The sequence below is a fragment of the Paenibacillus sp. J31R122 genome (genome assembly GCF_056269185.1).
Genome location: NZ_JBWDNM010000009.1, coordinates 173,015 through 230,685 on the forward strand (window position 1 = coordinate 173,015; position 57,671 = coordinate 230,685).

General features: G+C 42.7%; 46 protein-coding genes and 1 pseudogene (2 of these 47 running past the window's edge). 16 read left to right on the forward strand and 31 right to left on the reverse strand.

Annotated elements, in window-relative coordinates:
• The 5 genes from AC0YN7_RS16490 to AC0YN7_RS16510 all read right to left on the reverse strand — a co-directional run.
• A protein-coding gene (locus AC0YN7_RS16490; RefSeq protein WP_475811111.1) for an ABC transporter permease crosses the window boundary here: on the reverse strand, positions 1–507 show its 5' portion. The gene continues 408 nt to the left of window position 1, outside the view; 507 of the gene's 915 nt are visible here — the first part of the coding sequence; its start codon is at positions 505–507; the stop codon falls past the left edge of the window.
• 233 nt (positions 508–740) lie between these two features.
• The gene (locus AC0YN7_RS16495) at positions 741–3,005 is read right to left on the reverse strand and encodes a helix-turn-helix domain-containing protein (RefSeq protein ID WP_475811112.1); all 2,265 of its coding nucleotides are present in this window, start codon (positions 3,003–3,005) and stop codon (positions 741–743) included.
• Positions 3,006–3,296: 291 nt separating this feature from the next.
• Positions 3,297–4,421 carry an NAD(P)/FAD-dependent oxidoreductase gene (locus AC0YN7_RS16500; RefSeq protein WP_475811214.1) on the reverse strand — a complete coding sequence of 375 codons (1,125 nt, stop codon included), beginning with the start codon at positions 4,419–4,421 and terminating at the stop codon, positions 3,297–3,299.
• Between the two features lie 389 nt (positions 4,422–4,810).
• Positions 4,811–5,350 (reverse strand): GNAT family N-acetyltransferase, encoded by a 540-nt coding sequence (locus AC0YN7_RS16505; protein WP_475811113.1) that lies wholly within the window; start codon positions 5,348–5,350, stop codon positions 4,811–4,813.
• 578 nt (positions 5,351–5,928) lie between these two features.
• Positions 5,929–6,816, reverse strand: a complete 888-nt coding sequence (locus tag AC0YN7_RS16510) for a ribosomal RNA small subunit methyltransferase A (protein WP_475811114.1) — start codon at positions 6,814–6,816, stop codon at positions 5,929–5,931.
• Positions 6,817–7,170: 354 nt separating this feature from the next.
• Here AC0YN7_RS16510 and AC0YN7_RS16515 point away from each other — a divergent pair.
• Positions 7,171–7,890 (forward strand): annotated as a pseudogene (locus tag AC0YN7_RS16515) (IS1595 family transposase); the annotation flags it as partial.
• Between the two features lie 30 nt (positions 7,891–7,920).
• Positions 7,921–8,586, forward strand: coding sequence for a hypothetical protein (locus tag AC0YN7_RS16520; protein WP_475811115.1), 666 nt, complete (start codon positions 7,921–7,923; stop codon positions 8,584–8,586).
• A gap of 607 nt (positions 8,587–9,193) precedes the next feature.
• On the opposite strand, the gene AC0YN7_RS16525 is transcribed toward AC0YN7_RS16520, so the two are convergent.
• Positions 9,194–10,099, reverse strand: coding sequence for an AraC family transcriptional regulator (locus tag AC0YN7_RS16525; RefSeq protein WP_475811116.1), 906 nt, complete (start codon positions 10,097–10,099; stop codon positions 9,194–9,196).
• 265 nt (positions 10,100–10,364) lie between these two features.
• Positions 10,365–10,790, reverse strand: coding sequence for an NUDIX hydrolase (locus tag AC0YN7_RS16530; protein ID WP_475811117.1), 426 nt, complete (start codon positions 10,788–10,790; stop codon positions 10,365–10,367).
• Positions 10,791–11,120: 330 nt separating this feature from the next.
• On the opposite strand from AC0YN7_RS16530, the gene AC0YN7_RS16535 reads away from it, so the two are divergent.
• From AC0YN7_RS16535 to AC0YN7_RS16550, 4 genes are read left to right on the forward strand one after another with little or no spacing between them, the layout of a single operon-like run.
• Positions 11,121–11,450: a PadR family transcriptional regulator gene (locus tag AC0YN7_RS16535; protein ID WP_475811118.1), complete on the forward strand. Its 330-nt coding sequence runs from the start codon at positions 11,121–11,123 to the stop codon at positions 11,448–11,450.
• 14 nt (positions 11,451–11,464) lie between these two features.
• On the forward strand, positions 11,465–12,331 hold the full coding sequence (locus tag AC0YN7_RS16540; protein ID WP_475811119.1) for a pentapeptide repeat-containing protein: 867 nt from the start codon (positions 11,465–11,467) through the stop codon (positions 12,329–12,331).
• Positions 12,332–12,344: 13 nt separating this feature from the next.
• The gene (locus AC0YN7_RS16545) at positions 12,345–13,106 is read left to right on the forward strand and encodes an ABC transporter ATP-binding protein (protein ID WP_475811120.1); all 762 of its coding nucleotides are present in this window, start codon (positions 12,345–12,347) and stop codon (positions 13,104–13,106) included.
• The gene (locus tag AC0YN7_RS16550; RefSeq protein ID WP_475811121.1) at positions 13,107–13,874 is read left to right on the forward strand and encodes an ABC transporter permease; all 768 of its coding nucleotides are present in this window, start codon (positions 13,107–13,109) and stop codon (positions 13,872–13,874) included. It abuts the gene before it with no gap.
• Between the two features lie 460 nt (positions 13,875–14,334).
• On the opposite strand, the gene AC0YN7_RS16555 is transcribed toward AC0YN7_RS16550, so the two are convergent.
• Positions 14,335–15,108 carry an SDR family NAD(P)-dependent oxidoreductase gene (locus AC0YN7_RS16555; RefSeq protein WP_475811122.1) on the reverse strand — a complete coding sequence of 258 codons (774 nt, stop codon included), beginning with the start codon at positions 15,106–15,108 and terminating at the stop codon, positions 14,335–14,337.
• A 716-nt stretch (positions 15,109–15,824) separates the two neighbouring features.
• On the opposite strand from AC0YN7_RS16555, the gene AC0YN7_RS16560 reads away from it, so the two are divergent.
• Positions 15,825–16,574 (forward strand): suppressor of fused domain protein, encoded by a 750-nt coding sequence (locus AC0YN7_RS16560; RefSeq protein WP_475811123.1) that lies wholly within the window; start codon positions 15,825–15,827, stop codon positions 16,572–16,574.
• Between the two features lie 477 nt (positions 16,575–17,051).
• Here AC0YN7_RS16560 and AC0YN7_RS16565 read toward each other — a convergent pair whose 3' ends face one another.
• Positions 17,052–17,639: a hypothetical protein gene (locus AC0YN7_RS16565; protein ID WP_475811124.1), complete on the reverse strand. Its 588-nt coding sequence runs from the start codon at positions 17,637–17,639 to the stop codon at positions 17,052–17,054.
• Positions 17,640–18,017: 378 nt separating this feature from the next.
• Entirely contained in the window at positions 18,018–19,445 is a 1,428-nt protein-coding gene (locus tag AC0YN7_RS16570) for a PQQ-dependent sugar dehydrogenase (protein ID WP_475811125.1), read from the reverse strand.
• A gap of 227 nt (positions 19,446–19,672) precedes the next feature.
• Here AC0YN7_RS16570 and AC0YN7_RS16575 point away from each other — a divergent pair, with 227 nt between their 5' ends.
• The 9 genes from AC0YN7_RS16575 (at position 19,673) to AC0YN7_RS16615 (ending at position 30,930) form a co-directional block, all read left to right on the forward strand.
• A complete protein-coding gene (locus AC0YN7_RS16575) occupies positions 19,673–20,320 on the forward strand; it encodes a TetR/AcrR family transcriptional regulator (protein WP_475811126.1) in 648 nt (215 codons plus the stop codon).
• A 369-nt stretch (positions 20,321–20,689) separates the two neighbouring features.
• Positions 20,690–21,622 carry an ABC transporter permease gene (locus AC0YN7_RS16580; protein ID WP_475811127.1) on the forward strand — a complete coding sequence of 311 codons (933 nt, stop codon included), beginning with the start codon at positions 20,690–20,692 and terminating at the stop codon, positions 21,620–21,622.
• 14 nt (positions 21,623–21,636) lie between these two features.
• A complete protein-coding gene (locus AC0YN7_RS16585) occupies positions 21,637–22,524 on the forward strand; it encodes a carbohydrate ABC transporter permease (protein ID WP_475811128.1) in 888 nt (295 codons plus the stop codon).
• Between the two features lie 60 nt (positions 22,525–22,584).
• The gene (locus AC0YN7_RS16590) at positions 22,585–24,111 is read left to right on the forward strand and encodes an ABC transporter substrate-binding protein (RefSeq protein WP_475811129.1); all 1,527 of its coding nucleotides are present in this window, start codon (positions 22,585–22,587) and stop codon (positions 24,109–24,111) included.
• 121 nt (positions 24,112–24,232) lie between these two features.
• Positions 24,233–25,039, forward strand: coding sequence for a tyrosine-protein phosphatase (locus AC0YN7_RS16595; protein ID WP_475811130.1), 807 nt, complete (start codon positions 24,233–24,235; stop codon positions 25,037–25,039).
• A 12-nt stretch (positions 25,040–25,051) separates the two neighbouring features.
• The gene (locus AC0YN7_RS16600) at positions 25,052–26,749 is read left to right on the forward strand and encodes a glycoside hydrolase family 3 protein (protein ID WP_475811131.1); all 1,698 of its coding nucleotides are present in this window, start codon (positions 25,052–25,054) and stop codon (positions 26,747–26,749) included.
• A gap of 21 nt (positions 26,750–26,770) precedes the next feature.
• Entirely contained in the window at positions 26,771–27,430 is a 660-nt protein-coding gene (gene pgmB / locus AC0YN7_RS16605) for a beta-phosphoglucomutase (RefSeq protein ID WP_475811132.1), read from the forward strand.
• A gap of 42 nt (positions 27,431–27,472) precedes the next feature.
• Positions 27,473–29,107: a sulfatase family protein gene (locus tag AC0YN7_RS16610; protein ID WP_475811133.1), complete on the forward strand. Its 1,635-nt coding sequence runs from the start codon at positions 27,473–27,475 to the stop codon at positions 29,105–29,107.
• 62 nt (positions 29,108–29,169) lie between these two features.
• On the forward strand, positions 29,170–30,930 hold the full coding sequence (locus tag AC0YN7_RS16615; RefSeq protein WP_475811134.1) for a sulfatase: 1,761 nt from the start codon (positions 29,170–29,172) through the stop codon (positions 30,928–30,930).
• 133 nt (positions 30,931–31,063) lie between these two features.
• Here AC0YN7_RS16615 and pgmB (AC0YN7_RS16620) read toward each other — a convergent pair whose 3' ends face one another.
• The 21 genes from pgmB (AC0YN7_RS16620) to AC0YN7_RS16720 all read right to left on the reverse strand — a co-directional run.
• A complete protein-coding gene (gene pgmB, locus AC0YN7_RS16620; RefSeq protein WP_475811135.1) occupies positions 31,064–31,714 on the reverse strand; it encodes a beta-phosphoglucomutase in 651 nt (216 codons plus the stop codon).
• Positions 31,708–33,363, reverse strand: coding sequence for a glycoside hydrolase family 3 protein (locus tag AC0YN7_RS16625; protein WP_475811136.1), 1,656 nt, complete (start codon positions 33,361–33,363; stop codon positions 31,708–31,710). Before AC0YN7_RS16625 ends, pgmB (AC0YN7_RS16620) begins: the two co-directional genes overlap by 7 nt.
• A gap of 4 nt (positions 33,364–33,367) precedes the next feature.
• On the reverse strand, positions 33,368–34,729 hold the full coding sequence (locus AC0YN7_RS16630; protein WP_475811137.1) for an MFS transporter: 1,362 nt from the start codon (positions 34,727–34,729) through the stop codon (positions 33,368–33,370).
• A gap of 233 nt (positions 34,730–34,962) precedes the next feature.
• Positions 34,963–37,452 carry a GH39 family glycosyl hydrolase gene (locus AC0YN7_RS16635; RefSeq protein ID WP_475811138.1) on the reverse strand — a complete coding sequence of 830 codons (2,490 nt, stop codon included), beginning with the start codon at positions 37,450–37,452 and terminating at the stop codon, positions 34,963–34,965.
• Positions 37,453–37,723: 271 nt separating this feature from the next.
• Positions 37,724–37,927 carry a twin-arginine translocase TatA/TatE family subunit gene (gene tatA, locus AC0YN7_RS16640; protein WP_475811139.1) on the reverse strand — a complete coding sequence of 68 codons (204 nt, stop codon included), beginning with the start codon at positions 37,925–37,927 and terminating at the stop codon, positions 37,724–37,726.
• A gap of 3 nt (positions 37,928–37,930) precedes the next feature.
• Entirely contained in the window at positions 37,931–38,752 is an 822-nt protein-coding gene (locus tag AC0YN7_RS16645; RefSeq protein WP_475811140.1) for a Cof-type HAD-IIB family hydrolase, read from the reverse strand.
• Positions 38,752–39,561 (reverse strand): sugar phosphate isomerase/epimerase family protein, encoded by an 810-nt coding sequence (locus AC0YN7_RS16650; RefSeq protein ID WP_475811141.1) that lies wholly within the window; start codon positions 39,559–39,561, stop codon positions 38,752–38,754. Before AC0YN7_RS16650 ends, AC0YN7_RS16645 begins: the two co-directional genes overlap by 1 nt.
• 41 nt (positions 39,562–39,602) lie before the next feature.
• Positions 39,603–41,447 (reverse strand): glycosyl hydrolase family 28-related protein, encoded by a 1,845-nt coding sequence (locus tag AC0YN7_RS16655; RefSeq protein WP_475811142.1) that lies wholly within the window; start codon positions 41,445–41,447, stop codon positions 39,603–39,605.
• Between the two features lie 130 nt (positions 41,448–41,577).
• Entirely contained in the window at positions 41,578–42,126 is a 549-nt protein-coding gene (locus AC0YN7_RS16660; protein ID WP_475811143.1) for a glycerol-3-phosphate responsive antiterminator, read from the reverse strand.
• A 56-nt stretch (positions 42,127–42,182) separates the two neighbouring features.
• The gene (locus AC0YN7_RS16665; protein WP_475811144.1) at positions 42,183–43,064 is read right to left on the reverse strand and encodes a carbohydrate ABC transporter permease; all 882 of its coding nucleotides are present in this window, start codon (positions 43,062–43,064) and stop codon (positions 42,183–42,185) included.
• Complete coding sequence (locus AC0YN7_RS16670) at positions 43,054–43,905, reverse strand: carbohydrate ABC transporter permease (RefSeq protein WP_475811215.1); 852 nt, start codon at positions 43,903–43,905, stop codon at positions 43,054–43,056. The genes AC0YN7_RS16665 and AC0YN7_RS16670 overlap by 11 nt, the downstream gene beginning before the upstream one ends.
• Positions 43,906–43,986: 81 nt before the next feature.
• Complete coding sequence (locus AC0YN7_RS16675) at positions 43,987–45,330, reverse strand: ABC transporter substrate-binding protein (RefSeq protein WP_475811145.1); 1,344 nt, start codon at positions 45,328–45,330, stop codon at positions 43,987–43,989.
• A gap of 564 nt (positions 45,331–45,894) precedes the next feature.
• A complete protein-coding gene (locus AC0YN7_RS16680) occupies positions 45,895–49,791 on the reverse strand; it encodes an S-layer homology domain-containing protein (protein ID WP_475811146.1) in 3,897 nt (1,298 codons plus the stop codon).
• A 433-nt stretch (positions 49,792–50,224) separates the two neighbouring features.
• Complete coding sequence (locus tag AC0YN7_RS16685; RefSeq protein WP_475811147.1) at positions 50,225–50,872, reverse strand: 2OG-Fe(II) oxygenase; 648 nt, start codon at positions 50,870–50,872, stop codon at positions 50,225–50,227.
• A gap of 267 nt (positions 50,873–51,139) precedes the next feature.
• Positions 51,140–52,273, reverse strand: a complete 1,134-nt coding sequence (locus AC0YN7_RS16690; RefSeq protein ID WP_475811148.1) for an efflux RND transporter periplasmic adaptor subunit — start codon at positions 52,271–52,273, stop codon at positions 51,140–51,142.
• 8 nt (positions 52,274–52,281) lie between these two features.
• The gene (locus AC0YN7_RS16695) at positions 52,282–53,115 is read right to left on the reverse strand and encodes a carbohydrate ABC transporter permease (RefSeq protein ID WP_475811216.1); all 834 of its coding nucleotides are present in this window, start codon (positions 53,113–53,115) and stop codon (positions 52,282–52,284) included.
• A gap of 55 nt (positions 53,116–53,170) precedes the next feature.
• Positions 53,171–54,025, reverse strand: a complete 855-nt coding sequence (locus AC0YN7_RS16700) for a carbohydrate ABC transporter permease (protein ID WP_475811149.1) — start codon at positions 54,023–54,025, stop codon at positions 53,171–53,173.
• Between the two features lie 115 nt (positions 54,026–54,140).
• Positions 54,141–55,550, reverse strand: a complete 1,410-nt coding sequence (locus tag AC0YN7_RS16705; RefSeq protein ID WP_475811150.1) for an ABC transporter substrate-binding protein — start codon at positions 55,548–55,550, stop codon at positions 54,141–54,143.
• A 32-nt stretch (positions 55,551–55,582) separates the two neighbouring features.
• Positions 55,583–56,305 (reverse strand): N-acetylmuramoyl-L-alanine amidase family protein, encoded by a 723-nt coding sequence (locus tag AC0YN7_RS16710; protein WP_475811151.1) that lies wholly within the window; start codon positions 56,303–56,305, stop codon positions 55,583–55,585.
• A 227-nt stretch (positions 56,306–56,532) separates the two neighbouring features.
• Positions 56,533–57,318, reverse strand: a complete 786-nt coding sequence (locus AC0YN7_RS16715) for a hypothetical protein (RefSeq protein ID WP_475811152.1) — start codon at positions 57,316–57,318, stop codon at positions 56,533–56,535.
• On the reverse strand, positions 57,315–57,671 hold the 3' portion of the coding sequence (locus tag AC0YN7_RS16720; protein ID WP_475811153.1) for a sensor histidine kinase. Its footprint extends 1,083 nt past the window's final position; only the last 357 of its 1,440 coding nucleotides appear in the window; its start codon lies off the right edge, out of view; its stop codon occupies positions 57,315–57,317. The genes AC0YN7_RS16715 and AC0YN7_RS16720 overlap by 4 nt, the downstream gene beginning before the upstream one ends.

The window sequence follows — 57,671 nt, forward strand, 5'->3', positions numbered from 1 at the left end:
CACATGCAGCGACTTAAACCATTCCGGCAGTGCCAGAAAGAAAACCGGATCGCCCCCGAAAAGCATAATAATTTGGTTGACCAAACCGCTGCGGGGTGACAAAAAGACGGCCAACATGCCAACCAGTACAACCGTAGAAATAAAATGCGGCGCATACGTGATGGTCTGGACGAATCTTTTGAAGCGCTGGCTCACAAGCTGGTTCAACAACAGTGCAAGCAGGATCGGAAGCGGAAACGAAACGACCAATCCGTATACGCTTAACCCGATCGTATTTTTAATGACCGACCAAAACTGGTACGAATGAAAGAACCTTTCGAAATGATCGAAGCCAACCCATGGACTGCCGAGAATCCCCTTCGTCGCGATAAATTCTTTAAAAGCAATTTGTATCCCATACATAGGCATGTAGTGGAACACTATAAAATAAATCAAGGTCGGCAAGAACAATAAGTATAATTGATAATTGCTTCGCATCTTTCGGAACACCATCCTGCTTGTGTGCATCGTGTTCACCTCCTTTTGTAAGCAACATACAAAACAAAACGGAAACTGTAAATTTACAATTTCCGTTCCGGATTGACGAACGATTACATATGGGAGTTGATAGGTTTTGCAAGCTTAGCAGGTCATTACATCAAACGGTTCTGCAAGTTCTTCAGCCTTTCTAGGCTTCACTATAACCGATTGACGGTTTCTCCACTCATGTGCAGATTCTTACATTAAAGGATACAAGGCGTTTATTGGCGGTGCAACGACCGATATTCGCCTGGCGTGAGCCCTTCCATTTCCTTAAACTTACGGATGAATCCAGGGACGCTGCCGTATCCGATTTGTATGACGACCTCGTTCAGGTTTTCATTTCCTTCCCGCAGCAGTTGCTTCGCCTTTCCCATCCGCACCGAATTGACGTAATGGGAGAGCGTTTGACCAGATTGGTCTTTGAAATACCGACTCAAGTAAGAAGCAGACATTTGAAAATCATCGGCCATCAATTGCACTGAAAAATGGTATGATCCGTAATGCTCATGAATGTAGGCAATCATTCTATCCTGTAGTTGCACGTTTCCGCTTTCCTTGCGATCGCGAATCATACTGCATATGTCGATGCTGATCGTACGGACCAGATCCGCAAGTTCGTCGACCGTCTCGAATTCCGTCAGCGTCATGACGTCCGGATACGATTTCTGCTGGTCGTTCAAGTCGAGATTAAGCTCATACATGATGGCGAAAATGACATTGATCAGATCATAGCACATGCATTTGGCCATATATAAAGGAATTTGCTCACCTTTTAATGTCGCAATAAGCTGATTGAGATAAAACTCCACCTTCTCCGTATTTCCCTGCACAATATAAAGCTTCAGTCGCTCCCATTCGCTCTTCGGGTACCAGCTGTCACGAGTGCCTGACCTGAGCGTAATTTCACTGAAGAAAATAATCTCCCCGTGGCCCTTGATTAACCGATAGTCAATCGCGCTGCACGCCTCGATATAAGATTTGCCGATCTCTCCAACGTTCATATACGGACTGCCGACGCCGAGGGTCGCTTGCAGGCCGTGCTTGCTTAGCATATGCGCTTGGATTCGAAGCAAATGCGTCTTGATAACTCGTTCATTCTCCTCGTCCGTGCCGAAAATAAACGTAAGCGTCCCTTCTTCAACGTTTTCCTTGCCATAACCCTCGATTTGCTCCGGAAGCAGCCCTTCCACTTCCTTAATGATCAAATCCCCTGGCATTTCTCTTTCTTGCTCCTTCTTGGAAAAATAGAATATCGCTACCCATAGGTGCTTCTTTGTTAGATGAAAGTCGGCCGCTTCCCCCTTCCGGTTAAACTCCTCAATATCTTGAAAATCGCCCTTCAACAAATTGAGCAGTAGGTAGTTCTTAAGCGCTGGCTTGCTGCTGCTTATTTTGCGTATCAATTCATCATTATTGTCCGATATGTAACGAAAAGCTGACTGGATCGACTCAATTTCATTTCCGTGCCGATGGGGCTGCTTGATCGTACGGTCCGTTAACGTCTTTAGCCGTTTAATCGGCTTGTAGTTCAGCGACATAACATAATAGATGACGATACTGCCCACGATCAGGACGAACAATAACCCAAACAGTGTCCTCTGCTTGGCAAGCTGGATGCTGTTCAAGACCTTATTTTTATCAACCAGTGAGACGTAGCTCCAGCCCAGGCTCTCCGATTTGATATAGCTGGCAATATAGTCATTTCCGGATAAACGGACTGTTTGCGACCCGTTCTGGCGTTCCATCGGCATAGCCCGGAGCAGCTCATTCAGTTGCTCCTCTTCAACATTTGCAAGCGATGTGATCAGTTTCCCTTCCCCGTTCAAAATAATCGTATTGCCTCCGTAATCGCCAAATGTTTTTTTGATCATATCCCGAAATGCATTTTCCTTCATCAGAAAAACAGCCGTGCCATAAGGATTTACGTCTCGGTAAGGAATTGGCAGCACATAGGTGATAAATCGCTCCGGGCTGTTCATCGCAACCGTCTCAGCGCTCCTGAGAAGCGGCTTGTCCGTCGTATCAATCGTTTTGTAAAAGTCCTCGGCGTTCCATGCTTCATAGCGGAAAATTTTATCCGTATACGTGCGGGCGTCATAAGTGCTGTAGGGCGAGTACAGTTTCTCCCCTCCGCGGTAATGCAAGAGCATCTCGTGAATCAGATGGTTTGCGCTGCTGTAATTGCGAAGCTCGAGAATCGCGTTCATTTCGCTGAATGCACTTTTGGTTGCTGCATAAGGCGTAAGATTCGGATTGGCAGCGATATGATAAGCGATATTATCGAACTCGTTCATTTTGACATCAATCGTATCCTTTACCTGAGCGAGGAGATTCAGGTTTCCGCGTATAACTTCCTCCTTCAATAATTGTATGAAAAAGCTGTACACCGTAAGTCCGATAATGATGATTGGCAGCAGCAAAACAACGATGTAAGAGAGCATATATTGATAAAACAATTTGTAGTTTAGTCTGAAACCGAGCATCGTGACGTTCCCCTTTGTTTGTCTATTGGCAGCGTGTATCCTTGGTGCAATCGCTTTCATTTATTTTTACTATACCATAATTTACAAAAACAGCGTACATAATAGAGGCCACTGAAAAACATACGTTTTTAATTTGGTATGATGCAACGAAATAAATAAGGGCGAAGTCCATTCAATTTTGAATGAGAATTCGCCCTATACAGGTAAATAGGATAGCTTTCCTCCATTATGAGGTAAGCTATCCTATTTATAAGAATTTGCAAATTATTTAATTTCTGATAAACCAACAGGTCAGCTAATTGCTTTACAAACGTCATAATCGGTTAGATCGATATCTAATTCCATTCCTAGTGCTAACTTAGCCAACTGGACTCCGATATAAGGGCCCATCGTCAATCCGGAGGCCCCGAGACCGTTTACCACAAGAAGTCCTTCCCAATCTGGAATGGCGCCTATGACCGGAAGAAAATCGGCTGTAAAAGGGCGAAAGCCCACCCTTACTTCCTGGAACGTGGTATCTGCCAGATCAGGTGCGAATGTAAGACCTTTGCTTAAAATTTCGTACATTCCGCCGGGCGTGATCCTCGTATCGTAGCCTTCAACATTATTTTCATGAGTCGCCCCTATCACGATTTTCTGCTGTTCAAAGGCGAGCAGATATTGATCGGAAGGCGGTATAACTACCGGCCAGATACCAGTATTTTGTTTGGCGTCTGGGACCTGCAAGTGCATGATTTGCGCTTTCTGATAACTGACCCTAAAATCAATACCTAAAGGTTGTAGCAACGGTCGCGCCCAGGCTCCTGCACAAACGATAACTATGTCAGCAGGGTAGTGATTTACCCCAACCGTTACGCCCGTTACACGGTTAGTTTGAAATTCAAGTTTACCATCCCCATATATAAGTTCAGCCCCGTTCCTTTGTGCAGATCGAAGCAAAGCATCACGCAGCGCCCGGCCATCGACACGGGCGGCCCCGCTAATATGAATGGAAGAATATCCTTCCGCGAGCAGTGGGAAGAGCTCACGGGTCCTATGTTCATCAAGCCGGGCAATCTCACCGATTTCTGTCGCGTCTTCTTTTCGCTTGTAAGCTCGCTCTTCCATTTTGCCGATCTTCTCCGGATCCATATGTATGCTGAGGGCCCCGACCCTAGCATAGCCGGTTTCGGTTTCCCCTTCGCTTTCAAGCTCTTCAATTAGCACAGGGTAATAACGCGCTCCAGCTTTCGCAAGCCGATACCAAGCCTTATTGCGCCGCTGCGACAGCCAGGGACAAATAATGCCGGCAGCTGCATCCGTAGCCTGTCCTTCGTCTTTCCGATCGATGATGAGGACTTCTGCTCCCTGCTTAACCAAATGGTATGCAGTTGATGCCCCAGCAATTCCAGCTCCAATAACAATTACCTTCATGATGATTTCACTCCTTTCTGTAATTGCTCTTCTCATTATAACGACATCCCTAACAAATAGAAAAGCCGCGTATGACGCGGCATTTGAAGTGTTTCATGAAGTGCAGAACAAAAATATTTTTCTAGATATTGTCAGAAAGTTCTCGATATACCAAGTAAACCTACCCGTTAGTCTGACCTACATATCATAGCCTCATTTTTACTTCTATCATACAAAATAAACCAATATTTCGAAACAAAAAAGGTGAGGTACCACTACACAAACCTGCCCGTTACCTAAATAAGCTGCCAATCATGATGGCAGCCTGTTGTCGTGGTGCTATCATGAAGCTTTTCGTCGTACGAAAAAACTGTCCCAAAACTTTCTTTTAAGACAGTTTTTTGCACAGTTTGTTACGTAGCAATCTCATGTTGCACGACTTTACTACATTCTAAAAAGCCTAACCGCTCCACTTTATACAAATCATAGATCTGTTGCGCATTATTTATCGATTTATATATTTGATGGTTTATATCATTTGCTAATTTGGCATACGGTAGTTTTTCTACCGCCTTCTTCGATCGAATATTTTGTTTACGGACTTTCAAAAATACCGTTTCAATATTATGTTCAAGAAATAGTTCAGTTAAAAAGGATTCCTTCGCTCGTTGGTTATAACCTTTTCCAAAATAAGGAGTTCCAATCCATGTTGCTAAGAAGCCTGTTTTATTAACAATATCATATAGATCAATGGTACCAATGGGATGTCCAATCTCGTTAAGAATTGTTCTAGAAATACATGTCCCCTGTTCTTCTTCAACGATCAACTGTTTGGTTAGGAATAAATATTGCTCATAAAATTGGCATTTATAACGAACATAAGAAAAAACTGCAGGATCCGTCATTAAGTTATACAGTGAATAGCATTCGTGCAAATCACGTTTTTTTAACATTAAATCTACCACCTAGTCCTTTTATTTCGCTATATCAAACAATTTAAGTATATAAAAGGACTTCGAGGATTTAATTAACTCTATATGGTCTTTGTGTAAAATTTATCGTAGAAATTGCATTCCATAACACTCTGGTGAATTTATAATATCTCCTCCAGTCAAAATTCTTGCAACGACTTCCCACACTGAAATTTCCACAGAAGAAACCCAAAAATGAGAGAATCCTTCTGTGGACTTAAATAATAACCACCTTGTTTAACATTGATACATCGCTCCTTTCAACTTTTCTACCTTAAATTTTACCTAAAAATGACAATTAATTTCTAGATAAACTTTTTATATAATCAATTTTATTGATATTTACGTTATTTAGCCCGTTAACGTAATGAAGCTGCCGATTGTGTCGGCAGCTTCTTCTTGTTGTTTATTAAGCTATAGTTCTTGTTGTTTATCCTCGTTAGCGGGATTAAAAGTCGATCAACCGTTTGCTTCTAAAGCATTACACGAGCTTGATATTGTTTCAAAAGTCTACAAATTTTTCAGTTGCCTCCAGCGTTGAGCGATTTAAAGAACGAAGCTTAGTCTCGCTTCCGTTTTTGACTATGCGAAGTTCTTGGCCATCGATAGGAAGGGACATGGTCCAGCATTGTTTGGAAAACTACGCCCCATTCACCTTCGTTTAATGCGCAAACCGGCTTATTCCGGTCAATCCCAAGTCTCGAAGCCAAATGTTTCAATTGCGGAGGGGTAAAGACGGTACTGAACGCCCCACTGAAAGGTAACTTTGGATTTCTTAGCCCCCATTCAGCAAGACCCGTAAACAAAGGGCCATAGCGACTTGAAACTTCAGGGCATGCCTTTCTCCGGATCGAGAGTATGCAGCATTCCACCTTCGGTGGCGGTGAAAAATAACCCGGTGGGAGTGTCTGCACCAGTTCCATGTCATACCTCATCCTCCAGCTTAATAACTGCGGATTCGTCACGAAAGAAGAGGTAAACCGTTTGGCCGCTCCCTTCTCTATAATAATGGCGGCCCGATGCAGCGGGGTAGTAGGATCATCCAATAGCTTACTCAGAATTGGAGTTGTAATCGAAAAAGGGATATTCGACACGACGCAAAAGGGCTCTCTTGGAAGGTATCCCTGCATAAAATCGTTATGAATGATTTTAATATTTGATATGCCTTCCACCTTGCCAATCAATTTATGAACATACGTAACATCGTTCTCAAAAGCGATGACGATCTTCGCCTTCTCCGCCAAAGGCAGCGTGATCGCGCCGAGGCCGGCCCCTATTTCAATGACAGTGTCCTTTTTCATAATTTTAGCCGTTTCAATCAAATCTCGCACCGCGCGTTTGTTATGCAGGAAGTGCTGACCGGAGAAGTTAGGACTGCCTTCGCTTTTATTTGGATTCGTGCGGGACCTGTTTCCGGCAACGATGGACTTCTTATTCTTTTTACGCAACACAAAAACACCTCATTCATTTGTTTAGGTAAATGAAAAAGGCGCATTACAAATAGACCCGATCCCGCTTTCAAAAAAACGGATGAGTCAACCTGTACCGCACCTCTATTTACCGTAAACGCATGTAATGGGTGATCAAATAAAGCACCTCCTAAAAAACTATTGCCATTATAACAAATACGCCAACGAATTCAAAGGCTGCTGCTGGGCAGCCCTTCATAGAAAAATAGAGCAGTCTATCGCCTGAACTGCTCCTCGCTACGTCGAACTATCCGTTAGCGTAATAAATTCTTTATTATTTTTTGCTCCAGATATTTTTAGGCTTTGTTAAACCTTAATGTTGATATGGTTCGATTTATTGAATGCATGATTGAGGGCTATTCGCTGAGAAAATGTGCAGAGCAGTTACATGGTGAAGTCACGCATGTCACCTTGTTTTACTGCCGACATAAGATTCTTGCCGCACTTAAGCAGGTTCCAACCGAAGCATTTCAAGTTATCGTTGAAATGGACGAGACCTACTTTCTGTACTCAGAAAAGGGCAAGCGGAACATCACCGAACACAAGCCGCGTAAACGTGGCGGAAAAGCCAAATATCGCGGTATTAGTAATGACTAAGTATGTGTACTCGTTGCCCGTGACCGTCAGAAAATGACTTACTCTGGCGTACTTGGGCATGGACGTATTCGGACTACAAAATTGGATGAAGCGATTGGTGGTCATCTATCTGACTCAAACGTGCTATGCACTAATTCGTGGAGGACATTCAGTTCCTATGCGAATTCAAAAGGCTTGGCTCATTATCGATTCAAGTCCGACGGAAAACAGCGTGTGAAAGGCGTGTACCATATCCAAAACGTGAACAGCTATCACAGTCGCTTAAAAAAATGGATGGACCGCATTAATGGTGTTTCAACCAAATATTTGCAACATTATTTGGCTTGGTTTCGTTATATTGACAGCAAGGAATATGAGAATACCTCATCGAAAAAGAAAAATATGTTGGTCAAATCGTGCCTGTTTACGGTGACCAACACGAACACCAAACTTCGGCTTTCTGCTTATTCTTGTTAAGCTAAAGTGCAGGAAAAAAGGGGGATTTGAATGAAATTTATAAGTCTTTTGTGTGGGTTGCTTCTATTGTTTGCTACCATTTTAGCGGCGTGTACCTCTGATTCGCCGATGGGAAGTTCGGAGAAACAGCAGATAGTGGAACATGTGAAGACAGTTGAAGAGAGTGAGTTTGATCTTATTTACTTTAACAAATCATATAAACAATATCATAAAGTTGTAAATGAAATTGTAAGTGAAGAATACTGGGCATCTATCAGCGGTGAGATTGTATTTGGATATGATAGTACAACATACACCCGAGATGATTTGGCGAATATGCCTCAAGAGGAGTACGACAAACATAAAGAACGTATGCTTAATATAATTCGTGGAATGGATATGGATAAACTTAGTGCAACGGTACGCATATCGGAAGTGTATGAAGGGGATCAGTCCAATCAAGTCAATATATACACGATTGAAAATAAAGAGTTGAAAGAACAACCGTTCACCGCAACTACTAAGAAGTATACATTGGAGAAGCATAACAAAAAATGGCTTATTACCGACGTGGAGCAAGATAAATTTACTTATGGAAGCGAGCAGACAGCAGAGGAGATGGAAGAGGGAATCAAGGGGCTTAATTATCAAACCCATGATGGTAAGGTTATTGATTATCCGACAGTAATAGTGTTGTCAGGAGTAGGAAAAGAATAGGGTATAATAGTGACATTGGAATTAATACGCAAGCTTTCTTTTATAGCGGAGAAATTATTGGATGATTTACCATCGTTTCCGTGATAAAAAAGTTGTAGACAGAGAAGTTCTTGTACAGGGACTGCCGTTGGGCTAACGAATGTGACACGATAAACCGCCTTTCAAGGCGGTTTTCTTATGGTCATAAATCAACATCGTAGCGCCTGCTCATCGAAGTGTATCATTCAACAATAGTGTGATGTTAATTTAAGCATAACTAGGCTGCCGAAGTATTCTCGGCAGCCTAATTTTCCTGTATATTGACCTCTTGTTTCCCGTTATTTGAATGAAGATCCCCTAAATAATATCCTGGGTAGGATTATTAAAGCTCTTCTTCTGGATGCCAAATTTTAAGTTTATTTCCGTCCGGGTCACAGAAATCAAATTCTTTAAACCAACTATGTACGATTAAACTCGAAACATAGGATATAAATACATTCCAGATATGCCCAGAAAGTCCTTTAATTGCGCCAATTCGCCCATTAGTTAAGAAAAGGCTGCCATATGGCAGCCTTTAAGCATGGAACTATCATCTTCATTAGTGAAATGAGCTTTGTGTTTATCCTATTTACTTTTCCTCAATTCGATACCATAACTCACAATACCCATATCCATCTTTGTTTGTACAATACATTTCGAAATTGCCATCCAAAACATTAAAGTTAGATGTTTGTAGCCATTCAGAATATATCCGATTTTTTAATGAGCGCAAATCATAGTTGCCGCTGCCATTCCCATCACTTAATGTGGAAAATATCGCCCAAGTAGCTGCTGGAACATCAACAACAGTATGTTCATTGACCATGCTATTCTCCGATTTGTAACACCCTATAAGATAAGGAAAAGTAGTATTGCTTGTGAATTTGTAGGAATCGTATGCAAAAACTGCTCCAAGTTCCTTGCTGAAATTGCCTTCGCGCCACCAATCCCCAATTACCGACTGGCGTAAACTGTCAAACTCGCCATTCTTGCATATGTTTTGCCAAACCTCCGGGATAGATACTCCTTGTTGGTTCGTAATATTATCGTAATTGTATATATCCTCTAGCCCAAAAACTTGAAAAGCATCCCGTTCCTCAATTCGATAATTCATCCCGACAACTCCTTTTAATATAATTTGAAAGGAGATGCGAGGATAGGCTTTTAACTGACTTCCGGCATTGCGCGCTGATGTAGGAGTCAATCCATGCAGATTTTGAAATGCTCGCGAAAATGATTCTGGCGTTTCATATCCATATTTCAAGGCTATATCAGTCACTTTATTATTTATGTTTTTTAAATCAAAGGCGGCAAGCGTAAGCCTTCTGTGCCTGATATATTCTGATAAAGGTATTTCAAGTACAAATGAAAACATGCGTTGAAATTGATAAACAGAACATAAAGCAATTCTAGCAATCTGTTCATAATCAATATTATTTTCTAAGTTTTCTTCAATATAGTCAATAGCATGGTTCATACGTTGAAGCCAATCCACGGCGATCCCTCCTTTCAAAAGGAGCATATCATGCGGTAGATCAAGTCGCCTGATTTTTCATGCAGCAAAATATCAGATGATTGAAAAGTTCTACCTTGTAATAATTCTTTAATTATTTGAATTATCCTGCCCTTTCGTGTAAAAGGCAGCCGGTTGATTTCGGCTGCCTCCTTAAGGTGTGTATGAAGCTATAGTTTTCCGTTAGCATTGTTCCCCGAAGCGTAAATACGTTATTAGATGGTGCCTACGGCTTCTTGAGATACCATCATATATTCTTCTCATCAGTAAACTCAATACAAAAAGGTTGGATTTCAGGTCTTAAACAGTGCTCTATTCTTTTTCTGAAATCTTTCCATTCAACCTTTTTTAGTGCTTCATCTATCGGGAAGTATCCCGTCTCCAAACTTTCTGATGATTGTATTAATTCTCCACCTATTGGCTTCGCTAAAAAAAGGGTGTTACAAATTGAATTTCCTACGTTTTGAAATATTCCGCAGAATTTGATAATTTCAATGTCTATTCCGGATTCTTCTTTTGTTTCTCTTATTGCAGCTTGACTTAAGGATTCTCCTTCTTCTACTTGACCACCAGGCATCTCCCAGCCTCTTCTTGGTCCCTTAATAAGTAATAATTCATTCCTTTCATTCACAACAATAGCCGCTGCAGAAACGATATGTTTCGGTGTACTCATTTTATTACTCCTTATAATCGTAATAGGTATTTTAAGCTCTTTAGTTTTTAAATTCGCGATGTGATTGAACTATCCTGCCAATTAGCTCAATGTGGCTGCCGTTACATGCTGGTAGCCTCGTTATTTATGGTGATTGTTTTATAGTTTTCCGTTCTTCTATCTCTGTCAGTCAGTAATCTGTTTCATGATTGGATTAAGCTCGAAAGAGAATGAATCCGTTAGATACCGTTATGAATTTATATCTTACTTTTCAAACAAAGTACTTAACTTAAAATATTACCTTGACACTCATAGTAGTATGTCGTATTATACAAATACGGAGGTGATTATATGAGCGAGAACAAAATCACATCCGACCTGCTTCGCGGACATACTGATACGATGATTTTACGGCTCTTGTCCGAAGCTGACCGCTACGGCTATGAGATTGTCAAGCTGATTGCCGAGCGCTCGGGTGGTGAGTATGAATTAAAGGAAGCCACGATGTACTCCAGCGTCCGCCGGCTTGAGGTGGACGGTGATATCGAGTGGTATTGGGGTGATGAATCTCAGGGTGGACGGCGTAAATATTTTAGGATTACCGAAAAGGGCAAGGCGACTTACGCCCGCAACAATAGCAACTGGGAGTATGCAAAACGCGTGCTTGAAAACTTATTATAGGGAGGTTTGATGTTATGAATGAGAAATTGAACAACTATTTGAACAGCGTTTTCGCACCGTACGATGGGGTAAAAAGCGCCACCGAATTAAAGGCTGACCTGCTCTCCGATTTGCAGGAGCGGTTCCGTGAACTCAAAGCCGAAGGCAAGGACGATGAAACCGCTTTTGAGATGACCATTGACAGCATTGGCGACATTGAGCAAACGGTACAAGAGGTGGCTAACCTATCCCGCTCGCTGGAACGGCAGGTACTGACAAACTTTAGCGCGAGCAACCTGCCAATGAGCGACTTTGCGGGCGTTATTGCGCATAAAGGAAATTTTACATCGAGCGCGTTACGCGGTTCCGACTTTGCGGGCGCAGACTTGACCGGCAGTACGTTTAAGACCAGCGACGTACGTGAAGCCAATTTTGACGGCGCGAATCTGACTGACTGCAGCCTATCCGCCCTAGACCTTTCGGATGCGAGCTTCAATAAATCGATCCTTGTACGCACCAACTTCAGCATTTCGGGGATGGACGGAGCAAAATTCACAGGCGTAAAACTGACCGACGTCACGCTAACCAAGACCGACCTTAGAAAAACAATCTTTGAAGGTTGTATCTTTGACGGCGTGAACTTCATATATTCCGACCTGAGCGGGCTGCGTCTTGACGGGCAAACCTTTATCGGCGTTAAGTTTGACAAGTCGGCATTAAACGAAGTTTCGTTTAGGGGCGCTACATTCAAGAATGTGTCTTTTCAGGCGTTTTTTTCGCTGACCAATAAGTATTACCGTTCCATCAAAACCATCTGCTTTGACGGCGCGGTCATGGATAAGCTGACCTATGCTGCGCTTAAAGGCATGGGGGCCGATTTGTCCAAGGTTACTGTTCGATAAGGAGGGGGAAGTTATGCGAAATAATTCGATTCAAGTCATTGGACTGCAAAAGTCCTACAAGCAGCTTCATGTGCTAAAGGGCGTAGATTTCGAGGTGGAAAAGGGCAGTATTTTCGCCCTGCTCGGCTCCAACGGGGCGGGCAAGACAACGGTTGTCAAAATCCTCACCACGCTGCTCAAACAAGACGGCGGCACCGCCACCGTCAACGGATTCGATGTTGCTTCAGAGCCCGACAATGTGAGGCAGGCGATCAGTCTGACCGGACAATTCGCTGCCGTAGACGAGATTTTGACCGGACGGGAAAATCTTATCATGATCGCCAAGCTGCGATACCTTAAAAATCCGCGTCAGGTTGCGGACGATTTGCTTGCACGCTTCGGCCTGACAGACGCCGCCGACCGCAGGGTTTCTACTTATTCGGGCGGTATGCGCCGCAGGCTCGACATCGCCTTGAGTCTTGTCGGCAAACCTCAGATCATATTCCTCGACGAGCCGACCACTGGGCTTGACCCCGAGGCGCGCATCGAGGTTTGGAAGGTAGTCAAGGAGCTTGCCGACGGCGGCACGACGGTACTTCTAACCACGCAGTATTTGGAGGAGGCCGAGCAGCTTGCCGACCGAATTGCCATTCTACACGAGGGCAGGATTATCGCCAGCGGCACGCTCTCGGAGCTGAAACAGCTTTTCCCATCCGCAAAGGTGGAGTATGTTGAGAAACAGCCGACTTTGGAGGAAATATTCCTCGCAATCATCGGCAAAAAGGAGGGAAAGTAAATGGAGGCGGCAAAGAAACACTTTTTCAGCGATATGGGCGTAATGCTTGGACGTTCCATGCGCCATATTTTCCGCAGTATGGACACCATCTTCACGGTCTGCATCACTCCGATTGCGATGATGCTGCTGTTCGTCTATGTGTTTGGCGGCGCAATCCAAACCGGTACGGATAACTATGTGAACTACCTGTTGCCCGGTATTCTGCTGATTGCGATTGCAAGCGGTATATCCTATACGGCTTACCGCCTGTTTTTGGATAAGCAACGGGGCATATTCGAGCGGTTTCACACCATGCCGATTTCACGTTCCACCTTACTGTGGGGGCATGTGCTGACCTCGCTGGTATCCAACGCCATATCGGTTCTCGTCATCATTCTCGTAGCATTGATTATGGGCTTTCGTTCGCCGGCGGGGATATTGTCATGGCTTGCAGTAGCCGGCATACTCGCGCTGTTTACGCTGGCATTAACTTGGGTCGCAGCAATTGCCGGACTGACCGCAAAAACGGTGGATGGCGCAAGCGCCTTTTCCTACCCGATTATCTTCCTGCCGTTTATCAGCTCGGCGTTTGTGCCGACCGAGTCGATGCCGTCGGTCGTTCGCGCCTTTGCCGAAAACCAGCCGGTAACCTCGATCGTGGAAGCCATCCGTGCGCTACTGTCAGGTCAGCCGGTGGGCAATGATATATGGGTCGCTCTTGCGTGGTGCGTTGGGATTTTGCTCGTAGCCTATTTCTTTGCAATGAGGGTGTATAAAAAGCGGGTGTGAAAAAAAGGACAGCTTTTTCTGTATTAACAACAGAGAAGACAGTCCTGTAGAATAAATTCTATACCTATATAAGGGTACAACTGATGCGCAGTGTAAAGATATGAATGTCGTTATAACATGAATTTGAAGCGCAAAATCCAACGGAATCCGACTAATAAATCGTGAAAATTTATTACGATGATTCTCAAATTAAATCCTGGCGCAGCCCCAAGTGCCGAAATATCAGCTCGGCTTAAAGCACCCAGGTGGTGCTTTTATTTTGCCTTACGACTCTTTTTTTGCAGTTGCCTTCTTCATACGGCAGGAGCTATCCACTCTTAGGATAGCACATCCAGCTGCGCATACCATGCGCGTTCATCTGGATCGTATCCCACTTAACTTTGTCAACTCCACGAATGGATTTCGGGTTTGCCCTTTTATATCAAGGGTTTATTCAGGGATCTCAGCTGCGAAAGTTGAGTTAGTAATAAACGGAATTTCCAATGCCGCCGGTTACCGAAATGACATCGCCACTAATCGATGCCGACAAAGGTGAAGCCAAGAAGGTAACGACATTAGCAATTTCCTCCGCTGTAATCAAGCGACCGAGTGTATTCATTGCCTCTAACTGGCGTAAAGCATCCTCATCAGTTACCCGTTCTCTAAATGTTTCCGTACTTACAATACCTGGATAAACCGCATTAACGGTAATTCCGTGCTTCCCTAATTCCAATGATGCGGATTTTGTTAAATGGACAACAGATGCATTACGCGGACCGGAACTAAAATAACTGCCGCCTATTCTAGCAGCTAAACCGCTTATATTAATGATACGTCCCCAATTATTTTTTATCATATAAGGTGCTACAGCACGGATACTGCGAAAATAGCCCAAATACTTTTCTTCAAAATCTTTCAGAATAAGTTCATCTTTAATGCTGTTAAAATCCTCTGGCACTTGACCGCCAACCCGAGCCCCGCTGTTGATTAGAATATCAATACTCCCCATCGCCGCAGCTGAATTTTCAACTAATTTAAGGATAGAGTCAGGATTCATGGTATCTGCCACAATCGGATAGATATTTCTTTTCGTTTCCTGAGCCAGTTCCTCTGCAGCGATTTTTAGCGAGGATTCGTTTCTTGAACAAATCGTACAGTCTACACCTTCCAGAGCCATTTGGCGGGCAATCGCTTTACCAATGCCACGGCTTCCTCCAACAATAAGTGCTTTTTTTCCAGATAACTTTAAGTCCATAGCTGCAACCTCCTAGTTTAAATTAACACGATATACGACATAGCCGAAAGTGATTTTTGTGATTAGTAACTCATTTCTTCATTTAATTCTATCTATAAATAATACTTGAATCAATTTCATAATGAGTACTCCCATTAGCAAGCCGCGAGATCCGCAATATATAAGCTGAAAAGTAAAGGCGACATGCGGGGGACCAACTGCGAAACAACCTACTTTGATCTAACTTTCAACGGTTTTCCTCGCGAAGTAACAACAAGATTTATCAACAGGTTTAAAAGCTGCAATCCAGTGGTAGGGTTGTACTTCGGATCATGAAACACCTCCCTACTCCTCAAACGATAAATTCATAGGCTCGTCTAGAAGATCACACGAAAAATCAATATTCGTCGTAGGTACCTTGGTATCCACTTCCTCGAATTGCAACCCATCAATCCAGACCTGCCCGTTCAGTTCAATGATGATGATCACAGTCATTTGACACGAGTTGGAAGTACTCTATAAAATTTGTTGCTTCGAATTTCTTGATGTGTAGTTGATGTACGTTATCCCTCCCGAATACGGAGATGTTATCTTCGGATAAAACGTCCGAGGAAAATCCTGCATTTTCCTGCATTTATGAAATTAAGGCGAGGATATCTTTGTCAGAAGGGGTTTGTAATATGATAGACTAACATTATCAAGATTTACGACTTGTTGAAAAAAGGAGAGAGAATTAGATGGGTTTCCTTAAAAAGATATTCGGGGGTAAGAACGACGGAGAAAAGTCTAACGATGGCACTACGATTTACAAATACGATGAAAGTGCTGATTATGCGCCGCCAGCTCCTATGGAATACGTGGAAGAAATCGTTGCACATTTCGAAACGGTATTTCCCGGAAGAACAAGCAGTGTCTTTCATGAGATTGTATCCGACACCATACATATTGATGTGAATATAATGGAGCCTACGGAAGAAGAGCCATTCTGGGTGCTATACACGAACGGTATGAGTGACTTGCCTATGACGATTCCAGATGAGATACTAGCTGGGCTCGATGATCATTACGATCGGGCGGAAGTTATGATGTTTCTTCCTGCTTCCTGGGAACTAACAGAAGAATCCGTAAAGGATGATAACAATTACTGGCCTATCCGACTCATGAAGCAGATGGCTCGTTTTCCTCATCAGTATAATACCTGGTTGGGATATGGACATACCATCCCCAATTACCAGGACTATGAACCCTATGCTGACGGAACGGGTTTGAATGGGGTTGTATTCTATCAATTAAAAGAAGAGATCAGCATCATCCCAGCCAAGGACGGTAATAAGGTTCATACCTATTTCTTGATTCCTCTGTATAAAGAGGAGATGGATTATAAGTTAGAGCATGGCATGGATGCACTGATGGAAAGATTATTAGATTTAGAAAATGAAGCGCTCGTGTTACATGCGAACAGAAGAAATACCTGCAAATCGTCATAAATACTCTAGGTGTTAATAACCGATGAATATCAATACATCGACCTGAGCAAAAGCTAAACAAGCTGCCTTCTGTTCAATACAGAAAGCAGCTTGCAGGATCCGGTGTTTTTTTACTGTCTACTCAAGCACTATTTTTACTGTGCGTATCTGATTAGGCTGGATGACCATCTTTACTATTGTATCTACCACCTTTAGCTGTCCGGCTAATGCATAATTTTGATTTCCGTAAAATGCTGATAATTTCCCTCCATTAGCTTAGTCAGCTTAGTACAACTATGACGAGTACATCGTTTGAAAAAAATCGGTCATCACAAATATCCGTCTACTCCAATCTTTTATGTTCAACATACCGGTTGCGTCGAAGTAAGGTCGAACATGGCGATGTTTACGAAGTCGGCAACGTTATAGCGTTCGCAACCGATTGAACTTATAAAGAAAAAACACCCATTCGTTAGGTGTCTTCGAGCTACTACCGGACTAATCTTCTAGTTCAATTTCGATACGTGCAAGGACACCAGCTGGATTATTTGCGCTTCTGTTTGCATTTGACGGAAAGTTAAAAGCGGCGATTACAATATCATTTACACCTCTCCGAAGGAAACGCCTAATATTAAACGATCTTCCCGGATTAAAGAATGAAACATTGTCCTGCGGATTATCGATAACTACTGACCGTCCATTTATTAAAACGATGGCAAAGTTATCAACGGACAGGAATAACCTAGCTCTCTCAATATCGTCTCTAATCGTAAATCTTCTGGCGACCACAGCAGCAGGACCGTCAGGGTCATTTCTTCCCCAAACGTACGATTCACCAGCTCGCGGCGCTACCCATGCCGGATTTCGCTCGATTTCAAGTGCGTTTACCCAATTTCGATCCGTACTTATTCTCCTAGTTCTTTGACTAATAACAACCGGTTTTTGTGCATTCAATGATCTTTGTGCGGTAATCATCATTCTCATTGCCTTTGCAACGCTAACCGCCCGGATTCCGTTATGTCTTCTAGGTGCTTGTAGTTGTTTGACCGTATTATTTGCCTTTCTTATGACTGTTCTTTTGTGCATTTCATGCTTCCTCCTTTTTTATCAACGAATCTTTACATTTATATGAGTCCGTGGATTTATTGGATATGGACAAATGATTAGTCAAATCGCTCAATTTCCTCAAATAAAAATATAGACCCCCGTAAAAACGGAGATCTGTCTCACATTTTGATTGGTGACCATAGAATCTGAACTCATCTTCAAGAAATGCCATCGTGATCATATCTGACCAGATTTGAAAGACCGGTTTTGCTAAGATATATTCACGAAGGAGTTGGCTGAAGAGGATTAAGGAGGCCTTGTGGAGTATCGAGAGTTCCAGGTAGAAACAGATGATGCGTATGGAGGGGCATGGCATGTACAAATACGGATTATTAAGTCGAATTTTATAGTTATGAATTATGGAACAATTTCAAAAATGGTACCTTGGTTAAAATCAGCCACTTTCATAGAGCTATAAACCCCTAAATATAGTTTGGTTTGATTCAGATTCGTTCCCAAACTAACATAATACGCTGATTGAGACCCAAAATTATAATCGGTTTCAATAACACTAAAATCATTTAGTTTACAATCCATTCTTACTCTGGTATAAGCTAAGACACCTCTAACCGGAAGTTGAGATTCTTTAGCCAGAGCTAGATCGGTAAACACAACATTTCCCGTTAAATCGGGGATTTCATTTCCCATATATGGCTGGACTCCTGTGAGTGCAGTTGCTCCAAACTTATCGGTTCGGGGGTCTTTATGAAAATAACTAGTTAGAGGCTGAAGACGCCGCACTGAAGTTTTTACTGCTTCATCGTAATAAGAAATTGTTTTCTCATCCAAATCCGGATTTGCAGAGCAGCCTGTTATCATCGAAGTAGGAAAAGCACCTTCCCACCCTCGCCAGCCAAAGTTAATAAATCCTTCTTGATCAGGTTCAGATTTCATTAAAGAAGCTTGAATAAGCTGAGTAACCGGAATTGGTTTATAATGAATGAACGAAAAAATCGACTCTACGAGATCCTGTCCGACATTGCCTGCGTATTTGATATACTGATTATAATACCTTTGAAATGAAATGCCTGGTATATTGCGAACTCCTTTGGCAATTACCGTAAGCGTTTCCTGAATAGGTACGGGTAGCTCATTAAAACGTGTAACTACGGGTGGATTATCGATAAATGTATTCTTAATTACATCAATTTCAATTATTTTACCTGCGATTTCCATATCATCTTGACTTAAATTAAATGGATCATAGCCTGATCCACCATCTCCGGTTGTCAAAACAAGTTTTCCTGTTTCAGGTGAAAAGTTTAAGCTATTGACACCATTATGGTTTAAAAATGGTCTTCTTATATTAAGTAATGTCCGCCGTTTTTGAGGTTGACCATTCGATTGTAGAATCCATTCTTCAACTGTATCAATATGATCGTATTGAGTTTCTCTATTTATCCATTTTAGGTTTAAGGTTCTAGGGTCACACGGGTTAGGCTTAAAAGATTCAAGAGGAGCACCTGGGAAAGCACCTGGACCTTGTGTTCCAGCTACTGAAAAATGAAGATAGAAAAGACCGTTATAATAAAATTCGGGATGAAACGCTAGCCCTAGCAATCCCCGTTCATCATATCCTCCACTAGAAACACCAAGTTTTATGATTCGCGGGCTAATATCTAAAAAAGGCCTTATAACTCTGTTTCGTATGTAAAAGATCTCTCCTACCTGAGTTGCAATAAATAATCTTTCAATTGAATCACCCGGAAGTATAGTTGTTTTCAAAACAGTGGGTAAATTTATCTTGCTTACAATGGGCCGTAAACTAACCTTAACTTTTATCAACCAACTTTACACTCCTTCCTATTGTTTTTTTATAAAGAATATGATTAGAACCGTTCTATTAGTACCAATTAGGGCCGGGCAATCTGTCGATTGGAATGGACAGCGGACCGCGAATCTATCCCATTTACAAAATATTAATCTTTTAATCATAAGACCCGACTTGGTTCATAATTGCTTAACATGCTAAAATGACGAAATACTCATTGTTTTAAGGAGGGAGGATTTTCGTGGATCCCAAGTGGAAGGAACAATTGGAGCAGCATAGAAACAAGCGGCGTGAAGATATTATTCAAGGCGCGCAGCAGTTGTTTTTGGAAAGGGGCTTGTCCTCTGTAACGCTCAAAGATGTTGTCGAGCTCTGTGGTATTAGTAAAGTAACGCTATATAAATATTTCCGATCCCTTGACGAAATTATTTTTGAAGTGCAAATCAACGTTTTAAGTGCTTTTTGGCAGGATGACAACTTCCTTTCTCCCAGGGGCAACAACGGTTTTGAAAAGATTCGGTACCTGCTGGAACATATGATAAGTGTTTCGGAACAACAAGCCAACTATGTTCGGTTCATTGCTATGTTCGATGCTTTTTATCGGGAAAATTATGTGAATGCAGAGCTTGAAGCCCGATATATAACCTTCTTGAGACAAGGCACTCATCCATTTTACGCACTGCTTGATGAAGGGATATCGGACGGATCGATTCGCAGCGATCTCGATATTCACATTGTGACATTCACGTTAAGTAATGTTGTTAATGCTACCTTGCAGCGTATGATTGTAAGAGGAAAGGTGCTGCAGCTGGACCAGGGCATTGAACCGGCTTCCGTTTTGGAACATATGAAGGACATGGTACTCACTTATCTGAAACCGCAAGGATAGTAATAATCAGGATGCTCTTCTCAAATGGAGAGCATCTTTTTTATTGTCCAGGAATTTTAAGAAGCGATGTCTGTGGATAAACGGGGGCTCCCCGAAAGTACTAGAAATGAGTTGCGAAGGTGTGTTTCACTTTTGGGGGAGTTTGTTCTGCTCTACTACACAATATCTTTACATGTACTTGATAATACACAAACAATTTAATTTTATAATTCAAGGTGTTTACTAGTGGTAAACCACTGTTTATTGCATGTAAACATGTATTGGGGAAGTGTTCGCAGAAAGTCGTTTACCGTTAGCTGCGGATTTCAAACTGTTTTAGGATGGCTGCAAGACATGTAATCATAAAAACATCATGAAAGGACAAGTCACATGACAACAATACCTGCAGGGAAGAGGATAGGGAAGTATCGGAAATATAGCGCACTTTTTCTCATGATGCTGCCTGGAATCCTCTATATCGTCATTAATAATTATTTGCCCATGTTCGGCGTAGTCATTGCCTTCAAAGATTACAACTACTCCGAAGGGATTTTCGGCAGCGATTGGATAGGGTTCAAAAATTTCGAGTATCTGTTCAAAACGTCGGACGCTCTTCTCATTACCAGAAACACCATCCTATATAATGTTGTCTTCATTTTCCTTAACTTGGTCATTGCGTTGGGTGTGGCCATCCTTCTGAATGAGGTGAAGAAACGGTTCCTATCGAAATTGTATCAAAGCGTTATTTTGCTTCCTTACTTGATTTCCATGGTCATCGTGGGTTATCTGGTGTTTGCGATGCTCAGTTTGGAAACAGGCTTCGTCAACAAGACGATCTTGCCGATGCTCGGAATACAGGAAATTTCGTGGTATAGCGAATCGAAATATTGGCCTTACATTTTGACGTTCGTTCACATCTGGAAAAGCGCCGGCTATTTATGCGTCATTTATTTGGCCTCGATTATCGGAATCGATACGGAATATTACGAGGCGGCAACCATTGACGGGGCAAGCAAATGGCAGCAGATCAAGAGCATTACGATTCCGCTCATCACGCCGGTAATCACGGTCATGACACTGCTTCAGATCGGACGCATCTTTTACTCCGACTTCGGCCTGTTCTATCAAGTACCGCTTAATGCGGGAGCGCTGCAATCGACGACGAACGTCATCGATACGTACGTCTACCGCGCCCTCATGACGCTTGGCGATGTAGGCATGTCTTCAGCTGCCGGATTGTATCAATCGTTCGTCGGCTTTGTACTCGTCTTGTTGTCAAACTATATCGTCAGGAAAATGAACAGCGACAACGCTTTATTTTAAGGGAGAGAACCTACTTGAAAACGAAATATTCGATATGGCAATGGTTCGTCAACATCATTCTGCTCGTCATCACGGTCATTTGCATCCTTCCGTTTATTTTGCTGTTAATTTCTTCCGTAACGGACGAGCAATCGATTGTTCGTAACGGGTACTCCTTTTTCCCGGAGGCGTACAGCTTGTCCGCTTACCGGTATTTGTGGCACGACGCCGAGAGAATGCTTCGCGCTTACGGAATTACGATCGTCATCACGGTAATCGGGACGGTTGTCAGCCTGATCATCACCTCACTGCTCGCCTACCCGTTATCGCGCAAGGATATGCCCATGAATAAGTTTTGGTCATTTTTCGTCTTCTTCACGATGCTGATTAACGGCGGGCTCGTACCCACGTATTTGGTGTACACCCAATTGTTCGATTTGAAAAACACGTTGCTCGCGCTCATCGTGCCCGGACTGTTGACAAACGCCTTTTATGTCATGCTGATGCGAACATTTTTTGTGACTTCGATACCGGCCCCCGTCATCGAAGCGTCCAAAATGGACGGAGCGGGCGAATTCAGAACTTTCATTCAGATTGTGCTGCCGCTCTCGCTTCCGATACTCGCCACCGTCGGGTTATTCCAAACGATCCACTATTGGAACGATTGGTTTAACGGCATGATCTATGTTACAGATAGCAAGCTGTTTAGTCTGCAAAACTTGTTAAACCGGATTTTGCTCGACATTCAATTTTTGACCAGCAGCAATTTCGCAGGGAATCAGAGTGATTCAGCCGCAAATATTCCTACGGAAACGGTGCGCATGGCGATGGCTGTTGTCGGGATCATCCCGATTCTGATTGCGTATCCTTTCTTTCAAAAGTATTTCGTGAAAGGAATTACGGTCGGGGCGGTAAAAGGATAAGGCTTCATCCAGTATTCCACTGGTTAGCATAAACGAGATTCATAGAGGAGGACTTCAAGTATGAACAGGAAAAGAAACATTATGAAGTCAGTGCTGGCGATCGTTCTTGCTTCGAGCATGCTGCTGGCGGGCTGCGGTGCAAAAAACGAGGGAGGAAAGACTGATTCGGCGGATCCGTCCGTGACAAAGAGCGGTAAAGACTTGGCGCCTTTTGAAGTGACGATGGCTTTCTTTGGCAACGACCAAAAGGACCTGGAAGCCGTACAGGACGAGATGAACAAAATTCTGAAAGAGAAAATCAACGCGACCGTCAAATTAACCCCAATCAGTATGAGCGCATGGCAGCAGCAAACGAACCTGATGCTCGCAGGCAACGAGAAAGTCGATCTGATGTTCACCTCAACCGGGTTCAATTACAGCACGCAAGTGGCAAAAGGGCAATTGGTTGAGCTGGATGATCTGGTTGAAAAATACGGGTCCGGCATTAAAAAAGCGCTTGATCCTTATCAGCTGTCGGCCGCCAAAATAAACGGCAAGAGCTATGCGATACCGGCCGTAAAAGACATGGCATCCGACTATGGCATCCTGATGCGCAAAGATCTCGTCGACAAATACAAAATCGATTTGAGCAAAATCAAAACGATCAACGACTTGGACGCCGTCTTCCAGACGATCAAAGACAACGAACCGGATATGGTGCCGCTTGTTGCCAAAAACCCCGGAACCGGTCCGTTTTACGCAGGATATGTCCCTTATGACGGTTTGAGCGGCGGCGTCGGCGTATTACCGGACTACGACAATAACATGAAGGTGGTCAACTGGTATGAAACCCCGCAATATGCGGACCAATTGAATGTGCTCAGAAAATGGTATCAAGCCGGTTATTTGTTGAAGGATGCTGCCACAAGCAAACAAGACGGCAGGGAGCTCGTAAAAGCTGGAAAGGCGTTTGCCTATTTTTCGAATTTGAAGCCCGGTACCGAAATAGAAGCATCCAGGAAAAGCGGCAAAGAGATGACGGTGGTACGGATGACGCCTGCGTATGCAACCACCGATTCGATCACGGGTATGATGTGGTCGATTCCGAAAAATTCGAATGACCCGGACAGAGCAATGATGGTTCTTGACCTGCTCTATTCGGATAAACAACTGTATAATCTGCTTGCTTGGGGAATTGAAGGAAAGCATTACGTGAAGAAGTCCGAGAATGTCATCGATTATCCGGAAGGCGTCGATATCACGAATAACGGCTATAACTTCAACACGCCTTATATGTTTGGCAATCAATTTCTGTCCTACACGTGGCCGATGGATGATCCGGACAATTGGAATAAAATAGACCAATTCAACAAGGGTGCAAAGAAATCGAAAGCGCTTGGCTTTATCTTCAACGTGGAAAAGGTGAAAACGGAAATGGCCGCGGTCAATAACGTTTTAACAGAATACATTGTGGGCTTGGAAACGGGAACACTCGATCCAGTGGAAAACTTGCCAAAGTTTATCGCCAAATTGAAGTCCGCGGGCGCCGATAAGGTCATAAGCGAAAAACAGAAGCAGCTTGACGAATGGGCGAAAACCCAGAAATAACGGTCGGGCGAAGCATCATGAATATTTCCAAGCCGGAGATTGGCTGAAGGGCTGTTTCTTAGACTTGAAGCCGAATCTCCGGCATTCAATTATCCAAAAAAATTATAATGAGGTGTCGGGTATGCAACGAGTCATTCCTTTTGAAGGAACACATAATTTCCGCGATATGGGAGGCTATCTAACTGCCGATGGCCGGAAAGTCAAATATGGTTTCTTTTTTCGTTCTGATGAATTGACCGGTTTGTCTGAGCAAGATTTAGCGGCTTTTCAAGCCTTGAATATCAAAACGATATTTGACTACCGCGATGACATTGAAGCGCAAAAAAAACCGGATCCGTTTTTTGCCGGGGCCAAAAACATTCGTATTTCAGCTATTCAGTCTGATCAAGCATCTCAAATCAACATGCCGGGAAATGCGGAGAACGCCGATCGAAAAACTCATATTATCGTAGATATGGTCAAAAGCGGCTTTTTCAAACAATTTCGTGCAGATACGATGATGATGGAATTGTATACGAAGCTTCCGATCGACAATTTATCATATAAACGGTTAATGGAAATCATCCAGCATTCGGACAACCTGGGGCTTCTGCATCATTGCACGGCGGGCAAGGACCGTACGGGAGTCGGGGCTGCCTTGATCTTGCTGGCGCTCGGCGTTCCGAAAGAAACGGTAATGGAAGACTATCTGTTGACCAACGAAACGATGAAAGCATTCAACGGGAAACTGCTGACCCAGCTTGCCGAACATGTGAATGAAGAGGAATTGCAAAATATCGAACACATATTGGGAGTAAAAGAAGAATTTATGGAAGCCGTTTTCGGATCGATCAAAAAGACGTATGGCAATGTTGACACTTACTTTGCCGAAGAATTCGGCTTAACGAAGCAAAAACGGGAAGCTCTACAAAACAGGTGCTTGGAATAAGGGGGAACAATCATGGTTGACTTGACGGCTAAACCGTTTAATTTGCAGGAAGCGGATATTCAGTGGGTCCATGAAACGTTGGCCGCGATGGACGTGAGAGAGAAAATCGGGCAGCTGTTTTGTACGATCGGGATGACGGATGATCAACAGCAGTTGAAAATGTTAATCGAGACTGTAAAGCCGGGAGGTATGTTGTTCCGGCCGGGTCCGGGTAAGAACATGCAGGACGTGCACCGTTTTTTGCAAGGGCATTCCAAGGTACCGTTGCTCATTTCCGCCAATCTCGAATCGGGGGGCAACGGAATTACTGCTGACGGCACCTATTTCGGCAAACAGCTTCAGGTTGCAGCGACGGATAATGAAGAAATGGCGTACAAATTGGGTCTTGTAGCAGGCAGAGAAGGGCGAGCCGTCGGCTGCAATTGGTCGTTTGCGCCGGTTGTCGACATCGATTTCAATTTCCGCAATCCGATCACCAATGTTCGATCGTTCGGTTCCGATCCGGCTAGAGTGGCAAGGATGGCCAAAGCGTACACCGAAGGCATTCAAAAAAGCGGACTTGCCGTATCGGTCAAGCATTTTCCGGGCGATGGTGTGGACGAGCGCGATCAGCATTTGTTGACGACTGTCAATTCGCTTTCCGTGGATGATTGGGAAGCGACGTTCGGTATGGTGTACCGGGAGCTGATCGAAGCGGGAGCCCAGACTGTCATGGTCGGCCATATTATGCTCCCTGCTTATTCGCGGAAACTCGTGCCCGGCATCGCCGACGAGGAACTTATGCCTGCCACGCTGGCGCCCGAACTGATCGGAACGCTGCTTCGGCGGCAGCTCGGTTTTAACGGCCTCGTAGTCACGGACGCTACGCCGATGGCCGGCTTTATGATGGCGGAGAAGCGGGAAATCGCCGTGCCAAAATCGATCGCCGCCGGCTGTGACATGTTTCTGTTCAACAAGAATATACAGGAAGATTTCGGCTATATGATGAAAGGTATCGAAAGCGGCATTTTGACGATGGAAAGAGTGGATGAAGCGGTCATGCGGATTTTGGCGCTCAAAACTTCTCTCGGTTTGCATAAACAGCAGCGGGAAGGAATGCTTGTTCCGGGTTCGGAAGAACTGGCGATTCTGAAATGCGAAGAGCATAAAGGTTGGGCGAAGGAGTGCGCGGATCAAGCGGTTACGCTAGTCAAGGATACGCAGCAGCTGCTGCCGATAGCCGTCGATACGCACAAGCGCATTTTGTTATATGTACTTGGGGACGGCGGAGGCCATCGAAGTATCCAGATTTCTCCCTATGTGGTAGACAAATTAAAAGCGGAAGGCTTCGACGTCACCGTTTTCGACAAAAAAAATGTGGACTTCCGATCGATGTTCAGCGGGGTAAAGGAGCTGAGTGAACAATACGATTTGGCTCTGTATGTAGCCAATATCGAAACGGCAAGCAACCGGACTACGGTACGCATCGACTGGGAGCCGCTGCTCGCTGCGGATGTCCCTTGGTTTGTCCGAGAGCTCCCGACCGTGTTCGTCTCTGTCGCTAGCCCTTATCATTTGCAGGATGTTCCGCGAGTCCAAACGTACATTAACGCGTATTCGGGCAGTGAAACGATCATTGACGCGGTTGTCGACAAACTTCTCGGCAGATCCGATTTCAAGGGAATAAATCCTGTTGACCCATTCTGCGGCAGCTGGGAAGCGAAGCTGTAAGAACGATCAGGCGGTGTAACTATGAACGTAGAAGCGGTTATTTTCGATTTGGACGGCGTGCTCGTAAACACCGACCATCATCACTATTTGGCATGGAAACGGATGTGCGACGAGGAGTGCATTCCGTTCGACGAGACGATAAACAACAGGCTGCGGGGCGTAAGCCGTATGGCTTGCTTGAACATCATTTTGGAGAAGGCAGCCCGCGTGTATTCACCACAGGAGAAAATGCGTTTGGCCGAACAAAAAAACGGGTATTACAAGGAGATGCTGCAGTCTTTATCTGCCGAAGACTTGCCTTCCGGAGTTGTGGAGACGCTGGACCGCTTACGGGCAAAGCAAATCAAACTAGCGATCGGTTCCTCAAGCAAAAATGCCCCGTACATTTTGGAGCGGCTCGGACTTACGCACAAGTTCGATGCCATAGCCGATGGTAATGAAATTCGTAGCAGCAAACCGGATCCTGAAGTATTTTTGCTGGCGGCAAGCAAATTGGGGGTGCGCCCGTATCGTTGCTTGGTCGTGGAGGATGCGGAAGCCGGGGTGGAAGCGGCAATCAGAGGCGGAATGTGGGTCGCTGCCATCGGCAAAGCCTGTGTATACGGCATGGCGGATTATCATATCAGCCAAATCGAGGAATTGCTATCGATGCTGCTAGTGAGTGAAGGTGGCGGAAAGTAGAGAAAGATCTGAAATCGAAGAATCAAACGGGAGTGTCTTATATTGAGCCATACAACAGCAAGACCGAATATTTTATGGATTACACTAGAAGATACGAGCCCGAGAATGGGCTGCTATGGAGATGCCTTGGCACGTACGCCCCACATCGACAAGCTGGCCGGTGAAGGCATGTTGTACCGAAATGCGTTTTCCGTAGCAGGCGTGTGCGCCCCCAGCCGATCGGCAGTCATTACGGGGATGTACCCGACTTCGATCGGTACACATCACATGCGTACCGCACATACGAACCCATTGACGCCGGAGCTGCCAACGCCCTATTATGCGGTTCCTCCCGCTCATGTCAGGACGATTCCCGAAATAATGCGCGCGAACGGCTATTATTGCACGAATAACTGGAAGACGGATTACCAGTTCGAGGCACCTTTAACGGCGTGGGACGAAAACGGAATGGATGCACATTGGCGGAAACGAGAACCCGGACAGCCTTTTTTCGCTGTATTCAACTATATGTTTACCCATGAAAGCGGTATTTGGAGGGAGGAAATAACGGAAGCAATCCGGAAAATTCATGGCGAGAAGCCGCTCCTTACCGATCCGGACCAGGTTATCATTCCTCCGTATATTCCCGATACACCCAAATCGCGTCTGGCGCTTGCCAAACATTATGACCTTGTGGCAAACGCGGACGAGTACGTCGGCCGACTCCTTAAGCAACTTGAAGAGGATGGTTTGGCGGACAATACGCTCGTCATGTTATGGAGCGATCACGGCGAAGGATTGCCGCGTGCTAAGCGCTGGACGTATGATGCTGGAATTCGCGTTCCGCTCATCGTACGATGGCCAGGCCATGTGAGTAAAGGACAAATTAGCGAACAAATGGTCAGCATGATTGATCTGGGTCCGACGGTGCTTTCATTGGCAGGACTATCCGTCCCAAGATATATGCAAGGCCGACCGTTCATGGGGAAACAGGCCGAACCGAGAGTCTGCATTTTCGCAACCCGCGACCGTTACGACGAAGCCTACGACAAGGTACGCGCGGTCCGCGATAGGAGCTTTAAATACATTCGCAACGATTATCCGCTGCAGCCTTATCTGCAGTGGATCCCTTTCAGCCATGATCACCCGATGTGGCAGGAGCTTTGGAGGCTGAATTTGGCAGACGAACTCACCGGCGATCAACGGCTGCTCCTGCAAAACTGTCGTCCTCCGGAAGAATTGTACGATTGTTTGAACGATCCTTACGAATTGCACAATTTGGCTGACGATCCGGCTTACCGAGAGCCGTTGCTTCGACTGCGAAAGCTACTCGACGATTGGTGCGACCAATACGATAGTTGGGGAGATATTCCCGAAGAGCAGATGGTTGCCCGCATGTGGCCAGACGGGGTTCAGCCGCAAACCGCCAAACCGCTTATTATCCCGATCAACAGTCGGATGCCGGGCAAGGATGCCATTAATAACGGAACCTTTGACGAGCCGACCGCGATCATGCTTCACTCAGCGACGCAAGGGGCCTCCATCGCTTATACGATCGATGAAGACCCGAATCCCTGTTGGAAGCTGTACACCGGACCGATAAAGGTAAACGCCGGTACTACTCGTATTTTGGCTAAAGCGGTTCGGATCGGATATCGAGATAGCGAGGAGGCAACCGCTACGTTTGTTGTAGAATAGGTAGTTGGTAAAGGAGCCCGCTGAGATAATGGATCAGTTTAGTGAAAGGACGGTTGTCAGAAATGCGAACAGTCATGCTTATGTTCGATTCGTTGAATAAAGGGATGCTTCCGAATTACGGATGCGATTGGATCAAGGCTCCCAACTTTGAGAGGCTATCGAAAAAAACGGTCACGTTCGATAAGTGCTACGCAGGCAGCTTGCCTTGCATGCCCGCACGCAGAGAACTGCATACCGGTCGATACAATTTTTTACACCGAAGCTGGGGACCTTTGGAACCGTATGACGTTTCGGCGATCGAATTGTTGAAAAAGAACAAGGTATACACGCATCTTACGACGGATCATAACCATTATTTCGAAGATGGCGGAGCCACCTACCATACAAAATATAACTCATGGGAGTTTGCAAGAGGACAAGAAGGCGATGCGTGGAAAGGGCAGGTGGAAGCGCCGCCTATTCCGGAAACGCTAAGCAATCCGAAGCCGGGCAATCTATGGCAACAAGACTGGGTAAACCGTCAATTTTTGAAGGAAGAGGACGACATGCCTCTCGCAGTTACGGTAATGAGAGGAATCGAATTCATCGAGAGAAATCACAAGCAGGATCGATGGTTCTTGCAGATTGAAGCGTTCGATCCTCATGAGCCTTTTTTCACTCAACAAAAATATAAGGACTTGTATCCGCATGTGTACAATGGGAAGCATTACGATTGGCCGGATTATGCGAAAGTGACGCAAAAGCCGGAAGAAATCCAACATATGATCTTTGAATATGCGGCATTAGTAAGTATGTGCGATGCTTATTTAGGAAAAGTGTTGGATACTTTCGATCGTTATGATCTATGGAAGGATACGATGCTGATCGTCAATACCGATCATGGTTTCCTGCTGGGCGAACATCAATGGTGGGGAAAAAATATCCAGCCTTTTTACAATGAGATTGTAAATATTCCCTTCTTTTTGTGGGATCCGAGAAGTGGGGTTAAAAATAAACGTAGTGACGCTTTGGTTCAGACGATTGACTTGGCTCCTACGCTGCTTCAATTCTTCGATGTTCCGGTACCGGATACGATGCAAGGTCAATCGCTGCATGCCGTGATCGAAAGCGACGCCTGCATCAGGGAAGGAGCGTTGTTCGGTATGCACGGCGGTCATATCAACTGTACGGATGGACGATATGTCTACATGCGGGGACCGAAGGACGTGAATAACGGCCCCTTGTACGAGTACACCTTGATGCCAGCACATATGAATAGGATGTTTGATGTCCAAGAATTGAAAGGGATGGAATTAGTGGAGCCATTTCCTTTTAGTAATGGGTGTCCGGTCTTGAAAATTAAGGGTAATACTTTCGTCAATCCTTATCTGTACGGTGATTTATTGTTTGACCTTGAGAAAGACCCCAAGCAGGAAAACGCGATCGACGATCCGGAAGCGGAGCTCAGAATGATCCGGCTTTTGGCGAAGCTGATGCTGGAGCATAATGCTCCAAGTGAACAGTTCGAGCGCATCGGCGTTCCTGTGGATGGGATTGCAAGTATTGCCGATTTGGAGCAAGGTAAAGCACTTAGACAGCAGCGATTAAAGGTGAGTTTGGAACAAGGCGAGGAGTGGACAGGTAAAGCAGCGGAAATATTCTTCGGTCTGCAATGTCTTGCGCCAGCTCCGATTCGAGCAATGTTAAACGATAAGTTGGACGAAATGATACGCAGCAAAGCGGCGAATGAAGTACGCGAACAGGACGTCTTTCAACTCGCGAACGAACTGCTCGGCGGTCGTGCTCCCATGTTCATAGGATTTTTAAGAATGTTTGCTATGTAAGTTAACAGGTAGAGTGATAACACATTTGATCACCGGCATGTCGGAAGCACTGGTAGATGATGCGTGTCTCTGAGCACGCTGGAACGAAAAAAGATGATTCCCACAAAAAAGGAATCATCTACTTCTAGCCAATCTATACCAAGTCTTCTAGTTGTAATTCCAATAAGCTTGTTACCACATAATCCGCATGCGATAGAATGTTCGAATCTCCAACCCCGATGGAATACATGCCGGCACGATTGATAGCCTCAATACCCGCTTCTGCATCCTCTACACCCACACAAGATTTAGGTGAGATATGAAGCAGCTTAGCGGCGGTCAAAAATATTTCCGGGTCTGGCTTGCCTTTCGCAAGGCTGGCTGGATCAACAATAACATCAAAATAATTTCGAATCCCCAATTTATCCAATATAAAAGGCGCATTATGGCTGGCAGAAGCCAAGCCTATTTTTAGCCCGATCAGTCTGATCTCTTGCAAAAGGGATATAACGCCCGGCAGAATATCTTGATGGGAAATCGAAGCAATCCGTTCCAAATAGAAGCTGTTCTTTCTCTCCGCCAGCCCTATTTTCTCTTCCATGGAATACAGGTGCTCCCTGTTCCCCATCTCCAATATCTTTTCCAACGCTTCCATTCTGGATATTCCTTTTAAGCTTTCATTACATTCGCGCGTAACCGCAATGCTAAGCTCTTCGCCCAAGCTCTTCCACGCCAAATAATGATATTCAGCAGTATCCGTAATAACGCCATCCAAATCAAATATAATGCCTTTTGTTTTTAACATCTGGTGTCAAACCTCCCGCAGAATGCATCAACAGGACTGATACCTTTAAACTCGCTTTCTCCCACCAGCTTCTTTACAACCCATTCTATGTTTTTGTCTACATTACTATAGGCATTAATATAGGTGGGGATTCTGGGGGCATCATACAAATGATACGGATTGCCAAAAGAAATCATGACAACGGGAATTTCCTTTATAAACCAAGGCATAAATTGACCCGCCGGCATCCCCCATTCAATCCGATTAGACGTTTGATTACTTTTCACCCGATAATCAATCGAATAAATGACCATATCATATTTGGCTTTCAAATCCGCTGCTTTGCCAATAAGAAGATCAATATCTATTTTAGTGTTATCCAATAAAGTGACATGGAACCCTTTTGCTTCCAACTCCTTGGCCAAAACCGTTTTGCTGTGCTCTTCATTTCCGAGTGGAATTAATAAAATTTTACGATAGCTTTCTGGACGGATAGGCAAGAGGTTATCGTTATTTTTGACTAACGTAATCGATTGATCAAACACTCTTTCAGCTAATGCATCGAAAGACAAGTTGTTCGTTTGCTCTTTATCCTTGACAAACATCCACTCTTTCATCCCTAATATGCGAACCAGTGCCTCATGCAATCTATCCTTTGTGATGATGCCCAGACTTACCGCTTCATAGATTGCGGCATAATCTTCCTCCAAGCTTTTTGTAAACAGCAGCATATCGCAGCCTGCATTAACAGCATTGACCATGCTTTCTTTTCTAGTGGCAAAACTATTAAAACCACACATACCAGTAGCATCGGTTATGATTAGTCCATTAAACCCCAAGTGCTCGCGCAATAAACCGTTTAATAGATTTTTGGATAAAGTCGCGGGCAAAATTTCGTTATCCTTTATATCCGGTTGAACCATTCTCTCGTAAGAGGGAAGCAAAATATGCCCCGCCATAATACAAGGAATATCATGTTCGATTAACCCCTTATACACGGCCCCGTAGCTATCATCCCATTCCGAAAACGGCAGGCTGTTAACCGAAGGGAGGACGTGATGATCCCGATCATCAACACCATCACCGGGAAAATGTTTAATAACGGGCATGACATTGGCAGCTACTAGCCCCTCACAAAAGCTTTTGGACATCTCTGTTACATGTTCCGCATCATCGCCGAACGCACGAGTGTCCGTAATCGGGTTTAAACAATGATAGTTGATATCCACAACCGGAGAAAAGGTCATGTTTACACCCAAGGAACCACTTTCAACACCTATAAAGTTAGCTGCTTCACGGACTAATTCCCGATCGTTCGCAGCGGATAATTGCATCGCGCTTCCAAAGCTTGCTCCGTCTTTCACGATTCCATTTACGCCATGTTCCAAATTTGCCGAAATGAACGGAACAGTCAAACTGGTATCTTTTATTAAATCGATAATTCCCGTCACCGTTGCTTCACTTGCAGGACGCAGCATGACTCCGCCCGGTTGTATGTGCTGAACCATGCGCAGCACATGCTCATTGCTCATTTGCTCATGATGCATTAAAAAAAACAACTGACCGATTTTCTCATTTAGAGGCATTTTTTCTATTTTATCCGCGACGTTCCTTCTTTGTTCCTCCGTTAAATAGAAGGGCTTCTCTTTTAATAAATCCGTATTGATCATTGCATCACCCACGCTCCTGATTTCTTTTCTCGATGTCTGTCACGATTTCACTGTACAGTTGCGAAGTTAAGTTATATTTCAAAAGCAATACTCCCCCTAACGCACATCCGATCACAGGTACCCACACCATGACTTGATGCAGAGCGTTTAAGGTTTCCGCACTTTGTGTCACACCCGGCATATAGCCGATACCCGATAGAACCCAACCCGCGATCGCCGCAGAAATACCTGTTGCGAGCTTTGAACTAATCGTATTCGCGGAAAAAATAATACTCTCCATTCGGACTCCCGTTTTCCAGTCTCCATACTCAACTGTCGAAGCTACCATGTTCGTAATAATCAAGGAATAGACGCCCATTGCAGCATTGGAAACTCCATCAAGAACGATATAAAATACGGAAGTCTCCGTATTCACGATATAGATCAAGGAAAGGACAGCATGTACGAGCACAATGGCCAACATCACCTTTTTATCGCTAAACTTCTTAATCAATTTGGGCGTGAATGCAATTAATATAAGAGTGACGGGTAACGAGACCATCGAAGCATACGACGATAGAATATCGTTGCCTAAATTATATTTATAAAAGTAAATGGAGATACTTCCTTTAAACGTTACCGGCACATAAATAGCCAGCTTCGCCAGAATAATAATAATTAACGGTTTATTCGCCAGGAGAGCCTTAATCATTTGCAAGCCATTCACTGGGTTGGTCTTGGCAATAGTGGAAGCTTTGCCTTCCGTCTTGTTGTTCATAAAATTTAATGATTGTGCCAGAAGAAGTCCACAGATGGTAAAAATGACGGCAAGGATCATACTTAACAAGAAAAAGCCCTCGGAATAATCATTGTTTCCCAACCATTTGACAAGAGGCATCTGAGTGATCCCGAGTCCAAATGCGGCAAACATAACGACCAATTTGCACAAGGTCAGCAGCTTTATTCGTTTGTCCTCTTCTTTCGTAATCGAAGGCACCATGGACCAGAATGAAATATCAAAAAAGGCATAGGCTGTCCAAAAAAGAATGGTGACCGCGTAGATATAGATCAAATGCATCCCATGATCAAGTGGAGGACTCCAAAATAAGGCGACAAATAATAAACTGATGATCGGAGGAATAACCGTAATATAAGGCCTGTATTTCCCCCATCTGGTGTTCGTTTTTTCGATGATGACGGCAATAATAGGGTCTACAATTAAACCATATATTCTAATGACTAGTAGAAGCGTTCCGATTGTAGCCGCGGAGAACCCGGCAGCTTCCGTGAAGTAAAAAAGAAAACCGGCCGACATCAGTGCATAAATCAAGTTTTGACCCAATCCGCCAAGCGCAAATCGTCTACTCACCTTTTTGAAGTTCATCATGTTGTAACCCCTTTCATTTTCTACTTCAATCTTATGATTTTCAGTTCGAAAGCACTAACAAGTTATGGTTCAAACCTTTCTTGTTTATTGTCTTCAATTGTTTAGAAAATCATTAAACTTACGTATTGTTGTGTATATACTTCCTTGTTTTTATACCTCTGTGGGACAAAAAAAATACGCGGGCTTTCCCTCCTGGCATCAGGAAGTTAAGCATGCGTATTTTTGAATTTGCCCTATATGACTTTATTCATTTTGATCAGTATAATTTCATGGGGCTTAAGATTAAGATCAAATGTAAATTCCCCTTGTATCCTCTCTTTATGAACACTCATTTTAGGAGTGGCTACCTGTTTCAAATAAAGGATATACCCTGGAGTTAAGATGCCTTCGCCCGAGTTCACCCAATGATCATAAGCAGAGCCGTGTGAACGATTCAATTGTTCTTTCGTAATCAAATAAGAACCATATATATTTTGTAAAACGACCTTCAAATATTTTTCCGACTCATCCGCAAAAACACCGTATCTGCTCTTCAATGAAATATGGGACGTGTTAAAGCTCTTGAATAGCTCGTCATATTCTTGATAATTGTGAATTAATATTTGATAGTTATCATCATCATCTTTTGTCACAATCATATGTTCATTTCGATATATAAGTGTGTTCCCTAATTGATTCAAAAAAGCAATGGCAAAGTAGCTTGGTTTTTTAATGCCTTCAACCGTCATTAAACCAAACCCTCCGTGGAACATCTCCGCAGGCAGAATATGCTCGTCCAGTATGTCGGATAACGTCCAAAACCCCATGATGTTAACATACTCCATCGAGTTAATTACATTTTTGACGATGAAGGAAGCCATAAAGACCGTATCATGCAACAAATCTCTGACGTCCGAAGAAGAGTTCCATTCCGTGATGACCGTTCTTCCCTGCTTCACATTAGGCGTATTGCTCATCATTTGATGTATTGTCTTTACTGTAGATACAATATAATTAGAATCCGCGTAAGAGTACAGCCCTTTTCGATCTGACGTCCACAAGTTGAAATATGTGGCCTCCAAATTCCATACGACTGGGTAGATGTGATAAGTAAAACTGTCCAAGACGATGTTGTTCTCCTCAATAAAGGTTAAAGCTTTTTTCGTCCAATCGGTATTCAGAACGGACCAGCTTGTCCCGCTAAAGCCGCTTACCTTAAAATCATTGTCTATTTTTTTGATTGCCCGATAAGTCTTCAGGAAAAACTGCATATACTGCTCTTGTGTCCCATGCCAATAAAATCCTTCCAAATCAGGTTCATTCCATATTTCGAAATCCCAGCTTTTCACCACTTGTCTTCCATATCGATTAACCAAATGGCGAATGAACCGTTCTATTAGCTCAATCCAATCTTTTATATCTTTTGCCTGCGTCGTATTGGCCTTCCATCTAAACATCGTCTCGTTCCCCGAAGCCAAGTCATTGGGCATAAAACCAAGCTCGATAAAAGGGATTATTTGCTGCTCCACAAAAAAGTCGAAGATTTTATCAATATATCTAAACTGAATGGTTTTGATTCCGTCTTCCTCATGATAAACCATTAAATCGTCGGAAAAAATGCCATGAAATCTTACCCGATTTAAACCTACTTCTTTTTTGGCCTGAATCAACTGTTCCTGTATGCTTACATCCAGTAATTCCTTTGCTCTTCCTACTCCAATCATTCGAGTTACCGCCGAATCATAGGACGAGATGCTTTTCCCTGCATCAATATATAATTCGTTATAGCTCAATGAATAAACAGAGTCTTCTCCAGGATGATCGATAATGGCCTCTGGTCTAAAAAGGTTATTCAAAGAGTCCTCTTTCATCAAATTGATATAGTTGTATAACGAATTTGTAATATCTTCTTCTTTTAGGGACTGTCCTTGTTTATTGACGCTTCGATATTGGTTGGGCGTCATGCCAAATTGCTTTTTAAACCGTTCGTTAAACGAACTCGTGGAACTAAATCCTCTTTCAAAAAGGATATCGCTAATTTTTTTATCCGTTGTAGCCAGATCGGAACAAACAAGCTGCAATCGATATTCCATGATATACGTCATAATATTTATTCCCAAACTTTTCTTGAAAAACTTCGACATATAGCTTGGACTCATCTTGAATTCGTCAGCAATGCCTTCCAATGTTAACGGCTCGGCGATGTTATTATTAATAAAGAGCAGTATACTCAATATTTTTTCTTTCGAAGAAAGCAAGCCTTCCTGTTCATCTTTGTCTATAGAAAACCGATGTTGAACCAAATTTAATATTTCTAAAACCTTTACCTTCCGAAGGATGTTTATGTTTTCCTTCTTTTTAATATCCAACAGGGCCAGTTCGGATAAATACTTTTTCAATAGAGCGATATCATTGGCCGAAGTGTAATGAAACAAGCCAAAAGTCAGCGCATCAAAATGTTCGATTTCGCTTCTTAAAAAGTCCTCGCGTATTTGAAGAGCATATATAATGTTGTTGTGGGAGCGCGACTTAATCGCGTGCCGATAACAACTGTTAACGAGAAATACATCCCCTTCAGCGAGTACGATGTCCTTTTTCTCTACTTCTAATTGGACAGAGCCTTTAATGACAAAAATAATTTCCAAAAAATCATGCCAATGATAGGGAACGATTTTCACTTCATGAATTAATATTTTATAAGGTAGCCTGTGGTTTTTAGGTATCTCAATATTTTCGTATTGCATGCTCCATTCCTCCTTGTTATCAAAGCCAGTATTCGCACGCTATCATTGTTTTAAACATGAAAAGAATGTTATCATCCATATTAGAACATGCAAAGTTGATTTTGAAGTGCTTTCGGAGAAATAAACCGGGTACCCTATTATCTTGTCGAAAGAGTTCCCTCACTAATAGGTATGAAAACGAGGCTGTTTCAAAAGTGATTCAATCACTTGAGAGACAGCCTCGTTATCGTTGATTATTCTATTCTAACGAAGTTAATGTTACTCCAAAACCTCACTCTGATTGCGCCATTTTAGTTCCATTCTTCGTGTTACTATCTGCTTCTTCCTCTTCAATCAACACCTTCGTTCCAGAACGAAACTCACTAATCGTTCTACCAAACGCTCTCCCTAGCTCTGGAAGCTTCTTTGGTCCAAATAGTAGCAATCCAACCAGTACCAGTAATAGTATACCTGTCGTACCTAAACCACCGATCATGCCTTACTCATCTCCCCTCTGCAATACAGGTTCCAGAGCAAACCGCTCTATCGCCTCCACAACTCCTTGACCATAAGCTTTTTGACAGATATAATCAGCAACTTCCTTCAATCCCTCTCGTCCATTGGCAACAGCAACCCCAACAGCCGATGCTGAATACATTGGTAAGTCATTCATTTCATTACCAATCGTCATGATGTGCTCTCGGCTAACGCCAAGCAACTCTGCTACAGTAGCAACCGCGCTTCCTTTACTGCAGGATTTATCTACAATTTCAAGATAGTTATATTCCGATTGAAAAGCTCCAAAATGATCACCTAATGTACTCTGATACTTCATCCATAGAAATAATGATCGCCCGATATCACCAATTAGAATAACCTTCTCTGCTTGCTTCTCTACCCATTCCATCCCCTCTAAGGAGATTACGGTACAAGATATCTTTTCCTTTTGCTCGTAAACTTTTGCATCAGCTGTATGTTCAAATATAAATACATTAGAATGGCAGAAGAGAAGTGTAGTCAGCCCTTGGTTATATGCCTCAATAAGCAAATTGCTAAGCTTTGCTAAAGAAAAACAATGCTGTTCCACAATATGACCATCCTTGGCAATGACCGCTCCATTACAAAGAATAACGGGAAGCTCGATATTCAGCATTTGAAGTATCGGTAAGGCTGTAATTAATGGTCTTCCTGTCGCAATTGTAAATTGACCACCTGAGGCTCGAAACCTTTCAATAGTATCGAGTACCTCCTGCTCTAGTTCATTCCTCTCAGACAACAGTGTACCATCAAGATCACTCACAATTAATTTAATACTACTCATCAAGAAATAATCCCAGCATTTAATTTATTCTTTACAAGGTTCATCGACTGCTTCAGCTGCTCAAGACTTGTTCCTGGGGCATATTCAAGAATGGGTAGACAACCGTTCACTTCACGTAGCTCTGCAAAGATAGGCTCCCAATCAATATTGCCGCTGCCAATTGGTAAATGACGATCACCATCTGCAAAATTATCGTGTAAATGAATTGAGCAAAGACGATTTTTTGTCGCTCTAATTAGCTCAGGGATATCCCAGCCATTCAGATGAGCATGACCCGTATCAATCAAATATGCTGCATTTACATCCAAATCTGCAACAAATTGTACATATTCCTTCTGTGTAAATAATGAGCTGCCATTATATCCAACATTCTCAATCGCTAATCTTATGCCAAGTGGTTCCGCTGTCTTACATAATAATGAGACAAGCTCATATGCTCGCTGCTTTGCAAGCTCCTTATCAAAGCCTGGTGAATAACAGAAACCAGGATGAATGACAACATGCTTTCCTCCAATCGCATACGCGAACTCAATGGATCTGCAATATTCCACATAGGTTGCTTCACGAATACTTTTATTCTCACTTGATAAATTCGTATCCCAAGCTGGTGGATGAACACTGAATTTCATTCCAGATTGGCGTAAATAAGGTGTATACTTAGCATAACTCTGTATCGTATCGTCCCAAGCTTTACCGTCAACTAGCAACTCTACATAGTTCACTTCAATTTCTTTAAGTGCTTCTATTTTCGTTTCGAGATTCTCGGAAAGTAATATTAAATCTGATATACAAATGGTGTCATTTGACATAAAATCAACTCCTATAGGTTATATACTAGTAAATATTTCATTTAGCCTTCTGTGTAAACTGGAGTACCGCTATCGCTTACCGTTACTCGATATCTGTTACCATTTGGACTATGCATGTAAATTCCTTCAAAATTAGTACTTCCCTCGATATTTACTCGTCCACTCTTACCCTCAAGTCTATTGTCTGCAACCTGAACATTGGTGCAGGTGCTCGTAACTTGAATACCATATTGGTTTTTATTACCGACCACTGCAGCAATAACTGCATTGCCAGCTATTCTTCCCTCACTCGCAGCACTACTCACAGCAATTCCCTGCCTTGAATTATCACTTTCTATTCCTGCTGCTTCAATCATATTGTCATTAACCTGAAAATGCTTCACTGCTCTTAAGTTGATAGCCGATCTCCCGCATTGCTTAAGAGTATTGTCTGTAATTCTAACATTTGCGGTATGACCAAAGCCGGCATACTCGGTATCAGGCTCCTCGATAAAGATTCCTTCTACCTTAATATTGGACATATGATTTCCAGATATTGTAACTCCAGTTCCATAGGCAAGATAGATTCCACGATATACATTACGGAACTGATTATTTAAGATCAGTGCGTTATTTACCCATTTCAGCATAATGCATGAGTTATTAGCAGAGATTGTATCAAAGATATTATCTGTAATACTTAAAGTCTCTACCTTAGCATACACGCTATTGCTCTTCGGCCAACCAACGCAGTAAATATTATCCCCCGTCGTTCCCTTGAACACATTACCGTGTATGATCACATTATGACTTGATTGTGGAAGCCCTGATTGCACCCCAGCGGCATCCTTGGTTGATTCTGTGTTGGCTGCAGGGTTAGATAGCATAACCCCCTTATGACAGTTAAAAAATGTATTATTCGCTACAATAAGGTCGGCAAATTTAAAGCTGCGAACCCCAGCAAAGGTCATACCATCAAAGGTGTTCCCTTCTATCACAATATTCGAATTGTATAGATTATGAACGGCATAATGATTGCCTACTCCTGCTGCCCATGGTCCTGTACCTGCTGTACCGCTCGCTCCAAAATAGCAGTTCATGATCCTTACATTACGAGAAGGCGTACCATCAAAGGATCCCATATCGTTAAAGCCTGTCTCTGTATGGTTAGCAATTTGAATAGCTTCGGCATAGTTTCTTGATTGATCGATTGTTCCATCGCGATATCCTAGAAAGCGGCAATTTTCAATCAAGATGTCCTCACAAGCATTCATATCTATGGCATGCGCAGAGACCACATCTCTTACTTCTACATCTCTAAATACAACATTACGAGCTCTTGCAAGTCCAAACCAGTTGAACATATCTGGATATTGGTTAATGTTCCCGTCCCATACGCCCCCCTCAACGATAAAATGGCCTTGTCCATCATAGCCTGTATAATTGGCATACCAGTCACCATTAATTAGGAAGGAACGATCATGACTACGTACCATTGTAGTACCTTGATCTAGCTTCAAGTGTGTTCTTGAATAGATTCGTAGTGTATCTGTAACTCGATAGGTTCCCTTTGGAATAAACACCATGGAAGCCTCACCCGTCTCTCCTGCAGCGAGTGTAAGAGCAGTTTGGATTGCATCAGTATCGTTATCAATACCATTGCCAACTGCCCCATAATCCTTCACATTATAGAAGGAGGTAGCTCTCATAGGGGGCGCAGTTGGCTTTTTTTGTTCCAACGCTTCCGCTGCTGACTCTGTTTGTTCCACCACTTCCGCTGCTGATGCTGTTGAATAAGCATTACTAATGAGAGTAGAGCCTGCTGCTATCGAAATCATCGAAGCCCCCATAACTTTAAGCATTTGTCTCCTACTCATTGTTCCTTTTTCCATTGATCCATCAGACATGATATCCCTCCTAAAAAGTATCATAGAAAAGGAGATGCTGAAAAAAGGTAGCCTAAAAAAACGTCTTGTTTTTTCAGCTAGGTTTTCTCATCATCTCCACCTGCTCTTGCCTTCTATTCAGTTGATTCCTTTACCAAAAACTTGGATTACTTAATGAAACATAATCTGCTCCATGCTCAAACGCTAATTGTATTTCTTCTCTACTGGAAATTAAGCCTCCTACGATAAGCTTCTTGTCCCATTGGGATCGAATCTCTGTAATAATTCTTGGCATAAGACCGGGCATAAGCTCAACCTCATCAGGCTTAGAACTATGGAACATTTTATGCGCCGTTTCAATTGCAGCCGTATCGATGGCAAATATTCGTTGCGTAGTCCCAATACCAGCTTGCTTAGCCGATGCTATGGCATTACTTTTCGTAGAGACAATGCCATCAATCTTAAAGGCTTTGGCTAAGTATTGAACCCCACTACTGTCCTTACTAATTCCATTTACCATTTCAATATGAACATAGAGCTTCTTATCCACTGCATGCACACGTTCAACGATATATGCTAATTGCGAAATATCTCCTGTCATTAAATTGATACGCTCCACCTTACTGTTAAGTGCTGCTTCCATCTGCTCTGGGCGTGTAACCGCAGCAATTAGAGGGTAATCAAGATGTTGTTTACTCATGCTATACTTCCTCTCATTATGGAATTTCCCAATCGTAAACTAATGATTAATCTTTCTTACGCTTTAATGCCTGTCATGGCAATTCCCTCAATAATGTGCTTTTGAGCAATCAGATAGACAATCAAAACAGGAATAACTGAAATCATCGTACCTGCCATAACAAGCGACCAGTTTGTGCTATATTGCCCTTTAAACGCATTAAGCAGTAGCGGCACAGTGAACAGTTTACGATCACTAAGATAGAGTAGCGGATAAAGAAACGCATTCCAATTGCTTAGAAAGGAGAAAATAGTTAACGCAGCTAATGCAGGTTTTACAAGCGGCATCATGATTTGAGCGTAAATTCGCGGTGGAGAGGCACCGTCTACCATAGCTGCTTCCTCCAGCTCTGCAGGAATTCCCATCATAAACTGACGCATCATAAATACTCCAAATGCCCAGAAAATGGAGTTAGGTATGATCAACGCCCAATGTGTATCGAGCCATCCTAGCTTACTAACTATGAGATAAGTCGGAATCATTGTAACCTGATGCGGCACCATCAACATCGCTAAAATGACTATAAAGATAAACTCGCGTCCTCGAAACTGGATTCTAGCAAAGGCGTAAGCTGCCAATGTACATGTCAAAAGCTGAATAACTACTATTGCAATGGTAATGTAGGTACTATTCCAATAGGCTAAGTCAAAAGGCATAGAGGTCAAGGAATCCAAATAATTTTTGAATAGCAGCTTCTCTGGTAATAGTACTGGCGGATATGCAAACATCTCTGCCATCGATTTAAATGAATTACTTAAGGTCCATATAAATGGAAAGATCATAAGCAACGCACCTATTGCCATAACAACATGCAAGAATAGAGTGGGCAAGTTTCGAATAAGCCAATGCTTTTGGCTAGGAGCAGCTGAGATATTCAGCTCATTTCGATTAAGATTCATAATGCACCCACCTTTTTGAAGCAATAAATTGAATTAGTGTAATGATTAATATAACAGCAAACAGAATCATCGCAACTGCTGAAGCTCGTCCCATATTAAATTCAACAAACGCTTGATTATAGATGAGATAAACGAGAGTATAGCTGCTCTTACCAGGACCGCCACCCGTCATAACATAGGGCTGATCGAATACCTGAATAGCATTAATAAGCGCTAAAATCGTGACAAATAGCGTCGTAGGCGATAATAGCGGTAATGTAACATGCCAAAACTGCTTAAATCCCGATGCTCCATCAATTTCGGCTGCTTCGTAGTAGCTCTTAGATATTCCCTGTAAGCCTGCTAAAAAAATGATCATATCCTTGCCCAGCGTAGCCCAAATACCGACTAATGCGATGGAGGGAATGACCCAGCGCTCATCAATTAACCAGCTTGGACCTTCAATGCCAATAGCAGATAATGCATAATTGATAATGCCAAGTTCCCCGTTCAGCATCCACACCCAAATAACACCCATCGAAATTGTGCTTGTAATAACAGGCATAAAATAGAACACTCGATAGAAGGTCTTACCCTTCATGACATTAAGGGCAAGCGCAACAAGTAAGGCTGTTGTTACACCGATCCCTACGGTTAGTAGGGCGTAATAAGCCGTGTTACGCAAGGAACCCCACAGCTCATCATCCTTAAATAGACTGTAGTAGTTGTCAAAAGCGATAAAGTTATTACGTCCAAAGCCATCAAAATCTGTGAAGCTAATATATCCAGCCCAAATTAAGGGAATGATATGAAATACAATCAATCCAATAACCTGAGGGAGTATGAATAGATAGCCCCACATTTTTCTATTACGAAAATGCAAGTGATCTCCCCCTTGTAATCAGCGAGAAAGCAGGAAGGGGACAAGCCCCTTCCCAACCATCTATTTCATCATTTCATTTACTTTTCCAGTAATAACTTCTATTGTTTCAGATACATTTTTCTTCCCTGTAAATAGCAGTTCGTATGCTGCTTTCATTTCTGCATCTAGACCAGAATAATTGTATTCGTTCATTTGCGGTCCACTCGGTGCAAATGAAATTGTACGCATATCAAGTAGATAGCTTGCATGAGCAGGCACCTTAGCTTCTTCTATTAGAGACTCTGCTCCATTTACTGAAGGCACGGCATTGCCACCTGCTAGACGAATTTTTTGACTTTCAGTAGAAACATAGTACGATAGAAATTTCATCGCTTCATTAGCATGCTTAGTTTTAGCATTAACCCCTAGAAATGCAATCGTTGTTGCAACTTCTTTAAGCTCTTCACCTGTTTTCGTAGGGAATGGAATATAGTCGAAAGTAGTAAAGTTATTTTTGATAAAGGTTGGTGTTACCCAACGTCCAATGGCATTAAATGCAAGCTGATTAGACATCATCAATGATTCAGTAGATATACCCTCAGTCAATGTACCTGTAAAGATTGCGGCTTTGTCCTTAATTAAGCTCTCAAGGAAAGTAAGTGCTTCCTGAGCTTCATTATTCGTATCCAGCACATAATCACCGTTATCATCAAACACACGACCACCGTTAGAGAAGATCCAGCTATGAACCGTTGCCCAGTATGTATCAAGTGTATAACCCTTCTTGCCTGATTCCACTACTTTCTTATTTAGCTCTTTAAACGTATCCCAGCTCCAGTTACCTTCATCGTAGTATTCCTGTGGAGACTTTAAGCCTAGCTCCTTAAAAATAGCAGTATTATAGTAAAGCACCATTGGATTAACATCCACGGCTACGCCGTAAATTTTTTCATTAACCTTAGCACCACCCCAGAAGCCTTCTGGAAATTCTGTTTCCTTTACATAGCTTTCTGTACTAGCTAAATAAGCTGACAAGTCCATTAGAGAATTACTATCTCGCATTTTAGCCAACGTCTCAGGTTTTATATAGAACACATCAGCTGCATTATTACCTGCTAGCTCAGTCAGCATTTTTTGGTTATACTCTGCACGAGGGAAAGACTTTAGCTCAACATTGATACTTGGATTTAAACTTTCAAATGAGTCAATCGCCTTTTGATAGATCGCCAACTCCTCATCACTACCAAATGCCGCAAACGTTAAAGCAACTTCTTCATCTGGCTTTACTGTTTCCTTAGCATCCTGCTTAGCATTACCACTAGCAGCGCTGTCTGTTGTGTTGTTGTTTGCTGATCCGCACCCTGACATAATTAGCATAATTGTAATGAGTAAAAATAATCCTTTACTGAAACTTTTTTTCAACATAATTCTACCTCCAAGTTTTTTCTAAGATGATAAAAGGAGACGACAAAAAGCCTAAATTCACAGCCCAAATTAGAATATCTATCCTATTGACTGCGAATTTAGGGTTTTCTCATCATCTCCACCCAAGCTTCACTTGTCCGAACCTTATTCATCTGAAATTAGTATATAACTATATAACCCAACTATCAATGAATTGTTAGTGTGATGATGTTAAAGATTTGTAAAACAAGGGATTATTCATGATGATATACATACTTTCACAACTATACTTGAAGATGACTTTGTACACCCTTCGTCTGTAGAATGAAGGCGAGATAATCCGTCAATCCTATAAAAATCACAGTTATCACTGCATCTCTGGGACTGAACAATATTTATAGAGCAAAATACAGAAAACCCCGACCTCTCCCGGTCGGGGTTTTCATGGTGGAGGCGAACCGTGGCTGTGCAAAACCACAATTCTCTGTAGTGTGTTGATGAGATTATTTGGTGAGGCCTATGATTTACGAGGGGGCTGCCTACAATCTGATTTCGGGAGCACCCTCGTTTTATAATACCTATTTATTAAATGAATTCCGCTTTTTGAAGAAATCGCTGAATGATTGCTGCGGTTTCTGCTCTCGTAATATTTTGCAGAGGACGTAGTTCGCCTTTGTAACCGCCGATAACGCCGATTTCAATGGTTAACGCTGCAGCTTGACAAGCCCAAGAGGCCAATTGTTCGCTATCTGCGAAATTGTTGATTAGTTCTTGCTGCTTCGTATCGTCTATCTCCTTATTCAGCTCCACAAGCTTCATTGCCCTAGATAGAATAACCATCGCTTCCTGTCTAGTAATCTTCTCATTAGGTTTGAAGGAACCATCGCTATATCCATCGACCAGCCCATAAGAATATCCGATCTGAGCTGCTTGATGATACCATGCTTTCTCCTCTATATCCTTGAAATGAAACGTCTTGTTAGCTGAGCTTAAGCCTAATGCTCTGATAATAATAGCCATAAACTCTGCGCGCGTAATTTCGCTATCCGGTAAAAACAACTGCTCGTCTGCTCCATTAATGATGAGTCTTGATGCTAAGTCATTGATACTTTCTTGAGCCCAATGTTTGGATACATCATTAAAGGTCTTTTTATTAAAAATAAGTCCATAAATGCTATTGGTCATACTATTAAGGATAGCGTAATCTTGCCCTCCTTCATGTACTACCTTCGTCGGGATATGAATAATCGTACCATCTGACATAAGCTTTACTCCCGTCGTAATACGTTTAGGATCTATCCCTGCGGGTATTACAAAGCGCCTTTCTACAAAACTATCGAATTGATTTAATTCTATTTCCTTGTTCCCATGCAGCCCTTTTATAGAAAAGCTTACCGGCGGGACGACAAGTGAAATCTGTCCATCAGCCGAATTCTCAAATGCCGAAATAGTAAGATTAATCATTTCTACCTTGATCTTCATATCCTTCAAAGGGATATCGGCTCCTAATTGATTACGCCATTGATTAACACTAACTTGAACTAAAGGAAGAGTATATACAGCGTTTTCTGTATACACTTGAATGATTGCATTGCTGTTCTCTAAGCTTTGCAGGAGTGCAGCGTCCATCTCCCAATTGACGGTATCGGAATTGTTACGAACCGTAATGGTAATAACCGGTTTGTTACCCGATTCATTCAGCATCCCTTTAAGTTGAGCTTCTTCCAAGAAAACCGTTGTTACCTTTTTTCCTTCTACCATTCTAATATCAACTTTAGCTGCATTCTCTGACTTATTCCCCATACTAATGACAACATCAGGACTAGAAGTGCTTCCCGTACTTCCAGAAGCGTCGCCACTAGAACCAGAGCTTTCTTGGTAGGTAATTGAAGCCATGTTTGCCGCACTATCATTACCCGCAGCATCTCGGAATTGGACGTAAAGATTCTTTAATCCCAAGCCACCCGTAAAACTCCAATTTTTCGTAGACAATACGTTATCCCAATTCAACCACGTTAGATTATCTTCGGAAAAACGCATTTCTGTAACGCCGCTACCTGCGCCATCTGAAGAAGTCAACGTTAATGTCACTAACTTGTCGCTTGTCGTGGTTGCACCACTGTTTATGACGATTGTTCCTGTAGGAATCGTCTGATCTAGTTTAATAACGTCATTGATTATTCCACTCACATTGCCAACCTTGTCTTTAAATTGTACATATACCGTTTTCTCGCCATCACCCGTTACAAGGCTCCAGTCCTTTGTTAACGCTGATGGCTCCCAGCTTTCCCAGTCACTTCCGTTGCTAGAAAAGCGCATCTCCACTATACCGCTGCCATTATTTCCGTCGTTGCTAGTCAGAGTGAGTGTAGTGTCCGTCACATTCGTCCATTCTGCACCCGCTTGAATGTTTACCGTACCCGTTGGCGCGGTTGCATCGATTTGGAATTGAATGGTTGTTGCATTGCCTGCAGTATCCGTTACAACAAGCGTATACGCACCATCCTGATCAATCTCTGTACCGTTTAAATAAGCAGTTCCATTCAACTTCGCTGTTCCTTCGTTGAAACCGGGGGTTATCGACTTATAAACCCCGCCCTCGCTTACTCCTGTAATTGTAGGTGCTACTGTGTCGATCGTGAAGCTAACGGTCGTCACATTGCCTGCTGCATCCGTTACAACCAGCGTGTACACACCATCCTGATCAATCTCTGTACCTTTAGCAAAAGCAGCACCATTCAATGTCGCTGTTCCTTCGTTAAAACTGACGGTCACAGGCTTTTTATAACTCCCGCCGTTCGTTACTCCTGTTACTGTAGGTGCTGTCTTGTCGATCGTAAAATTTACTGCCGTTACATTGCCTGCTGCATCCGTTACGACTATTGTATACACACCATCCAGTGCAACCTGCATACCACTGGTAAAAGCTCTCCCGTTCAATGTCGCCGTTCCTTCGTTAAAGGCGACGGTTACGTTCGCTTTGTATAACCCACCGTTGGTTACTCCTGTAACAGTAGGCGCCGTCGTGTCAATTTTAAAGCTTACCGTAGCACTATTGCCTGCCGGATCTGTTACGATCAACGTATACGTACCATCCTGCGCGATCTCTGTACCACTGATGTAGGGATTGCCGTTAAGCATCCCGCTACCCTCGTTAAATGTCGGGCTCACCTTGCTGTTATATTCTTTTCCGTTCTCTACATTGGAAATAGTAGGAGCTATCGTATCTACTGTGATCGTACTGCTAATGGTGCTGTTACTCGTATTACCAACTTTATCTTTATATTGCACATATACGGTTTTAGTTCCCTCACCCGCCGGGAGGACCCAAGACTTCCCGTTCAAGTCAGCGATGATGAACCAACTAGTCTGCCAACTGCCGCTAATATTAGAGAGACGCGCCTGCTCAACTCCTGAGCCGCTTCCATCTATATAGGTCCCTTTCAATGTCACTGTATTATTTCTAGCCCATGTGGCACCATCATTTATGATCAGTGTACCTATTGGCGCTGTCTGATCTAATAAAATGGACTGAGAGGAATTGGCTGAAACCCCATTATTGGAATCCCTCAACTGCATATAGATGGTCTTCGATCCATCTCCTCCAGTTAGACTGAATGTTGCGGTAGTGCTAAAAGGCAGCCAAGATGCCGCCGATAAATTAGTAGCGCTATTCGCAAATCTCATATGGGTAACGCTATCACCTGCATCAGGATCTGATCCTGTTATGGACAGATTAACCGTACTGGTGTTTGCCGCTGCTCCTTCCATTATCGTAAAGGAACCCGTAGGAGGATTATTTACAGGTCCAGTCTCATATGTAACGATCAGCTTCGGACGAAATGCGGCATTCGCATTTTCCAGAGAATAAATGAGAAACCTGCCGCTATCCGCATCAGCTTCATTTCCATTGAGTATAAAGGTTATTATGCGATCAGAAGCACCCGTAAAGGTATCGACAGCACTCTTAACGTTGAGTGTAATCGGTTGATTCTCAAGATAAGTGCCCATCGGCACTTCCGCAGTGCTCTTCGCAGTGAATTTATCTGCATAAGGGCTATTCGTATCTACAGAGGGAAAAGTACCACCGAAATTATGGTCTAAATCATTCACAGCAGAGCCCCTTGCCTCCATATACAATGTATGCCCCGGGTTTCTTATGACAGTAGCAACCGTCAAGACCAGCTCTGCTGACACAATAGTCTCCTCTGGCACCCCTAGATTGAAGGTTACGCCCGTTCTGTTCCGAACATTGACGAAGCCGTCATTATTGCTCATGCCGACATAAAGCAAACCATCATCGACATTATCATAAATACCGCTATAATCCTGATGACCTCTTAGATCCATCGTATCGGCAGTGGCTGTATAGGACTTTGTAACTGTGCCCCCTGCCGCTCCAGCTCTTGGTACCAACCCGGGTGTGATTATCGTAAATACAATAACAATAGTCATTAATAGAATTAGAATTCTTTCTTTCATTATTTCTCCCCATTTCACTAAAAACATCAATATACTATTTTTTACAGCATATACTTCCAATATCGGCAAGTCATTTCATACTAAATATCAATATGGGATATTATTACCTTCACACTTAGTGATGAACTTAACTTAAAACTATCTGTCCGTCTACACATATACTTGAAAAGTGTATACGTACTAGCCTTGGAAGAATACGAGTTGGTAAACAGTAAACCCACTACCTCCATCTTTGTATGTAATCAATCTATTATATAATTGCATCATTTTAGAGAATAGTTACTGCTGTCATCAATATTGTCATATGACAAATTTATATATATTTAGCCAATTGGCATGTATCATAGATTTTAAAATTCCAAAGAACGAAAACCCCCGACCTTTTGCGGTCGGGGGTTACATGTTGGAGACAAGTCAATACATAATCATACATCTAGGAGGAGCGAAGGGCTTGTCTTCTCATCCACATCGTTGCAACCCACTTTTCCCCTTTGATCACAGGTGTACCTGCATGCAAGGTGAAGTCGTTTAATTCATGACTATTATAAAAATATTCAAAGTAGACCGCCATGCCCTTGTTAGGAATAACAGAAATATTAAGCATGGGGAACGCCGTCTCTCCGCCTTCCTCCACGTCATTCAAATACATTACGAGTGTACTAATTCGATTGTTGGCACTTGCTCGGCTACTTTCTGCGAAGAAATCATAATGAGGTTGATACTCTTGGCCAGGGGTATACAACAGAACCTGCAAGCCATCGCCATGCTCGATAGGAATATTCATAATTTGAGAGAATCGCTTCTCGATTCTTGTAATCGTCTCATTCTGCTCACAGAACACCCCGCTGCTTGTTCTAATTTGATTGACTGCATGATCTCCGCCTATTTTTGAACGTTGCAATTGTTCCCTAGAATGGTTAATTAGCTCATCGCATTCCTCATTACTAAGCACATTCCCTAATACGACAACCAGAGGTACCTCATACTTGGCAAGAATTCGAATCTCTCGATCATCTGTCTTGATCGTATTTCCAGCATGATCAAATATCGTCCGTTCTTTCTCTGTCGTATTCCTTATCATCCTTACACAGCCCCTATTTTAAGACATCCACCATTCAACATACCATAAAATGGAATATAATGCTCTGTTAATTTCAGAAGAATCAAAATAATCAAAATTCCTGGTATTGGTGGAGGCGATGGGAGGATCTATATTTCGATTTTGACAAATCGCTTGAGTTCTCCGTAAAAAGAATCATACTAGGACTTGATCCAAACCCTTCTCTCCCAACCCCCCTGTTTAATCCCGACTCTTCTTGCATTCAATACCAAGTTGTCTACCTGGTCATCAAAAATGTATTCGTACCTTGCTTCCATCCTGCAATGGTTGGCTGCTCTCGATAATGATCTTATCCGATTCAAAGAGCTGATCCGTTACAGCTGATTGATGATCATTGGAGTCAATTACAGAAATAAATACTTTACGGGCATAAAAAGTATTGCCTAGTGGACCTTGCTTCTCTTCCACTCTATAAATATATGATCCGCTGCCGTCTTCATGAATCGCTTTATTAGGCAGCAGCATCTTTTTCTCGGCCACCTTGTTTGTCAAATCAATGACCACGTTGTCACCACTACTCACCTCAGCATCATTGACTGTAACTAGAAGACGTTTCATCGAAACGCTAGAGGCAGCCGCTTCCTCACCCCTTGCATCACTATTGTCCATTTCTACAATGACACCCTCAACTTGTTTACCCGCGACACTCGGTACAGACACGTTTAGCCCCTCTCCAGCCCTAAGATTAGCGGTCACTTTAGCAGGTGCTGTGAATTCAAATTCCAGCCCCTTGCTGCCGTTTGCAAGCATCACATCAATCCCGCCGCTTGCTATGCTTAGACCCTCCACCGCATTTACTTTTGTCACAACTCCGTTGAACGGAGCAATCAATTTGTGATTGTTAGCCAGATCATCCTGCAACCGTTCGATGTTCCTCTTCATCATATTCATATCGATCTCACCTTTTTGTAAATCTCGCTTGGCGCTTCGACTATTATTTTCATCCCCGTTTTTTATCGCCTCAATAAAAAGGTCCTGTAACTCTTCCATTTCCAGCTTCAGCTTCTGCAGACCCGCTTGCTCTTCCTCTATTTGTTGTTCAGCAGACTTACTATCATAGACGATTAAAGTATCTCCTTTCTTCACGAGGTCACCCTCCTTGACTGCCACCTTCGTTACTTTCCATCCCATAGGGTTCGTCAAAGGAAGCTCTTCTCTATATTTCAGTACACCATTGCCTTGGTACTTATGGACCAACTCTCCCTTACGTGATTCTACTATTGCTACTGTTGGTAATGTTAGAGACAGCAGCGTGTTGCTAAATAGCGTAAACAGCAGCAGCAGTCCCATAAAACATCCAAACAGAATAACAAGCATTCTTTTACCGTTCCTCTTTCTTTCTTCGTTTTGCAACAATTCCATCTCCTTTCCTACCCTTTAATACCTGATAACTGTATACCTTCAACAAAATAAGATTCTGCATACAAATACAACAGCACCATCGGGGCCATATACAAGACAGATGCAGCAAATGCAACACCCCGAGCTCCTTCGTTAATTCGAGACAAATAGAGTGATAACGGCTGCTTGAAAGTATCCTGCAAAAAAATGAGCGGTTGCTCAACCATATTCCAATTGTCAACAAACAACAAAACAACTAGTGCAGCTATACCCGGCCCAATCAGTGGAACGATAATGCTATAAAAAATACGGAAATGACCAGCACCATCAATCTTAGCCGCCTCGATATACGAAGTAGGAATATGAAGCATAAATTGTCGTAACATAAATACCCCAAATGCACTGAATATCCCCGGCAAAATAAGTGCAGAGGATGTATTCATGAGCCCGAGTTTCTCTACAATGATATAATTAGGAACTAAGGTGACTTGAAATGGCATTAACATCGTCATTAAATAAACGAGAAACAAACCTTCTCTTCCCTTGAACCGAAGTTTGGCAAAGGCGTATGCGGCAAGGGAGGCGACCAACACTTGCCCGGCGATAATTGGTACAACTATAAATATCGAGTTCCAATACATATGAAGAAACACAGGTGTTTGAATCAACACCTCTGAATATTGCTTAAATGACAGCCAATCGGGAATAAGCTTTAGATTAATAAAACCATCGGGCTCCCCTGCTTCAACATCTACCATCTCACCAATCAACTGGTAGTTATATGCTATCTCACCTTCTGACATGAAAGAGTTTGAGACCGTAAATAGAATAGGAAATAACATCAGCAGGGCTATTATCCCCATCAGAACAGTTAATGAAATTTTTCCGACTATCCTCAATTTGCACACCCCCTAGAAGCTAATCAATAAATTGCCGGAAACGGCGCTCGATATATAACATGGCAGACACGAGCAAGAGAATGCCTGCGACCATTAATGTTGCAGCAGCTGTAAGCTTTTGTATATCGAGTGATATGAACATATTGTTCATATAATGTTGGAGCATATAGATGCGGTCATGCGGATAATCACCTGCAATTAGGTACGTTTCCCGAAATACTTTAAAGGAATTAAGAATCGACATGAGAGTAACAAAAAACATCGTTGGCGTTAAATAGACCAGCGTAATATGAAGCAGTTTGTGAAACCTCCCAGCACCTTCAATATCTGCGGTTTCATAATAATCCCTCGGAATACTTTGCAGTCCGGCCAGAAATAAAATGATGTTGTAGCCAATGTTTTTCCACATATAAACAAATACAAGCACACCCATTGACCAATCTGATTTCATCCAGTCTATCCGATCAATCGACATGTCCTGCAACCACTTATTTAACGTTCCATTCCAGTCGAATAAAATTTGCCAGATCATAACGATAGATGCGATGGGCACAACTAGCGGCATAACAAATGCGGTCTGCAATCCTTTTCGCATAAAAATCTTTTGATTCAAAATAAGAGCAAACAACAAGGACAACGCAATAATGAGCGGTACGCTTACACCAGTAAACAACAGCGTATTGTTTATTGCTTTTCGGAATGAGCTACTCTCCATTAATTCCTTATAATTATCTATACCAACAAAAGACCCATCCACAACGTTGTCTTGCAAGGAATAATAGAATCCCATCCCAAAAGGTATGACATAAAATAGTGAAAAACCAACCAAGCTTGGAGCCAAGAAAAGAAAAGCAATAGCACTATCTCTTCTCATTAGCTTTACTCCCTTCCTCCATATGCGAGCAGCCACTTTCGTCCACCCACCTTTCCGTTTTCTAGTAAAAAAACAAACCTTGAACTCCCGTTCAAGGTTTATTACAAACCATTTCTTATTCATTCAAATAAAGGGATATTCTATTTTGCATAAGTTTCGCTATCGCTTCTGCAGATTTCTGTCCGCTAAAATAAGCTTTGGACTCTTGGGCGATTATCTCTTGCACCTGGTCACGATTAAACGCAACAGGATACTTTGCTTGTTCTAAAAATATATCCAGACCTTCGATATCCTGTGCTGTTATCGTAAAGACCATACCGCCTAGATTTCCATCCGGATGATCCTCAACTTTTCCCACCTTCAGCAGTTGCGCCACTTGCTGTTTATATACCTCTTTATTTAAAGGAAATCCAGTGCTCTTTGCTGATCCCTGCATCTCCTCGGACAACATGAATTTAACAAAATCCCAAGCTTCTTCTTTCACTGAAGACTTTTCGTTAATCCCCATCGTTTTATAGCCTCTGAAGTATCCGCCCGCTCCTTGCCCTTCGGCCTTTGGACTCGAATATAACTTTGATTTGAATTCATAGCTTTCGTATCCTTTTGAAAGGTTCTCACTTAGCTTTAAAGCAAGTAAATAATCCGAAGGTGAATTAATTTGCTCTTCCCTGAAGATTGAGCGCACGTTCTCACTGGTAGCGATCCCCTTATCGTACAAGCCCTTCACTTGCTTCAGTAATTGGATAAAAGAATCCGAATCAAACTTCGCTTTTCCATTAGGCTCATCCACAAATTGAATGTACTGATCCATTACGATTTCATTCAATAACTCTTCTGGATAAGCAGCTAACGAATACGTATAGTTTGGGTCGCCATAAGCCTTGAGACCTTCTGCGGCTTCAAAAAATTGATTCCAGCTCCAATTGTGATCCTCAAAAGCCACTCCGCTTTTTTCGATGACTGTTTCATTTCCAATAAAACCATACATAAAGAAGTTTAAAGGTAAACCGTACAAACTGCCGTTCACTTTCGAGCCGTCCAACACGTTAGTAAAATAGTGATCCCTTTTAAATGTAGGATCGTTATCCATCATTTTGCCCATGTCTGCCAACAAGTTTTTGTTCACATATTTCCCTATTGGCAATACGTCCATTTGGATCAAATCTGGCCCATTCCCAGATAACATTGCTGTATTCGTTTTCTTAATAAACTCCTCCTGTTTCGCTTCCCCTGTTGCATCATCAGAGTCTATGTAAGTGTACTCAATCGTAATATTTGGATGTTTAGCTTCATATTTCTTTTTGGCTTGCTCAAAAAACTCATCTTGAAAAAAAGTTGAAAACACGATTGTTTTGGGCGAATTATCATCTTTTTTTGCTGGTGTTTTTTCCCCTGCCGTTGATGTTGGACTAACTCCACCATCTGTTGATTTATTTGTCTCTCCATTACTACCAGAATTGCTGCAAGCAGTAATAGAAAACAGCAATATAAGTATCATCATCATAAAAAATGTTTTTTTCATCATTATCGTTCCCTTCTTTATTAACGTTGCTTAACTTATTTTTTTATAAAATAAGACTGGATTCCATCTACAATCGCCCGTGCTGTCTTATTCTGATGTTCGTCGCTCAGCATGTCCGATTCGTTGCTGTCGTTTGTAAGGTAGCCTATCTCCAGCAAAATCGCTGGACAACTGGCATCCATTATTACTTTCCACTCACCTTTTCTGACACCACGATCTTTGAACCCAGTGGCTTCCACCAAACGTTCATGTATCACATCAGCAAATGCAAAGCTTTCATCCGCATAATAATAGGTTTCCGTTCCAGACACGCCTGCATCACTGTACGTGTTCCCATGGATGGAGAGAAAGGCGTCGATCCCAAGTTCATTTGCCATGTTGGCACGATCAACTAGACTCACTGAAGAGTTTTCTGTACGTGTCATATGCACCTCGAACCTATCATCCTGCTGAAGCAACTCAGATACCTTTTTTGATAACGACAACGTATAATCTTGTTCCCAATTGCCGCTGGCTCCTTCTGCACCTGGATCATGACCACCATGTCCTGCATCAATTACAATCTTGAAACGTTCCTCCTCAGCTTGTGATGAATTTTTATCAGTGCGAGGTACAAGTGTTGAAGGTGATTGCTGATTCGCCTCACTGAAAGATTCTGTGAGACCCAAGTACGTCCAAATAACGCCCGTTAGAACAATAAAACTTATCAAAAATAACAGATAGCTGCGATTCACTCGCATTTTGCTTACCCTCTTCATTCATGTTGTCTCCTTGCCAATGGTCATTTTGTAACGTAATCCCTGCTGTCTCTTCGGTCTCTCATTAGTGTAGTGTCAACATATATGGTAAGTACGATGAACTTGTATTGAACTTGTAAAGTTTTTAAACTATTTCCGTTAGTCAATATGTTGCTTGTACACGTACAACACAAAAAAAGCCAGCTGCGGCTGCAACTGACTTCAAACTTCGATTGGGATACCATCATTCACGATAAGAAACTAAGCATAGCCATTAAATCCCTATTAAATCCAACAACCGTATTCGTATTCATATCTACAAAAACACTATATATAAGCGACTCGTTATGATTATCCTTAAAAAATAATTCAACAACATCTCCTTCCCATCGCATCGATTCTTCGCCTAATGCTGAATTAACCGAGGTTAACCCAGCCTTTTCCTTAATAAATCGGGTTGCACTGTCAATCACTTTATCCAGCCTAATAGATCCTCTATTTTTTTTCTGTATTATGGGGTTGATTTGTTGCTTTTCTTGCACGACCTCTACTCGGGGGTTGGTTTTCTCCTTTACCTGCAATACATTACCATCTCTAGCATTCAGTACAAGATCATATTGAATGGTTGAATCGGTAATACCACCTAAATCCACATAAAACAGACCACTCGGCACTTCCTTTAGCTTCGCCTCAGTGTCTAAATGAATGGATTTATTTCCTTCTGGTCGCGGAGCAGCATCCTCTAAGTTTGCAAATAAATGGCGTAAATCCTCTTGATCTACGACCCTTATATCTATCTGAACATCGTCTTCTTTAAGTTTTTTGTCAAAATATTTATTCACTGCATTAATACTTAATGTATTCACCGTTTCTAGTGAAAGAAGGTCTCCATAACTCGCTTCATCCTTTGTTTGTTCTTCACTTATCTTTTTAACCATCACTTTATTTTTTTCGATCGTGTCAAAATATCCGCTGCACCCTGACAGCAGTACGATAATCGTTGCAAGAAAGATAGCTCGATTAAGCCTTTTCATGAGCTCGTCCCACCTTTCTGGGCAAATGGGTCAAATATAACTTTAATGGTTGTGCCTAGCTTCTCTTCACTTTTCACTTCCATAACGGCATGATGAATGGCCGCTACACTTTGACAAATCGAAAGTCCTAGTCCTGCCCCATTATTGCTTTTTGTTCTCGCTTTGTCTGCCATATAAAATGGTTCAAAAATTTTGCTCTGATGTTCTTTTGCAATGCCAATACCCTCATCGACTACTTCAAGAACATATCGATTATTGTTCCAGTACGTACGAATCGTAATAGGCTGCCGCTCACTAGAAGCTTTAAGTGCATTATCCACTAGATTAAAAATCAAAGTTATCATCAAGTCTTT

Coding starts and splice junctions, on each gene's coding strand:
- AC0YN7_RS16495 (WP_475811112.1), bottom strand. CDS start 3,005: ATGCTCGGTTTCAGACTAAACTACAAATTGTTTTATCAATATATGCTC.
- AC0YN7_RS16505 (WP_475811113.1), bottom strand. CDS start 5,350: ATGTTAAAAAAACGTGATTTGCACGAATGCTATTCACTGTATAACTTA.
- AC0YN7_RS16520 (WP_475811115.1), top strand. CDS start 7,921: ATGAAATTTATAAGTCTTTTGTGTGGGTTGCTTCTATTGTTTGCTACC.
- AC0YN7_RS16530 (WP_475811117.1), bottom strand. CDS start 10,790: ATGAGTACACCGAAACATATCGTTTCTGCAGCGGCTATTGTTGTGAAT.
- AC0YN7_RS16535 (WP_475811118.1), top strand. CDS start 11,121: ATGAGCGAGAACAAAATCACATCCGACCTGCTTCGCGGACATACTGAT.
- AC0YN7_RS16540 (WP_475811119.1), top strand. CDS start 11,465: ATGAATGAGAAATTGAACAACTATTTGAACAGCGTTTTCGCACCGTAC.
- AC0YN7_RS16545 (WP_475811120.1), top strand. CDS start 12,345: ATGCGAAATAATTCGATTCAAGTCATTGGACTGCAAAAGTCCTACAAG.
- AC0YN7_RS16550 (WP_475811121.1), top strand. CDS start 13,107: ATGGAGGCGGCAAAGAAACACTTTTTCAGCGATATGGGCGTAATGCTT.
- AC0YN7_RS16555 (WP_475811122.1), bottom strand. CDS start 15,108: ATGGACTTAAAGTTATCTGGAAAAAAAGCACTTATTGTTGGAGGAAGC.
- AC0YN7_RS16560 (WP_475811123.1), top strand. CDS start 15,825: ATGGGTTTCCTTAAAAAGATATTCGGGGGTAAGAACGACGGAGAAAAG.
- AC0YN7_RS16565 (WP_475811124.1), bottom strand. CDS start 17,639: ATGCACAAAAGAACAGTCATAAGAAAGGCAAATAATACGGTCAAACAA.
- AC0YN7_RS16580 (WP_475811127.1), top strand. CDS start 20,690: ATGACAACAATACCTGCAGGGAAGAGGATAGGGAAGTATCGGAAATAT.
- AC0YN7_RS16590 (WP_475811129.1), top strand. CDS start 22,585: ATGAACAGGAAAAGAAACATTATGAAGTCAGTGCTGGCGATCGTTCTT.
- AC0YN7_RS16595 (WP_475811130.1), top strand. CDS start 24,233: ATGCAACGAGTCATTCCTTTTGAAGGAACACATAATTTCCGCGATATG.
- AC0YN7_RS16600 (WP_475811131.1), top strand. CDS start 25,052: ATGGTTGACTTGACGGCTAAACCGTTTAATTTGCAGGAAGCGGATATT.
- pgmB (WP_475811132.1), top strand. CDS start 26,771: ATGAACGTAGAAGCGGTTATTTTCGATTTGGACGGCGTGCTCGTAAAC.
- AC0YN7_RS16615 (WP_475811134.1), top strand. CDS start 29,170: ATGCGAACAGTCATGCTTATGTTCGATTCGTTGAATAAAGGGATGCTT.
- pgmB (WP_475811135.1), bottom strand. CDS start 31,714: ATGTTAAAAACAAAAGGCATTATATTTGATTTGGATGGCGTTATTACG.
- AC0YN7_RS16625 (WP_475811136.1), bottom strand. CDS start 33,363: ATGATCAATACGGATTTATTAAAAGAGAAGCCCTTCTATTTAACGGAG.
- AC0YN7_RS16630 (WP_475811137.1), bottom strand. CDS start 34,729: ATGATGAACTTCAAAAAGGTGAGTAGACGATTTGCGCTTGGCGGATTG.
- AC0YN7_RS16635 (WP_475811138.1), bottom strand. CDS start 37,452: ATGCAATACGAAAATATTGAGATACCTAAAAACCACAGGCTACCTTAT.
- tatA (WP_475811139.1), bottom strand. CDS start 37,927: ATGATCGGTGGTTTAGGTACGACAGGTATACTATTACTGGTACTGGTT.
- AC0YN7_RS16645 (WP_475811140.1), bottom strand. CDS start 38,752: ATGAGTAGTATTAAATTAATTGTGAGTGATCTTGATGGTACACTGTTG.
- AC0YN7_RS16650 (WP_475811141.1), bottom strand. CDS start 39,561: ATGTCAAATGACACCATTTGTATATCAGATTTAATATTACTTTCCGAG.
- AC0YN7_RS16655 (WP_475811142.1), bottom strand. CDS start 41,447: ATGTCTGATGGATCAATGGAAAAAGGAACAATGAGTAGGAGACAAATG.
- AC0YN7_RS16660 (WP_475811143.1), bottom strand. CDS start 42,126: ATGAGTAAACAACATCTTGATTACCCTCTAATTGCTGCGGTTACACGC.
- AC0YN7_RS16665 (WP_475811144.1), bottom strand. CDS start 43,064: ATGAATCTTAATCGAAATGAGCTGAATATCTCAGCTGCTCCTAGCCAA.
- AC0YN7_RS16670 (WP_475811215.1), bottom strand. CDS start 43,905: ATGTGGGGCTATCTATTCATACTCCCTCAGGTTATTGGATTGATTGTA.
- AC0YN7_RS16675 (WP_475811145.1), bottom strand. CDS start 45,330: ATGTTGAAAAAAAGTTTCAGTAAAGGATTATTTTTACTCATTACAATT.
- AC0YN7_RS16680 (WP_475811146.1), bottom strand. CDS start 49,791: ATGAAAGAAAGAATTCTAATTCTATTAATGACTATTGTTATTGTATTT.
- AC0YN7_RS16685 (WP_475811147.1), bottom strand. CDS start 50,872: ATGATAAGGAATACGACAGAGAAAGAACGGACGATATTTGATCATGCT.
- AC0YN7_RS16690 (WP_475811148.1), bottom strand. CDS start 52,273: ATGGAATTGTTGCAAAACGAAGAAAGAAAGAGGAACGGTAAAAGAATG.
- AC0YN7_RS16695 (WP_475811216.1), bottom strand. CDS start 53,115: ATGGGGATAATAGCCCTGCTGATGTTATTTCCTATTCTATTTACGGTC.
- AC0YN7_RS16700 (WP_475811149.1), bottom strand. CDS start 54,025: ATGAGAAGAGATAGTGCTATTGCTTTTCTTTTCTTGGCTCCAAGCTTG.
- AC0YN7_RS16705 (WP_475811150.1), bottom strand. CDS start 55,550: ATGATGAAAAAAACATTTTTTATGATGATGATACTTATATTGCTGTTT.
- AC0YN7_RS16710 (WP_475811151.1), bottom strand. CDS start 56,305: ATGAAGAGGGTAAGCAAAATGCGAGTGAATCGCAGCTATCTGTTATTT.
- AC0YN7_RS16715 (WP_475811152.1), bottom strand. CDS start 57,318: ATGAAAAGGCTTAATCGAGCTATCTTTCTTGCAACGATTATCGTACTG.